Origin of the sequence: Streptomyces sp. AK08-02 (genome assembly GCF_033795085.1) — a bacterium.
In the GTDB taxonomy this organism is placed as follows: domain Bacteria; phylum Actinomycetota; class Actinomycetes; order Streptomycetales; family Streptomycetaceae; genus Streptomyces; species Streptomyces echiniscabiei.
In genome coordinates this window covers 1-56590 of the sequence record NZ_JARAZV010000005.1, presented here as the reverse complement: position 1 = coordinate 56590, position 56590 = coordinate 1, and the positions used below count along the sequence as shown (strand labels likewise).

The following is a 56590-nucleotide window of genomic DNA, read 5'->3' as shown; positions in this document are numbered from 1 at the left end:
ACCTGGGTCATCTCGGCGTCGGGGCTGGGGGCTGGGGCGGGCGCCGGACGGCGCGCGGTGTCGCTGATTCTGAGCAGGATGCCGATGAGGGCCCAGTTGGCGATGACGGAGGAGCCACCGGCGGCGAGGAACGGCATGGTCATACCAGTGAGCGGGATCAGGCCCATGACGCCGCCGGCGACGACGAAGACCTGGAGGGCGAAGGCGCCGGAGAGGCCGATGGCCAGCAGCTTGCCGAAGGGGTCGCGGGCGGCGAGGGAAGTGCGGACGCCGCGCTCCACGACCAGGCCGTAGATCAGCAGGATCGCCATGACGCCGGCCAGGCCGAGTTCCTCGCCGAAGGTGGCGAGGATGAAGTCGGAGTTGGCGGCGAAGCCGATGAGGTCGGAGTTGCCCTGGCCGAGGCCGGTGCCGAGGGTGCCGCCGGAGCCGAAGGCCCACAGTGCCTGCATGGACTGCTCGGTGTGGCCGTATATGCCCTTCTGGCTGAGCAGGTATTCGTTCATCGGGTCGAGCCAGGCCTGGACGCGCTGTTGGACGTGCGACTCGAAGCTGGCGACGCCGACCGCGCCGGCCGCCGACATCAGCAGACCGAAGACGATCCAGCTGGTCCGCTCGGTGGCGACGTACAGCATGATGATGAACATTCCGAAGAACAGCAGCGACGTACCGAGGTCGGTCTCGAAGACCAGGATCAGGATCGAGATGATCCAGACCACGATGATCGGGCCGAGGTCGCGGCCGCGGGGCAGGTACAGGCCCATGAAGCGGCGGCTGGCGAGGGCGAGCGCGTCGCGTTTCACCATCAGGTAGCCGGCGAAGAAGATCGCGAGGGCGATCTTCGCGAACTCGCCGGGCTGGACGCTGCCGAGGCCGGGGATCCTGATCCAGATCTTGGCGCCGAAGTTGTCGAAGCCGAGGCCCGGGATCAGCGGCAGGACCAGCAGGACCACGGCTCCGGCCATGGAGATGTAGGTGTAGCGCTGCAGAATGCGGTGGTCCTTGAGGAGGACCAGTACGGCCACGAACAGGGCGACGCCCAGTGCGGAGTTCAGCAGTTGGCGGGGGGCCGCTTCGACGTAGTTGGGAAGTCGCTGGAGCTTCTTGGACTGGTCCAGCCGCCAGATGACGACCAGGCCGATGCCGTTGAGCAGCGTGGCCAGGGGCAGCAGCAGCGGGTCGGCGTACGGGGCGAACTTCCGTACGACGAGGTGGCCGACGCCGGCGATCAGGCCTAGGCCCAGGCCGTAGCTGAGAAGGCCCGAGGGGATCTTGTCGTCGATGGCCAGGCCCACGTTGACGTAGGCGAAAACCGGGATGACGACGGCGAACACCAGCAGTGCCAGTTCGGTGTTGCGTCGGCTAGGGGTGCCGATCGCGCCGATCGTGGACGTGTGGTGCTGCGAAGAGTTGGTTGTACTGCTCATCGTATGAAGTGGCCCCTCACGGCTTGCCTACTGCTTACCGCACAGCGAGACCAGCTTCTGCTCATCCTCGGAGAGGCTGGGGCCGGGTGTGGGAGTGGGTGCGGTTGTGGACGGGGACGCCGATCCGGACGGCGTCGGGCTTGGCGTTGCCTTGGACGTGGCGGCGGTACGGGTGGTTCCCGTGGTGCCTCCTGCCTCGCCCTCGCCTGTCTTGGCGTTGTTCGCGTTCTCGGCCGCGCGCCGTGCTTCCTGCTTCTTGCACGCGGAGGCCTGGGTGGCCAGCTCGGCGATCTTGGACTGGGCGTCCTTGAGGCCGCCCTCCGTGATGGTGCCCTCGACCTGCTTCTGCTGGTAGGCGGGCAGGTACTTGAGTTCGATCTCGGGGTGGTCCTTCTCGACCTTCGAGAGCGAGACCCAGGCCAGGTCCTGGTTGATGCCCCGGTACAGCGCCACGTGTTCGTCGCTGGCACCGACGTAGTACTGCGTCTGTGTCCAGCGGTAGCCGCCGTACAGGCCGCCGCCGATGACGGCGAGGGCGAGGGTGATGTAGAGGGTTCGCTTGAACCACCTGCGGCCGGCGCTGGGTTTGACGAAGTCGTCGTCGGTGTAGCCGCCGAAGCCGCCGGTCTGGATGTAGCCGGTGGTGTCGCCGGAGCCGGGCGGGCCGAACTCGCCGCCACCGCCGCCGTGCGCGGGCCGCTGCCGGCCGAGCCCGGAGGCGCGTCCGGCGGGTGTCTGCATGGCGCCGCCGTCGTGCATGTGGTGCTGGCTGTGCTGGTTCTCGGCGACCGCGCCGACCACGACGGGTACGTCGGACAGCTGTCCGGCGAGGGTGTCTCCGGTGTCGAGGTCCAGGACGTCGGCGATGATCACGGTGATGTTGTCGGGGCCGCCGCCGCGCAGAGCCAGCTCGATGAGCTGCTGCACGGTCTCCTGGGGGCCCTGGTAGCTGGCGAGGGTGTCTTCCATGGTCTGGTGGGACACGACCCCGCTCAGGCCGTCGGAGCAGATCAGGTACCGGTCGCCGGCCCGGACCTCGCGGATGGAGAGGTCGGGTTCGACGTGGTCGCCGCTGCCCAGTGCGCGCATGAGGAGCGAGCGCTGCGGGTGGGTGGTGGCCTCTTCCTCGGTGATGCGTCCCTCGTCGACGAGGCGCTGCACCCAGGTGTGGTCCTGCGTGATCTGGGTGAGGACGCCGTCGCGCAGGAGATAGGCACGCGAGTCGCCCACGTGTACGAGGCCGAGGCGCTGGCCCGTCCACAGGAGGGCGGTGAGCGTGGTGCCCATGCCCTCCAGCTGGGGGTCCTCCTCGACCATCATCCTGAGCTGGTCGTTGGCCCGCTGCACGGCGGTGCCGAGCGAGGTGAGGATGTCGGAGCCGGGGACGTCGTCGTCGAGGGCGACGATGGTGGAGATCACCTCGGAGGAGGCGACCTCACCGGCGGCCTGGCCGCCCATGCCGTCGGCGATCGCGAGGAGGCGGGGACCGGCGTAGCCGGAGTCCTCGTTGCCCTCGCGGATCATGCCTTTGTGCGATCCGGCGGCGAAGCGCAGTGACAGACTCATGCGCACCTCGCCCGTCGGCTCCGGGTACATCCGCACGGTGCCCACCCTCCGGTCGGGAGCGCGCCGAGGCCCTTCGCGTGGACCGCCGCCGCGTGCTCGCTCCGCTCGCGCCTATTCATGATGTAGCACTACTTCCGCAGCTCGATGACGGTCTTGCCGATGCGGATCGGCGCGCCCAGCGGAATCGGCGTGGGAGTCGTCAGCCGGGTCCGGTCGAGATACGTGCCGTTGGTGGACCCGAGGTCCTCGACGATCCACTGGCCGTCGCGGTCCGGGTAGATCCTGGCATGCCTGCTGGAGGCGTAGTCGTCGTCCAGCACGATGGTCGAGTCGTGGGCCCGGCCGAGCGTGACCGTCTGCCCCTGGAGGGCGACGGTGGTGCCCGTCAGTGTGCCCTCGGAGACGACCAGTTTGCTGGGGGCGCCCCGGCGCTGCCTGCCGCCGCCCGAGGGCTGCTGCTGGCGCTGCTGGGGGGGCGCGGCGGTCTGCCGGGCGGTCGCCTGCTGCTGGCGGCCGCTGTCACGCCTCGACCCGCGCTGGGTGACACGCGTACCGAACAGATCGCTGCGGATGACCTGCACGGCCACGATCACGAACAGCCACAGTACGGCCAGGAAACCCAGCCGCATGACCGTGAGGGTCAGCTCTGACATTGCCCCCGCTTCACCCTTCGGCTTGCCGGTAAATGATGGTGGTGCTGCCCACGACGATTCGCGAGCCGTCGCGGAGCGTAGCGCGGGTGGTGTGCGTCCCGTCCACCACGATGCCGTTGGTGGACCCGAGATCCTGGATCGTCGGGGGCGTTCCGGGGCGGATCTCACAGTGCCGGCGTGAGACGCCGGGGTCGTCGATCCGTACGTCGGCCTCGGTGCTGCGGCCCAGTACGAGCGTCGGGCCGGAGATCTGGTGGCGGGCGCCGTTGATCTCGACCCAGCACCGCATCCGGTTGGCGCCCGCGGTCGGGCGGTGCCCCATGGGCGGGCCCGCCGGGGCGGCGCCGGGGCGTCCGCCGGGTGGCGGTGCGGCCGGCATCGGGGGCGGTGCGGCGGCGGGCGGATAGCCGTAACCGCCCGCTCCGGGCCGGCCCCTCGGCGGGGCCGCGGGTGCGGCGGCGCCAGGGCCGGGGCCGCCGGGGGACTGCTGGTTGGTGGAGGAGGCGAGCGTACGGCTGCGTACCCGGTAAAGACCGGTGTCCAGGTCGTCGGCCTTCTCCAGGTGCACCTTGACGGTGCCCATGAAGGTGTACCGCTGCTGCTTGGCGTAGTCCTGCACCATCCCGGCGAGCTCGTCGCCGAGCTGTCCGGAGTAGGGGCTGAGGCGCTCGTGGTCGGGTGCGCTCAGTTCTACGATGAAGTCGTTGGGTACGACGGTCCGGTCGCGGTTCCAGATGGTCGCGTTGTTGTCGCACTCGCGTTGCAGTGCGCCCGCGATCTCCACGGGCTGGACCTCGGACTTGAACACTTTGGCGAAGGTGCCGTTGACCAGACCTTCGAGACGCTGCTCGAACTTCTTCAGGACTCCCATGGGGCACCTCCTCCTGGTTGCTGCTCTGTCTGAAGCCTTGCGGGCCGTGCCAGTCGTGCTTGGTACTGCTTACTGATCGTATCCACGCGCCGGGAAATCGGCTGGTTCCCCCTGTCAGGACGGTCGACGGGTGTCGACGCCTGACGAAGTTCCCTCGGAAGCTCCCCTTCGAACTCCTTGAGCCGTACCCAGATCGTAGAGGCGGCGCCAAACCAGTGTCCCGCACCTGACTGTGCACCTTGCCCGCCTCCTGGGGAGATGGGCTGGACCGGTACGAGGTTGATACGTGAACCAGCACGTGTTGATACGAAGTCGCCCCCGGTCCGGCTCGGTCACGGTGGTGGCGGAGGGCGTCCGGGGTGGGGAAAGGGATGTGAACCCACCACTTCCAGCGTGCTAATCTTCTCGATGTCGGAAGGCCCCCGCACCGCAGGGAGCAGGGCCTGAGGACACAGCGAATGCGCGAGTGGCGGAATGGCAGACGCGCTGGATTCAGGTTCCAGTGCCCGCAAGGGCGTGGGGGTTCAACTCCCCCCTCGCGCACAAAACAAAGAAGAACCGATGGAACGGGTCTTCACCAGTGACGGAAGTCATGGTGAAGACCCGTTTCTCGTTGGCGTGGGGGGCCCCGGCGGTGAGGTATCTCACGGGCGGAAGCCTTCGACCTTTGTGCGGGCCACGCTGACGGCATCGCGCTCCGGCCGGGAGTGGGCGGGTGACGAGCCTCGGCGCGGGACACAAGGTCTCTCTCATTCAGGTGCGTCCCACAGGGGTGATCCGAGTTATCCACAGGCTCTGACCTGATCTGGTCCGTCGTTGTACGGTCGTCGCGAGTTGATGTTGGCGGTGGCGAGCGGAGCGGGGGAGGCGGTCGCGATGACCGAGGTCGGTACGGGGTCTGCGGGGGCCACGGTGGCGCGGAGCCGGGTGCGGGAGCTTCCCCAGGTGCGTGGGTTCGCCCAGTGGCAGTCGGAGGGCTCTCCCAAGGAGGAGGGGAAGGCGCTGCGGCGGCAGGTTCCGCGCGGCGCGCACGCCTCCTTCGACACCGGCGCGGACGGCGGCCGTCCGGATGCGGAGGCGGCGGTCCGGGAGTCCAACCGCGGTCGTATCCCCGAGCTGACCCCGATAAGGGTGGGCAGGATGGCGGCCACTCCGTTCGCCTTTCTGCGCGGTTCGGCGGGGCTGATGGCGTACGACCTGGCCCGTACCCCGATGACGAGGATCCGTGCGCAGATCTGCGGTGACGCCCATGCGGGCAACTTCGGTCTGTACGGTGACGCGCGCGGCGGCCTGGTCATGGATCTGAACGACTTCGACGAAACCGTCCAGGGTCCCTGGGAGTGGGACCTCAAGCGGCTCGCCGCCTCGCTGGTGCTCGCGGGCCGCGAGGCGGGCGCGGACGAGAGCACCTGCCGTCAGGCGGCGCACGGCGCTGTCGGCGCGTACCGCCGGACCATGCGGCTGCTCGCGAAGCTGTCCGTGCTCGACGCGTGGAACGCGATCGCGGACGAGGAGCTGGTCTCCCACACGGATGCCCACGATCTGATCGGCACGCTGGAGCGGGTCTCCGAGAAGGCGCGGGGCAACACCAGCGGGCGCTTCGCGGCCAGGTCGACGGAGGTCACCGACGACGGCGGGCGGCGCTTCGTGGACGCCCCGCCGGTGCTGCGGAGGGTGCCGGACGTGGAGGCCGCGTTGGTGGCGGCGTCCCTGGAGGAGTACGTGAGCACGCTGTCGGAGGACCGCCTCCCGCTGCTGGCCCGCCACTCGGTGCACGATGTGGCTTTCCGCATCGTCGGCACAGGAAGTGTGGGCGCGCGGTCGTACGTCGTCCTGCTCCTCGACCACAAGGGGGAGTCTCTCGTCCTCCAGGTGAAGGAGGCCCGGCCCTCGGCGCTGGTCCCGCATCTGTCCACGGCCGGCTGGGATCCGGCGGAGGCGGTGGGCGCGGTGCACGAGGGGCGTCGGGTGGTGCTCGGCCAGAAGCGTATGCAGGTGGTCAGCGACAGCCTCCTCGGCTGGACGACGGTCGACGGACTGCCTTTCCAGGTACGGCAGTTCCGCAACCGCAAGGGCAGCGTCGACCCGGCCGCCCTGTCCGCCGACCAGATCGACGACTACGGCCGGATGACGGGCGCCCTCCTGGCCCGCGCCCACTCTCACAGCGCCGACCCCCGTCTGGTCGCCGGCTACTGCGGCAAGAGCGACGAGCTGGACGAGGCGATGGCGACGTTCGCGACGGCCTACGCGGACCGTACGGAGGCGGACCACGCGGATCTGGTGGCAGCGGTGCGGGCGGGGAGGATCGACGCGGAGATGGGCGTGTGACGGGGGTGACACTTGGGACGGGAGTGACTGGAGTGACGGGTACGGGGTGCGGTGGGCGCGGGGCTGGTTCGGGCTCTGTTCGGTGACCCGGGGTGGGCACCTGAGCCGTGGCCTAGGCTTGGGCGGGTGACGACCCCGGAAGCTGAGCAGTCCTCGTCCGAGCCCGACGCCGAAGGGCCGCGGGAGCGCCCTGACGCGCAGGCGCCGTCCGGCGCGGCCGACACGGTCGAGGGCGCGGCTGAGGGGCCGCGGCCCGAGGAGCGGTTGGAGCGGGCCGTGCGGGTCGCCGAGCAGGCGCTCATCGAGTACGAGATCGCGGTCGAGACCTTCCGTATCGAGGTCGAGAACTTTTCCCGGCTGCACCACCAGAAGCTCGGTCCGATGTACGCCCGCCTCGATGAGCTGGACGCGGAGATCGCTGAGGCGAAGGCCGCGCGCAGCGGTGATCCGGAGGACGTGCGAGCGGCGCAGGAGGCGCGGGCTCGGGTCATGCCGATGCCGGGTGTCGAGGAGCTGTTCCACGGCTGGATGGACTCGGAGGGGCTGTTCCCGGAGGCGGCGGCGATGCTCACCGAGCAGCCGGTACGGCCTCCGCAGCGGGTCCGCCCGAGTGACGAGGCCCGCAAGCTGTACCGCGAGCTGGTTCGCAAGGCCCATCCGGACCTGGCGCAGGACGAGGGGGAGCGGGCTCGGCGCGACGAGTTCATCGCCCGGGTCAACAGTGCCTACGGGCGGGGTGACGAGGTGCTGCTGCGGGAGCTGGCCGAGGAGTGGGCGGCCGGTCCGGTGCCCGCCGAGTGGCGGCCGAGTCACAGCGAGGAGCTGTACGCCCGCCTGGAGTGGCTTTCCCGGCGCAAGGAGCTGCTCACGCTGGTCGCCAGTGAGCTGGAGGAGGGGGCGATCGGCGCGATGCTGAAGCTCGCTCCGGACGACCCGGACCGTCTCCTGGAGGAGATCGCCGAGCAGTTGCTGGCTCAGGTTTCGCAGCGTGAGGAGGAGCTCGCGGCGCTGCTCGGGCGGTGACCTGGGTATCGTCAGGGCATGGTTTTTGGATCTGGTGTTCCCACGGTCGAGGTCGCGGACCTCAAGGACGGCGACTTCCTGCTGGATGTCCGTGAGGACGAGGAGTGGCAGGCGGGGCACGCCGAGGGGGCGTTGCACCTCCCGATGAGCGAGTTCGTCGCCCGCTACGGCGAGTTGACCGAGGCGGCGCCGCAGGACGGCCGGGTCAATGTGATCTGCCGCTCCGGTGGCCGGTCGGCCCAGGTGACGAACTATCTGGTCCAGCAGGGCATCGACGCGGTGAACGTCGACGGCGGTATGCAGATGTGGGAGGCGGCGGGCCGCCCGGTCGTCACCGACGAGGGTGCGCCGGGCTTCGTCGCCTGAGTCGCGGCGTCTGAACCGCGGTGTCTGGTGGCCGGCGGGCGGCTTCAGCCGAGTTGGTGGGCCGCGAGGAGGTCGCCGAGCGTCTCCTCGTGGGCGGCGGCGGGGCCGAGCGACAGTTCGAGGTGTTTGGCCCAGGCGTGGTAGCGGTGCAGCGGATAGTCGGTGTCGGCGCCGAAGCCGCCGTGCAGGTGCTGCGCGGTCTGGACGACCCGGCGTACTCCCTCCGAGGCCCAGATCTTGGCGACGGCCACGTCCCCGGAGGCGGGCAGCGCGCCGCCCGCCCCGGTGCTGATGCGCCACGCGGCCTGCCACAGCGTGGCCTCCATCGCGCGCAGGTCGATGTACCGGTCGGCGGCCTGGACGGCGACGGCCTGGAACGTCGCCAGTGGGTGCCCGAACTGCACACGCTTACCGGTGTAGTCGCTGGTCATGCGCAGTACCGCGGTTCCCAGTCCGAGTGCCTGCGCGCAGGTGCCGACGGTGAGCAGGTCGCGCAGCCAGGGCCAGGCGCCGTCGGCGTCGAGGACGTACCGGTCGGGCAGCCGCACGGAGTCCAGGCGCAGCTCGCCGAGCCGTTCACCGGCGGTGGATATCTGTTCGGCGAGGCCGACGCCGTCGAGCGGGGCGCCGCCGGGGGCGCGGGGGACGAGGGCGAGGACGGTCCGGTCTGCGCTCGTGCGCGCGGGTACGAGGACGAAGTCGGCGTTGTGGGCCCAGGGCACCGCCGTCTGTGTCCCGTCGAGCACCCAGCTGTCGCCGTCCCGGCTCGCGGTCACGGCGAGTTCGGCCGGGTCGTGGCCGGTGCGGCCGTGCGCGGCGACGGTGAGCACGAGTTCGCCGGTCCCGGCGCGGCGCAGCAACTCGCCCCGCAACTCCCGGCTTCCGTACGCCTGTAGGGCCGCGGCGGCGGCGCAGCTCTCCAGCAGGGGCACTCTGGCCAGTACCTTCGCCGACTCGCGCAGGACGAGGCACAGGGCGATGGCGTCGAGGCCGGCCCCGCCGAACTCCTCGGTGAGCAGGAGGCTCAGCAGGTCCGCGCCGGCGAGGTTCTCCCACAGCGCCCGGTCGAAGTCGTCCGCGACGGCACCCGCGACGAGTGACGGACTGGGCACCGCGTCCGGTGCGACCCCGCCGAACACCGCCTGGGCCGCCTCGACCGCCGCCTGCTGCTCCTCACTGAACCTGAAGTCCACGGTGTTGTCCTCTCGGGCCGGGGCGGGTGACCTGACGGGGCGTCAAGATAGAACAGGTTCTAGAAGAAGGGAACGGGTGGGGCCGGGAGGGTGCGAGACGGTGACCGATCGTTCGGTTTGTCCGAGTCGATCGTCCGGCGGTGGGCCATAGGGTGTCAACGGCTGTGGACAACTCCCGGGACCGGGCGTGTGGGCACTGGCCATCGGTCGCACGGGTGTGCGGAGGGGGCTGTGCTGGGCGGGTGGCCATGAGTACCGTGCCCGTGCGCATGCCGTGTGGTGGTGCGCGTGGGCCGGTGGGTGCGGTGGGACCGGGTATCGGGAGACGGGGCGGAATGGACGCGTACGAGGCAGGCCCGGACGCCGGGCACGGGCGCGACGAGCCCGGCGAGGCGGAGGGGCCCCCGTCCGACGGCGCTCAGCCACCGCCCGGGTCCGGGCCGCCGGACCCGGGCGCCGCACCTCACCTCGCCTCCCGGGAAGCTCCCCGCCCGGCACTGGCGGCTCTCTCGCTCCCGTATCAGATCGGCGCCGCCCTGGCCGTCGCGGTCGTCGCCGTTGCCGCGTGTGTCCACCTCGGCATGGTCTTTCTGCATGTCGCGCCCTCGAACACGGTCTCGAAGGAGCACGCCCGGGCGATCGACGAATGGATCTACCCGGAGTTCGAGCAGAACTGGAAGCTGTTCGCCCCCAATCCGCTGCAGCAGAACATCGCTGTAGAGGTCCGCGCCGATGTGCGTACGGCGGACGGCGGGGCCCGGACGACCGGCTGGTACGACCTCTCCGCGCTGGACGGCAAGGCCATCGACGGCAACCTGCTGCCGAGTCACACCCAGCAGAACGAGCTGCGCCGGGCCTGGGACTTCCTTCTCGCCTCGCACGACGCACAGAACCGTCCCTCGGGCCTGCGCGGCGTCCTGGCCGAGCGGTATCTGCGCCGCATCGTCGTCCTGCGCCTGGACCGGGAGGACGCGGCCGGGCCCGGCGGCACGATCGACCGGGTCCAGGTCCGCTCCCGCAGTACGAACGTCCGACCGCCCGAGTGGAGCCAGGAGCAGGTGCCCGAGAAGCCCACGTACCGCGTACTGCCCTGGTGGCCCGTCCCCGACGACGAGGCGCCCGCCGAGGCGGCGGGCCCGGCCGGTACGACGAAGGCGGAGGGCTCATGACCCGCCTCGTCCCCGCCGCCTCGCGTTCGCTCTCCCGTTCGGTGTCCCAGGGCATAGGCCGGGTCACCGAGACCGCGCTGGGCCCCTACCAGACCGCCGTCGTCCGGATCGGCCTCTCGGCGACCTGGCTGCTGTTCCTGCTGCGCGAGTTCCCGCACCGGCAGGAGTTGTACGGCCCCGACGGCCCCTGGAGCTGGGATCTCGCCCAGCAGCTCATCGCGGACAACGGTGCCTTCACGGTCCTGATGTGGTCCGGCAGCCAGATCTGGTTCGAACTCGTCTACGTGCTCGCCGTTCTCGCCGGTCTTCTTCTCCTGCTCGGCTGGCGCACCCGCACGCTGTCCGTGGTCTTCATGGTCGGCGTGCTCTCGCTCCAGAACCGCAGCATCTTCGTCGGCGACGGCGGCGACAACGTCCTGCACCTGATGTCCGTCTACCTGGTGTTCACGCGCTGCGGACAGGTGTGGTCCCTGGACGCCCGGCGCGCCCGCAAGGCACGCGCGCGCGTGCTCTTCGACGCCGCCCCCGACCGCGTGGGCCCCGTCCTCTGGGCCGTTCTCGGGGTGTTCCTCGTCGCCGGTACGGTCGCCGGAAAGCTCGGCGGTGACCCGATGGTCCCGGCGATCCTCTGGGGCATGTGGCTGGCGCAGGCCGTCTGGTGGGCCGTGGCGCGCCGTGAGCGGGGAGATGAGCCGCGGATGCTCCTCGACATCGTCGGCAACGTCGTGCACAACGCGGCCCTCTTCGTGATCATGGCAGAGGCCTGCCTGATCTACGCGACGGCCGGCTGGTACAAGATCCAGGGCACGCGCTGGCAGGACGGCACCGCCGTCTACTACCCGCTCCACCTCGACTACTTCTCCCCGTGGCCCGCGCTCTCCGACCTGATGTCGTCGAGCGGCACGATGGTGATGCTGGTGACGTACGGGACCGTGGCCGTGCAGGTCGCCTTCCCCTTCACGCTCTTCAACCGGCGCGTCAAGAACGTCCTGCTGGCCGTGATGATGACCGAGCACGCCGTGATCGCCGTCGTCCTCGGGCTGCCGTTCTTCTCGCTCGCGATGATCGCCGCGGACGCCGTGTTCCTGCCGACGTCCTTCCTGCGCGGCCTCGGCGAACGGGCCGCACGCGCGCGCGTGCGGCTGCTCGCCCGGCTGCCGGGCGACGGACGCTTCGGGCCGAGCCAGCGCACCCCCGGGACGGCCGACGAGGAAACGGCGGACGAGACGGCGCAGCCACCGCACGTAGGCTTCACCGCATGACGGACGAGGCGGCGGAGCCGGCGAACGACCCGGTGGGCGACTGGCACCGGCTCGCCGGCACCTGTGTCCTGCTCGACGGCTTCCACGCCCTCAAGCACGCCGCCCGCTTCGGCGCGCGGATCCCGCTGGCCGTGACCACCGACCGGCGGGCGACCCTGGAGCTCGCGGGACAGCTGGCCACAGACGTACGGGGCACCCTGGACGCCCTCCTGACCGAGGTCCCGGAGGCGACGTACACCTCGCTCGTGCCGCGCCCGCACCCCACCGGGGTGGCCGCCCTCGCCGTACGGCCCTCCCGCGCGGGCAACCTGGAGGCGCTCGCCCGCTCGCCCCGGACCGCGCCCGTTGTCGTCCTCGACAATCCGCGCAACCTCGGCAACGCCGGGGCGGTGATCCGGCTCGCCGCCGGGTTCGGCGCGACCGGGGTCTTCACCACCGGGACGCTCGACCCCTGGCACCCCACCGTCGTACGGGCCGGGGCGGGGCTGCACTTCGCGACCGCCGTGGAGCGCCTCGCGGTGGCCGACCTGCCGGCCGGGCCGGTGTTCGCGCTCGACCCGGAGGGCGACGACATCCGGGGGCTGAAGCTCCCGGACGACGCCGTCCTCGCCTTCGGCTCCGAACGCAGCGGGCTGTCGCCCGAACTACGCGCGCGTGCCGACCATCTGGTGTCGCTCCCGATGCGTCCCCAGGTCTCCAGCTACAACCTCGCGACCAGCGTGGCCATGACGCTGTACCACTGGAGCGTCACCGGTAACGGGGCTTTCTAGGCCTGGCGGCGGACCTCGACCACCCGGAAGCGGTTCGCCACGAACGCGCCGTCGCACAGGGCCGCGTTCGCCGCCGGGTTGCCGCCCGAGCCGTGGAAGTCGGAGAAGGCGGCCGTCTGGTTGACGTACACCCCGCCGGTCAGGTTCAGCGACAGCTGGGCGCACTCCTCCAGGCAGGCCTCCTGGACGGCCTGTTCGAACTCCGGGTCGGTCGTGTACGCGCCGACCGTCATCGCGCCCTTGTCGCGGATCGTCCGCCGCAGCAACTCCACGGAGTCCGCCGCCGAGTCGACCGCGACGGCGAAGGAGACCGGGCCGAAGCACTCGCTCATGTAGGCGGCCTCGGAGTCGGCCCCCTCCCAGTATTTCCGCGCGCCGTCCAGCTTCACGATGACGGGCGTACGGACCACCGCCTCCGGGAACTCGGGGTTCACGATCTCCCGTGAGGCCAGGGCGACCTCACCGAGTCCGGCCGCGGCCTCCAGCCGTGCCTTCACATCGGGGTTGACGATCGCGCCCAGCAGCCCGTTCGCGCGCGCGTCGTCGCCCAGCAGCCCGCCCACCGCGGCGGCGAGACCGGTGACCACCTCGTCGTACGACTTGTGGCCCTCCTCCGTACGGATGCCGTCGCGGGGGATGAGCAGGTTCTGGGGGGTGGTGCACATCTGGCCGCTGTACAGGGAGAGGGCGAAGGCGAGGTTCGCCAGCATGCCCTTGTAGTTGTCGGTCGACTCCACGATCACCGTGTTGACGCCGGCCTTCTCCGTGTAGACCTGCGCCTGGCGGGCGTTGGCCTCCAGCCAGTCGCCGAACGACGTCGAGCCCGTGTAGTCGATGATCCGGATCTCGGGGCGGGTGGCGAGCGTCTTCGCGACGCCCTCGCCGGGGCGCTCGGCCGCCAGTGCCACCAGGTTCGGGTCGAAGCCGGCCTCCGCCAGGACCTCGCGTGCTACGGCGACCGTCAGCGCGAGCGGCAGTACCGCGCGCGGGTGGGGCTTCACGAGGACCGCGTTGCCCGTGGCCAGGGACGCGAACAGGCCCGGGTAGCCGTTCCACGTGGGGAAGGTGTTGCAGCCGATGACGAGGGCGATGCCGCGCGGGACCGGCGTGAACTCCTTCGTGAGGGCCAGCGGGTCGCGCTTGCCCTGGGGCTTGGACCACTCCGCGGTGCCAGGGGTGCGGACCTGCTCCGCGTACGCGTAGGCCACCGCTTCCAGGCCGCGGTCCTGGGCGTGCGGGCCGCCCGCCTGGAACGCCATCATGAAGGCCTGGCCGCTGGTGTGCATGACCGCGTGCGCGAACTCGTGCGTCCGGCCGCTGATCCGCCTGAGGATCTCCAGACAGACCATCGCGCGGACCTCCGCGCCCGCGTCGCGCCAGGCGCCCTGGCCCGCCTTCATGGCCGGCAGCAGCACGTCGACGTCCGCGTGCGGGTAGGTGACGCCGAGGCCGACGCCGTACGGGGACACCTCGCCGCCCACCCAGTCGTCCGTGCCGGGCTGGCCGAGGTCGAGGCGGGTGTTCAGGACGGCGTCGAAGGCGGCCTTGCCGGCCGCCATGTCCAGACTGCCGTCCTCCCCGTACGCCTTGGGGTGTTCGGGGTGCGGGGACCAGTACGCGCGCGTGCGGATCGCTTCCAGCGCCTGGTCGAGGGTGGGCCGGTGCTGGGCGATCAGCTGGTGCGCGGTGAGTTCGGCGGCCATCAGGGGACCAACTCCTCGTCTCAAGAGCACTTCGTTGAGCTCATGACCTGGGCGGGAAAGGCACGACAGAGCTAGAGTAACCGAACGATCGGTCGGGACAAGGGGGTCCGCCGCATCTGTGGACAAGCTCGTGCGGGAGGATCGCGCACATGACTGCACTCGACCTCAGCAGCCCCGTGGCCGTCGTCGGCACCGGCACCATGGGCCAGGGCATCGCCCAGGTCGCGCTGGTCGCCGGTCATCACGTACGGCTGTTCGACGCCGCGCCGGGCCGGGCCCAGGACGCCGCCGACGCGATCGGCGCGCGGCTCGACCGGCTCGTCGAGAAGGACCGGATGACGGCGGCCGACCGGGACGCCGCACGGGGCCGGCTGCACGTCGCCGGGAACCTCGCCGAACTCGCCGACTGCTCCCTCGTCGTGGAAGCCGTCCTCGAACGGCTCGACGTGAAGCAGGAGTTGATGCGCGCCCTGGAGGACGTGGTCGACGACGACTGTCTGCTCGCCACCAACACCTCCTCCCTGTCCGTCACCGCCATCGGCGGCGCCCTGCGCAACCCCGGGCGGTTCGTGGGGCTGCACTTCTTCAACCCGGCGCCGCTGCTGCCCCTGGTGGAGGTCGTCTCCGGGTTCGCCACCGACGTCACCTCGGCCACGCGCGCGTACGAGATGGCCCGCGCCTGGGGCAAGACGCCGGTCGCCTGCGCCGACACCCCCGGGTTCATCGTCAACCGCCTCGCCCGGCCCTTCTACGCGGAGGCCTTCGCGGCGTACGAGGCCCAGTCCGCCGACCCCGCCACCATCGACGCGGTGCTGCGCGACTGCGGCGGGTTCATGATGGGCGCGTTCGAGCTCACCGACCTCATCGGGCAGGACGTCAACGAGGCCGTCACCCACTCCGTGTGGCAGGCCTTCTTCCACGACGTGCGGTTCACGCCCTCACTCGCCCAGCGCCGGCTCGTCGAGTCGGGCCGGCTCGGCCGGAAGACCGGGCAGGGCTGGTACGAGTACGGGGAGGACGCCGAGCGCGCCGAACCGCACACCGCGGAACAGGCCCAGCCGCCCGCCTACGTCGTCGCCGAGGGTGACCTGGGCCCCGCGGCCGACCTCCTCGCGCTGATCCGCGAGGCGGGCATTCCCGTCCGTGAGGACGAGGAGGACCACGGCACCCGGCTGGTGCTGCCCAGCGGCGGTCAGCTGGTCCTCGCCGACGGGCAGACCAGCGTCGAGTTCCGGGACGTCGTCTACTTCGATCTCGCCCTCGACTACCGCCGGGCCACCCGGATGGCCCTGTCCGCCTCCCAGGACACCCAGCCGCAGACCCTCTCCGAGGCCATCGGCCTCTTCCAGGCGCTCGGCAAGGACGTCAGCGTCCTCGGGGACGCCCCCGGCATGATCGTCGCCCGTACGGTGGCCAGGATCGTCGACCTCGCGCACGACGCGGTCGCCAAGGGCGTCGCCACCGAGGAGGACGTCGACACGGCGATGCGCCTCGGAGTCAACTACCCGCTCGGGCCGTTCGAGTGGAGCCGCCGGCTCGGCCGGAGCTGGGCGCACGAGATCCTCGACGAGCTGCACCAGCGCGACCCGAGCGGACGGTACGCGCCGTCCCTCGCGCTCTACCGCCACGCGTACGCCACCGACAAGCGGGAGGGCACCCCATGACCACCGCCAAGCGCGACACGTACACCCCGCAGACGCTGCTCCAGGTCGCCGTCCAGGTGTTCAACGAGCGCGGCTACGACGGCACCTCCATGGAGCACCTCTCCAAGGCCGCGGGCATCTCCAAGTCGTCGATCTACCACCACGTCACCGGCAAGGAGGAACTGCTGCGGCTGGCCGTCAGCCGGGCGCTGGACGGGCTCTTCGGGATCCTCGACGAGGAGCACGCGCGCGTGGGGCCCGCCGCCGGACGCCTGGAGTACGTCGTGCGGCGCATGGTCGAGGTGCTCATCGCCGAACTGCCGTACGTGACGCTGCTGCTGCGGGTGCGCGGCAACACCGGCACCGAGCGCTGGGCACTGGACCGGCGCCGCGACTTCGACCACCGGGTGGCCGAGCTGCTCAAGGCGGCCGCCGCCGAGGGGGACATACGCGGCGACGTGGAGGTGCGGCTCGCGACCCGGCTCGTCTTCGGGATGATCAACTCGGTCGTGGAGTGGTACCGGCCCGACGGGCGCGGCATGGGCGAGCGGGAGGTCGCCGACGCGGTGGCACGGCTGGTCTTCGGGGGGCTGCGCCACCCGGCGTGAGCCCCTCACAGGGGGTTCGAGCTGCTCGCTATGGAGTGCGTACAGGGTCGCATTAGCTCGATCGTGTGATCGTCTGTGTGCGGGCTTGCGGTGGTCTGGGCTGTTCGGGCTAACGTGGTGGTGCGACCTGGGACACCGGGTACGGCGTCAGCGTGCGGGGCCCCTGCTCCACCGGAGTGATGGTTCAGGGCCTCCCCGTCGCCCTCCGGCCGTACCCACCTGGCCAGGCCGCGTAGGGAACTGGCCTCCCGGGCTCGGACCACGTACAGGATGCGTGTCGCCTCCCGGGGTCGAGTACGCCGGGGACCAGTGCGCCCAAGACCGTTCGGGGCGCGCGGCTGAACGGGACTCACTCCCACTCGGTCCACAGGAACGGTGACTCAGGTCTGCGGTTCCAGGTCCTCCGCCTCGAACACCAGCAGAGTGCGTGTGCTGAGCACCTCGGGAATGGCCTGCAGGCGCGTCAGCACCAGTTCGCGCAGTGCCTTGTTGTCGGGGGTGTGGACCAGCAGGAGTACGTCGAAGTCGCCGCCCACCAGGGCGATGTGGTCGGCCCCGGGGAGCTGCCTCAGCTGCTCGCGGACCGTGCGCCAGGAGTTCTGGACGATCTTCAGGGTGATGTACGCCGATGTGCCCTGTCCGGCGCGCTCATGGTCCACACGGGCGCCGAAGCCCCGGATCACGCCGTCCTCGATGAGGCGGTTGATGCGCGCGTAGGCGTTGGCACGCGAGACGTGGACGTGCTCGGCCACGGAACGGATCGAGGCGCGGCCGTCCGCCTGGAGCATCTGCAGGATGTCCTGATCAATGGCGTCCAGCGGGCGCGGGGGCGGCGGGGTGTTGCCGCCTTCCGGGCGTTCGGCCATTTGTTCAGGTGCCATGTCTCCCCGCTTCCCTTTCATGGACGTACTGCGTCCATCTCAGGCTGTGGAGAACCGTTTGTCCACAGCCTGGCGGTGCCTGTAGCCAAAATGTGCCGACGACCGAACAATCGGTAGGTGAGGCGAGTCACATCCGTGGCGCGCCCTGAGTCGTCTCCCACGAGGAGGTGCCGTCATGACGGTCATGGAGCAGCGGGGCGCGTACCGGCCCACGCCACCGCCCGCCTGGCAGCCCCGTACCGACCCCGCGCCGCTGCTGCCCGACGCGGCTCCGTACCGCGTCCTCGGCACCGAGGCGGCGGCGCGGGCGGACGCCGGACTGCTGCGCCGGCTGTACGCGCAGCTGGTGCGCGGGCGCCGGTACAACGCGCAGGCCACCGCCCTCACCAAGCAGGGCCGGCTCGCCGTGTACCCCTCCAGCGTCGGCCAGGAGGCCTGTGAGGTGGCCGCGGCGCTCGTCCTGGAGGACCGCGACTGGCTCTTCCCCAGCTACCGGGACACGCTCGCCGTGGTCGCCCGGGGCGTGGACCCCGTACAGGCGCTGACGCTGCTGCGCGGCGACTGGCACACCGGGTACAACCCGCGTGAGCACCGGGTGGCGCCCCTGTGCACCCCGCTCGCCACGCAGCTGCCGCATGCCGTCGGGCTCGCCCACGCCGCCCGTCTCAAGGGCGACGACGTGGTCGCGCTGGCCATGGTCGGCGACGGCGGCACCAGTGAGGGCGACTTCCACGAGGCGCTGAACTTCGCCGCCGTGTGGCAGGCGCCGGTGGTCTTCCTGGTCCAGAACAACGGCTTCGCGATCTCCGTACCGCTCGCCAAGCAGACCGCCGCCCCGTCGCTGGCCCACAAGGCCGTCGGCTACGGGATGCCGGGCCGGCTGGTCGACGGCAACGACGCGGTCGCCATGTACGACGTGCTGAGCGAGGCCGTACGGCACGCGCGCGCGGGTGGTGGTCCCACGCTTGTCGAGGCGGTGACCTACCGCGTGGAGGCGCACACCAACGCCGACGACGACAAGCGCTACCGGGCCGACTCCGAGGTCACCGCGTGGCGCGAGCACGACCCGATCGATCTCCTGGAACGCGAGCTCACCGCGCGCGGGCTCCTCGACGAGGACGGCATCAGGGCGGCGCGCGACGACGCCGAGACACTCGCCGCCGACCTGCGCGCCCGGATGAACCAGGACCCGGCGCTCGACCCCATGGACCTGTTCGCCCAGGTGTACGCCGAGCCCACCCCGCAACTGCGCGAGCAGCGGGCCCAGTTGCGGGCCGAGCTCGACGCCGAGGCGGAGGGGACGCACTGATGACGACCGTCGCCCTCAAGCCGGCCACCATGGCGCAGGCCCTCACGCGCGCGATGCGCGACGCCATGGCCACCGACCCCACCGTGCACGTCATGGGTGAGGACGTCGGCACCCTCGGCGGGGTCTTCCGGGTCACCGACGGGCTCGCCAAGGAGTTCGGCGAGGACCGCTGCACGGACACCCCGCTGGCCGAGGCGGGCATCCTCGGGGCGGCCGTCGGCATGGCCATGTACGGCCTGCGCCCGGTCGTCGAGATGCAGTTCGACGCGTTCGCCTACCCCGCGTTCGAGCAGCTGATCTCGCACGTCTCCCGGATGCGCAACCGCACCCGCGGGGCCATGCCCCTGCCGATCACCGTCCGGGTGCCCTACGGCGGCGGCATCGGCGGCGTCGAACACCACAGCGACTCCTCCGAGGCGTACTACATGGCGACCCCGGGTCTTCATGTCGTCACCCCCGCCACGGTCCCCGACGCGTACGGCCTGCTGCGGGCGGCCATCGCCTCCGACGACCCGGTGGTCTTCCTGGAGCCCAAGCGCCTGTACTGGTCGAAGGACTCCTGGAACCCGGACGAGCCGTCGGCCGTTGAACCGATCGGACGCGCGGTGGTGCGGCGCCCGGGCCGCAGCGCCACACTCATCACGTACGGGCCGTCCCTGCCCGTCTGCCTGGAGGCGGCGAAGGCGGCGGAGGCGGAGGGCTGGGACCTGGAGGTCGTCGACCTGCGTTCCCTGGTCCCGTTCGACGACGAGACGGTGTGCGCGTCGGTCCGGCGGACCGGGCGCGCCCTGGTCGTCCACGAGTCGGGCGGTTTCGGCGGCCCGGGCGGGGAGATCGCGGCCCGCGTCACGGAGCGCTGCTTCCACCACCTGGAGGCGCCGGTGCTGCGTGTCGCCGGGTTCGACATCCCGTACCCGCCGCCGATGCTGGAGCGGCACCACCTGCCCGGCGTCGACCGTGTCCTGGACGCCGTGGGACGGCTGCAGTGGGAGGCGGAACGCTGATGGCACAGGTACTGGAGTTCAGGCTCCCCGATCTCGGCGAGGGACTCACCGAGGCGCTGATCGTGCGCTGGCTGGTCGAGGTCGGCGAGGTCGTCGCCGTCGACCAGCCGGTCGTCGAGGTCGAGACGGCCAAGGCGATGGTCGACGTCCCGTGTCCGTACGGCGGTGTCGTCACCGCCCGCTTCGGCGAGGAGGGCACCGAACTGCCCGTCGGCTCCCCCCTGGTGACGGTCGCGGTCGGGACACCGTCCCACTCCGACCCCGCCGGTGCAGGTGCCGAGGCCCGTGTCGAGGCCGGCTCCGGGAACGTGCTCGTGGGGTACGGCACGTCCGAGGCGCCCGCCCGGCGCCGGAGGGTACGGCGGGACCAGGCGGCGCCCGCCGCCCCGCAGGCACTCGATGACGTGGCCGTACAAGCCCCTGCTCCCGCTCCCGCCTCTGCTCCGGTGGACGGTCCCGTACCGGTCATCTCGCCGCTGGTCCGCAGGCTCGCCCGTGAGAACGGCCTGGATCTGCGGGAGTTGGCGGGCTCCGGACCCGACGGACTGATCCTGCGCGCCGACGTGGAGCGCGCCCTGCACACCGGCGCCGCACGAACCGAGCCCCCGGCGTCGGCCCCGAACGCGGTTCCGGTGACCGCGGCGCACCCCGCCCCCGCCACCACCGAGGGCACGCGCGTCCCCCTCAAGGGCATCCGGGGTGCCGTCGCCGACAAGCTCTCCCGCAGCCGGCGCGAGATCCCGGACGCGACCTGCTGGGTGGACGCCGACGCGACGGAACTGATGCACACGCGCGTACTCATGAACGCGAGCGGAGGCCCGAAGATCTCCCTCCTCGCCCTGCTGGCCCGAATCTGCACCGCCGCCCTCGCCCGCTACCCCGACCTGAACTCCACGGTCGACCTGGCGGCCAGGGAGATCGTCCGGCTCGACCGGGTCCACCTCGGGTTCGCCGCGCAGACCGAACGCGGACTCGTCGTCCCCGTCGTACGGGACGCGCACACCAGGAACGCCGAGTCGCTCGGCGCGGAGATCGCACGACTGACCGAGGCCGCCCGCACCGGCACCCTCACACCGGCCGAACTCACCGGCGGGACCTTCACGTTGAACAACTACGGCGTGTTCGGCGTCGACGGCTCCACGCCGATCATCAACCACCCCGAGGCGGCCATGCTCGGTGTCGGCCGGATCGTCCCCAAGCCGTGGGTGCACGAGGGCGAACTGGCGGTGCGCCAGGTCGTCCAGCTGTCGTTCACCTTCGACCACCGGGTGTGCGACGGCGGCACGGCGGGCGGGTTCCTGCGCTATGTGGCGGACTGCGTCGAACAACCGGCGGTGTTGCTGCGCACACTGTGATCAGGGCTGCGCGCGTACGTTCCCCGTGATCGACGACGGCCCGCATACTCGGAGGGTGACCGCCTACGAGCCCCAGCCCTCAGGGACCCACGGCGCCGTCGGCTACGACGCCGTGGTGCTCGCGGGCGGGGCCGCCCGGCGGCTCGGCGGCGCCGACAAGCCCGGCGTGCGGGTGGGCGGTCGGGCGCTGCTCGACCGGGTGCTCGCCGCCTGCGCGGACGCCGGCACCACCGTGGTCGTGGCCGGCCCCAGGCCCACCGTACGGCCCGTGACCTGGGCCCACGAGGACCCGCCGGGCGGCGGACCCGTCGCCGCGCTCGACGCGGGCCTGCGCCACACCGGGGCCGAGCCCGTCGTCGTGCTCTCCGCCGATCTACCGTTCCTCGAACCGGCGACGGTACGGCGGCTTCTCGGCGCCCTGCGGACGAGCGGAGCGGAGGGTGCGCTGCTCACCGACCCGGACGGCCGGGACCAGCCGCTCGTGGCCGCGTACCGGGCGTCCGCGCTGCGCCGGGAGCTGGACGCGCTCACCCGTGAACACGGCGGACTCACCGGCCTGCCGCTGCGCCGGCTGACCGCCGCGCTCGACCTCACCCGGGTCGTGGACCCCGTCGCGTCCTTCGACTGCGACACCTGGGAAGACATCGCCGCCGCCAGAGCACGCATCAGGGAGCATGGGCACGTGTTGGACGAATGGATTTCCGCAGCCAAGGACGAACTGGGCATCGACCTGGACGTCGACACCAACCTCCTCCTGGACCTCGCCCGCGACGCCGCGCACGGAGTGGCCAGGCCCGCCGCCCCGCTGACGACGTTCCTCGTCGGATACGCGGCGGGCCGGGCCGGGGGAGGCCCGGAAGCGGTCGCCGAGGCCACCCGAAAGGCCGTCGCACTCGCACTGCGCTGGGCGGACGAGGCAGCGGCGGAGGAGAAGCCCGCAGCCGCCGAGCCGGGCGCGGTCCCGTCCCCCGACAGCCGCCCGGACGCCGGATGACCGCCCGCGGCGACCTGGACGACCTCGGCGTCGAGGAGGCGCTCGCCCTCGTGAACGAAGGCAACGGCATCGGTGGGCAGGGTGACGGACCGAAACCCACGCGCCCCTCGGTACCGGCCCCCACAGGGGACGGCGTCTACGACGTGGACGCCGACAGCGGCAGCCCCGGCACCCACCCGGGTGTCGCCCCTGCCTCCTCCCCCGAGCGCCCCCGTGCCACCCCCTGGCCGCAGGCCCGCGCCATCGCCGAGCGTGCGGCCAGGCAGGTCCCCCGGGCCGCCTCAGCGCCCGTCTCCGTCCCCCTTGAAGCCGCCCTCGGCCTGGTCCTCGCCGCCCCGCTCGCGGCCCTCACCGACCTCCCCTCCTTCGACACGTCCGCGATGGACGGCTGGGCGGTGGCCGGCCCCGGCCCCTGGAAGGTGCGCGAGGCCGGTGTGCTCGCCGGACACGCGCAGCCCGAGCCGCTCACCGACGGTGAGGCGGTACGGATCGCGACGGGCGCCCGCATCCCCCACGACACGAGCGCCGTACTGCGCAGCGAGCACGGTCGCACCGACGACAAGGGCCGGCTGCACGCCATCCGCGAAATGAGCCACGGCCAGGACATCCGGCCGCGCGGCCAGGAGTGCCGCTCCGGTGACCAGTTGCTGCCCACCGGTACCTTCGTGACCCCGGCGGTGCTCGGTCTCGCGGCGGCAGCCGGCTACGACACCCTCGCGGCGATTCCCCGGCCCCGGGCCGAAGTCCTCGTCCTGGGCGACGAGTTGCTCACCGAGGGACTGCCGCACGACGGTCTGATCCGGGACGCCCTCGGCCCGATGCTGCCGCCCTGGCTGCGCTCGCTCGGCGCCGACGTCATCGCCGTACGCAGGCTCGGGGACGACGCCGAGGCGCTCTACGAGGCCCTGAAGAACTCCCCCGCCGAGATCGTCGTCACCACCGGCGGCACCGCCGCGGGACCCGTCGATCACGTGCACCCCACCCTGCGCAGACTCGGTGCCGAGCTGCTGGTGCACGGCGTCCAGGTGCGCCCCGGACACCCGATGCTGCTGGCCCGACTGAAGGAGAACCAGCACCTGGTCGGGCTGCCCGGCAACCCGCTGGCCGCCGTCTCCGGGCTGCTCACCCTCGCGGAGCCCCTGCTGCGGACCCTCGCCGGACGGGCGGCGCCCGAGCCTTACACGCTCCCCCTCAGGGACGAGGTGCACGGGCATCCGCACGACACCCGGCTCGTCCCTGTCGTCCTGCGCGACGACCGGGCCGTGCCGCTGCACTACAACGGGCCGGCCATGCTGCGCGGGATCGCCGCCGCCGAGGCTCTCGCGGTCGTACCGCCGGGCGGTGCACGAGCCGGTCAGGAACTGGAACTGCTGGATCTGCCCTGGGCCGCGGCCACCGAAGCCGGAGTGTGTTTCACGTGAAACATTCGGATCGCAACGGCGCCCGCCAGCGTGCCAGGGGAGGATGTTTCACGTGAAACTGCCGGGCCATGACGCCATCGCCCGCCAGGCGGACGAGCATTTGGCGACCTATCGGGTGAAACTTCCCAGGACCGTGGTGGAACGGCCGATCCGGCAGGTCGGCAAACGCGTCGCCATGGCCCTGCTGGTCCTGGTCGGGACCGCGCTCATCGTCTATGCCGACCATGACGGCTACAGCGACAACGCCGACGGTTCCGTCGGCCTCCTCGACGCCTTCTACTACGCCACCGTCACCCTCTCCACCACCGGATACGGCGACATCGCGCCTGTCAGTGACGCCGCCCGGTTCACCAACATCTTCGTCATCACCCCGCTGCGCGTGCTCTTCCTGATCATCCTGGTCGGCACGACTCTCGAAGTCCTCACGGAGCGCACACGCGAGGAGTGGCGGCAGAACCGCTGGAGGGCGGCCTTGCGAGAGCACACCGTGGTCATCGGTTTCGGCACGAAGGGGCGGTCGGCCGTACAGACCGTCTGTGTCACCGGGCTGAAGAAGGAACAGGTCGTGGTCGTCGACCCCAGCGCCAAGGCCGTGGACGCCGCCACCGCCGAGGGGTACGCCGGAGTGGTCGGCGACGCCACCCGCAGTGACGTGCTCCTGCAGGCCGAGGTGCAGAAGGCGCGGCAGATCATCATCGCCACCCAGCGCGACGACACGGCCGTGCTCGTCACCCTGACGGCCCGGCAGCTCAACCGGCAGGCGAAGATCGTGGTCGCCGTGCGCGAGGAGGAGAACGCGCCCCTGCTCAAGCAGTCCGGCGCCGACGCCGTCATCACGAGCGCGAGCGCCGCCGGACGGCTGCTCGGGCTGTCCGTGCTCAGCCCGGTCGCCGGCATGGTCATGGAGGACCTCATCCAGCAGGGCAGCGGACTCGACATCGTCGAGCGGCCGGTCATAAAGGCCGAGGTCGGCAAGGGGCCGCGCGAGACGAACGACCTGGTCGTGAGTGTCGTACGCGGGCATCGTGTGCTGGGTTACGACGATCCGGCCATCGGGGAGCTTCAGGTGGCCGACCGGCTCATCACCATCGTGCGGGCGACGCCGAGCGCGCAGGTGGCACCCGACGTCCGTCCGATCCGCGACAACTGATCCCCGGCCGTCGGCGCTACTTGCGGTTGTAGAGCCGCATCGTGACGGGGCCGAAGACCAGCACCAGCAGCCCCGCCCACCCCAGTGACCAGGCGATCTCGGCGGTCGGCCACTCGCCGGCCATGAGCTCCCGTACCGCCGACGACACATGGGTGATCGGGCTGTTGTTGACGAAGGCCTGGAGCCAGCCGGGCATGGTTCTCGGGTCGACGAAGACGTTGGACAGGAAGGTCAGCGGGAAGATCACCATCATGCTGACGCCCATCACCGACTTCTCCGTTCGCAGCAGCAGCCCGAACATCGTCCAGATCCACGAGAAGGCGAAGGAGAAGACCAGGAGGAGGGCGATGCCGGCGGCCACGCCCACCACTCCGCCGTCGGCGCGGTAGCCCAGGATGACGCCGACCGTCAGCATCACCACGGACGCCATGGTGTAGCGCAGGGCGTCGCCGAGGAGATAGCCGACCATCACCGCCGGCCGCCAGATCGGCAGCGTACGGAAGCGGTCGAAGACCCCCTTCTCGATGTCCGTGTTGACCGAGACACCCGTGTACATCGTGATCATCACGACCGACATCACCAGGATGCCCGGCAGCAGGAACTGGATGTACTCGCGCGGAGAGCCCGCCAGCGCGCCCCCGAACAGGTACGTGTACATCAGCACCATCATGATCGGGAACGCGGTGACGTCGAAGAGCTGCTCGGGGACGTGCTTGATCTTGAGGATCGCGCGCCAGCCGAAAGTGAGGGACGTTGAGAGCGCGCTGGGGCGCGGCGGCCGGTCCTTGGCGATGAGCAGCGCGGCGAGCGACTCGGCGCTGACGGGGGCGAGTTCCTTCTCGGTGGTGGTGGTCGCGGTGCTCATGCCGCTGCCTCGCCTTCAGTGGAGTCAGCTGTGGAGTCGGCCGTGGAGCCGGCCTGCGTGTCGTGTCCGGTGAGGGCGAGGAAGACCTCGTCCAGGCTGGGCTGTCCCAGGGAGAAGTTGTCGACGGTGATGCCGAGGCGGGCCAGTTCGGCCAGTGCGCGGGCCGCCTGCTCGGCCGCGGCGTCGCCGACCGAGGTACCGACGCGGGCCGTCAGCGCCACCGGATCGGGCTCGCGCTGCACAACTGCGTCGAGGGTTCGCCGCAGCACCTCCTCCGCCTGGGGCCGCTGCGCCGGATCCCGTAGCCGCAGATGGACGGACCCGGCGCCCACGGACGCCTTCAGCTCGCCCTTCGTGCCCTCCGCGATCACCCTGCCCCTGTCGATGACCGCGATCCGGGACGCCAGCTGGTCGGCCTCGTCCAGATACTGCGTGGTCAGCAGCACCGTTGTGCCCTGGGCGACCACCGCGCGCACGATGTCCCACACCTGGTTGCGGCTGCGAGGGTCGAGGCCGGTCGTCGGTTCGTCGAGGAAGAGCAGGTCGGGAGTGTTGAGGATGGACGCGGCGATGTCGATCCGCCGCCGCATACCGCCCGAGTAGTGCTTGACCTGCTTCGCCGCCGCGTCCGTGAGACCGAAGGCATCCAAGAGCTGGGCGGCGCGCTCGCGGGCGGTCCGCTTGTGATGGCCGAGGAGCCGGCCGAGCAGCACCAGGTTCTCGGTGCCGGTGAGGTCCTCGTCCACGGACGCGTACTGGCCGGTGAGGCTCACCCTGCCGCGTACCGTGTCGGCCTCGCGCACCACGTCGTGGCCGAAGACGTGAGCCTCGCCGCTGTCCGGCCTGAGCAGGGTCGCCAGCATCTTCACGGTGGTCGTCTTGCCGGCGCCGTTCGGCCCGAGAACCCCGTAGACCGTGCCGGTGGGCACGGCGAGGTCGACGCCGTCGACCGCCCGCGTCTCGCCGAACGTCTTCACCAGCCCCGCGGTCTCGATCGCGAGGTCGGGCGCCTCGGCCGCCCTGCTCGCCCTGGCTGCCTCTGGGCTCATGTCTCGGGTCCTTCCGGAGTCCTTGCGCGTACGGGGTGACGCAGAGGGAGACCGCCGACCGGCCGGAAACTCATCGCTCGCGAGGCCGCACGTCCCTCCACGGTCTCCTGGCCGGGCCCGGACCGCACCCCGGTCTCCTCGGGGCGGGGAGTAGCGTCCCCTCATGCATGCGATCACGATTCCCGAACCCGGAGGGCCCGAGGCGCTGGTGTGGGCCGAGGTCCCCGATCCCGTGCCCGGTGAGGGCGAGGTGCTGGTCGAGGTGGTGGCCGGCGCCGTCAACCGCGCCGACATCCTGCAACGCCAGGGCTTCTACAACCCGCCACCCGGCGCCTCCCCGTACCCCGGCCTGGAGTGCTCCGGCCGGATCGCCGAGATCGGGCCCGGAGTGTCCGGCTGGTCCGTCGGCGACGAGGTGTGCGCGCTGCTCGCGGGCGGCGGTTACGCCCAGAAGGTCGCCGTCCCGGCCGGGCAGCTGCTGCCGGTGCCCGAGGGCGTCGACCTGAAGCGTGCGGCGGCGCTGCCCGAGGTGGTCTGCACGGTCTGGTCGAACGTCTTCATGATCTCCCACCTCCGCCCGGGCGAGACCCTTCTCGTGCACGGCGGCTCCAGCGGCATCGGCACCATGGCCATCCAGCTCGCCAAGGCGGTCGGTGCCAGGGTCGCCGTGACGGCGGGGACGAAGGAGAAGCTCGACCAGTGCGCCGAGCTGGGCGCCGACATCCTCGTCAACTACCGCGAGCAGGACTTCGTCGAGGAGCTGAAGCAGGCGACCGGCGGCGCCGGCGTGGACGTCATCCTCGACAACATGGGCGCCAAGTACCTGGACCGCAACGTCCGCGCCCTCGCCGTCAACGGACGGCTCGCGATCATCGGTATGCAGGGCGGCGTCAAGGCCGAACTGAACATCGGCGCGCTGCTCACCAAGCGGGCCGCGATCAGCGCGACCTCGCTGCGTGCCCGCCCGCTCGCCGAGAAGGCGGCGATCGTGGCCGCCGTACGCGAGCACGTCTGGCCGCTGCTCGCCGCCGGCCGGGTCCGGCCCGTCGTCGACCGGGAGCTCCCGATGAGCGACGCGGCGGCGGCCCACCGGGTCGTGGAGGACAGCGGGCATGTGGGGAAGGTGCTGCTGGTGGTCCCGTAACAGGGACCCCCGCCGGTCACGTCCTCCGTACGCGCAGCCGCAGCGCCAGGAGGACGAGGCCCAGGCCGAGACCGAGCAGGACCAGCCCGCCGCCGAGCGGCAGTATCCGCAAGCCCGGCTCCGACGCGGTGGCGGGCGGGGCGGTGGCTGACCCCTGCTCGTCCGGGACGGCGGTGGGCACGGGGGCGGGGACGGCCTCGTCGTACGCCGACTCGTCGGGTGGCGCGGACTCCCGTCGCCCCGGCCGCTCCCGCCCCTCGCCCGCCGGGCTCCCGGCCCGGGAGGCGTCCGGGGCGGGCCGGGCGGCGCGGGCGACGGACGGGTTGCCGTACGGCGGTGTCGTGCCGTGCGGGGAAGCGGCGAGCACGGGGGCCGCGAGGGCCAGCAAGGTGCCGCAGGTACGCAGGGTGCGAAGCCATGGAGTCACGTCGTTGGCCCCCTCCCGCTGCGGAGTCGCCAGTCGTCAGCCGGCACTCACCCCTCACCGGGGTCCGACGGGACCAGCCTCACACGCACCCGTCTGTCCGGCATCCCGGACAGGGAGAGCCGGACAGGACCCACCGGCCGACAACGCGACCAGGTGGGAGAGAATGGCCACATGGAGATGCCGAGGAACGAAAGGTCGCCGGAGAACCCCCAGATCCTGGTCGTTGGCCAGGACGGGATGGCTCTCGGTGGTGGCGGTGACGACGACTCCCGCGAGATTCCGGTGACGGACATGGTGGAGCAGCCCGCCAAGGTCATGAGGATCGGCAGCATGATCAAGCAGTTGCTGGAGGAGGTGCGGGCGGCTCCTCTCGACGAGGCGAGCCGGGTCCGGCTCAAGGAGATCCACGCCAGCTCGGTGAAGGAGCTGGAGGACGGTCTGGCGCCTGAGCTCGTCGACGAACTGGAGCGGCTGTCCCTGCCGTTCACGGACGAGGCGATTCCCAGCGACGCCGAACTGCGGATCGCGCAGGCCCAGTTGGTGGGCTGGCTGGAGGGCCTCTTCCACGGGATCCAGACCGCGCTGTTCGCCCAGCAGATGGCCGCGCGGGCCCAGCTGGAGCAGATGCGCCGCGCGTTGCCGCCGGGTGTCGGCGGCCACGAGGGCGACGAGGACCCGCGCACGGGCGGACGTACGGGCGGGCCGTACCTCTAGCCCTTCCGGTCCTTCCCAGATCTCATGGAGTGGGGCCCGGTGGCCGACCGACCGGCTGCCGGGCCCCGCTCCATGAACAACCGTCGGATCAGGACGGGTTGCCCGTCGACACGCTCAGTTCGATCACCGGCATGTCCTCCGGGTCGGCGTCCGTGCCCGCGGAGGGGAACTGGTCCGTGACCGTGTCCTTGCCAAATGTGTTCTCGTCGACCCGCGTGATCTTCATCCGCCAGCCGGCCGCCTGGAAACAGAGCTTGACCGAGGTCAGGTTCTTGTAGCGGAAGTCGGGCAGCTGGACCTTGTCCGGGTCGGTGTACGACTCCCGAGCCTCCGAGCACTCCTCCGCGTCGATCGTCTTGCCCAGGTCCGGCCCCTTGTATCCCGAACCGGAATCCGAACCCGAGTCCGTTCCCGTTTCCGCCGTCTGCGAGGGCGAGGAGCTCGCGGAGCCGCCGGTGCCGGTCCCGCCCCCGTTGTCGGTGGTGTCGCCGCCCAGCTTCAGGGCCAGGAGCAGCCCGCCGACGGCGACGAGCGAGACGACGATCGAGCCCACGATCACCGGGGTGTTGCTCTTCCGTCCACCTCCGGAGGAGGACGTGGACGGCGGCGCCGGGGAGTACGCGACCGGCGGTGTGTGCTGCGACGCGTACGCGCCGGACGCCTGGTACGCGGCCTGCTGCGGATAGCCGTACGCGGGAGCCGGTGTCTGCGGGGGCGTGTGCGGAGGTGTGTACGCCGGGGGCGGAGTGGCGCCGTACGGATTCGAGTGCTGCGGATTCGCGTGCTGTGGGTACGGGGTCGGCTGGTACGGGGTCTGCACGGGGCCCGGCGGGGCCGGGGTCGACTGGTCGACCGGGGGGAACACCGCGGAGGCGACGCCCGCGCCGCTCTGCGCGGGGGCGCCCGGAACGATGTTCGGGGCGGCCGGCTGGAGGGAGGCGGCCACCCGGAGGCACTCGTCGCGCATGGCGACGGCGCTCGGGAAACGCTCGTTCGGGTTCTTCTTCAACGCGCGGGTGACGAGCGCGTCCACCCCCGGAGGCAACGCCCGGTTGACCGAGGAAGGGGCGACCGGTTGCTCCTGGACATGTGCGTACGCGATCGCGAGCGGCGAATCGGCGTTGAACGGAAGCCGCCCGGTGACCAGTTGGAACAGCATGATGCCGACCGAGTAGAGGTCGGAACGGGCGTCCACGGCCCGGCCCAGCGCCTGCTCCGGGGAGAGGTACTGCGGAGTGCCCACGACCATGCCGGTCTGCGTCATCGACGTGACGCCCGACTGCATGGCGCGGGCGATGCCGAAGTCCATGACCTTGACGACACCGCGTTTGGTCACCATCACGTTGCCCGGCTTGATGTCCCGGTGGACCAGGCCCATCTCGTGGCTGATCTCCAGCGCCGCCAGCACGTCCGCGGTGACCTTGAGCGCCTTGTCGGCGGGCATCGCCCCGAACTGCCGTACGTCCGTGTCCAGAACGGAGCCGAGCGGCTCCCCCTCGACGTACTCCATGACGATGTACGGGGTCATGGTCCCCGCCACATCGTCCTCGCCGGTGTCGAAGACCGAGACGATGTTCGTGTGCGTGAGTTTGGCCACGGCCTGGGCCTCGCGGCGGAACCGCTCGCGGAAGGCCTGTTCACGGCCCAGTTCGGTGTGCAGTGTCTTGATCGCGACCTGCCGGTCCAGGACCGAGTCGTACGCGAGGTGCACCGAGGCCATGCCGCCCTCGCCGAGCAGATCGCGCAGCTGGTAGCGCCCGCCGGCGAGCGCGTGCCCCGCGTACCGGCCGTGTGCGCCGTCCTGGCTCATGTCTCAGCGTCCCCCGAGCTTCTCCACAGCCAGACGTGATCGATTGGCTGATTCCGGGCCAAGTCTGCCGGAGGGCACTGCCACGTCAAGCGCGGTGCCCGTTCCGTGACCGTACGGGAAGGAAGCGTCGCGGAAGCGTTACAGGTGCTGTGCGGACGGGGCACGCAATTTGCACGACCATACCCGCAACGGGTTTGATGACCGGTCCGCCTGGGACCCGTACCCGGGTTCCTTCCGGAGCTCCTCCGGGAGCGCCTCCCGGACCGGAGGCTTGTGTAAAGGCTGTAGCGTGGCCGACGGAGACCGTAACAACACCGCGCGCACCGCGGGCAGAAACGACGGCGAGGACTGATGGCACAGCAGCGCGCTCAGGGCCCGTCCGACCCCGAGGCGGCTGGCGGCGGTATGTCAGACGCGCCTGAGTTGTGGGGCAACGGCGGACTGGTGGGGGACGGCCGGTACCGGCTCACCCACAGACTCGGCCGGGGCGGCATGGCAGAGGTGTTCGCCGCCGAGGACGTGCGGCTCGGGCGGACGGTCGCGATCAAGCTGCTCCGCGCGGACCTCGCCGAGGACCCGATCTCCAAGGCCCGCTTCACGCGCGAGGCCCAGTCCGTGGCCGGGCTCAACCATCACTCGATCGTCGCCGTGTACGACTCCGGCGAGGACACGCTGCCCAACGGCGGCTTCACCGCGAGCGGCGCCCAGTCCGTCCCGTACATCGTGATGGAGATCGTCGAGGGGCGCACCATCCGCGACCTCCTCATCAACGCCGAGGCACCCGGGCCCGAGCAGGCCCTGATCATCGTCTCCGGGGTGCTGGAAGCGCTTGCCTATTCGCACCAGCACGGCATCGTGCACCGCGACATCAAGCCCGCCAACGTGATCATCACGCACGGCGGCGCGGTGAAGGTCATGGACTTCGGCATCGCCCGCGCGCTGCACGGGGCGTCCACGACGATGACGCAGACCGGCATGGTCATGGGCACGCCCCAGTACCTCTCCCCGGAGCAGGCCCTCGGCAAGGCCGTCGACCACCGCTCCGACCTCTATGCCACCGGCTGTCTGCTGTACGAACTCCTCGCGCTGCGGCCGCCGTTCACCGGTGAGACCCCGCTGTCCGTGGTCTACCAGCACGTCCAGGACATTCCGGTGCCCCCGTCCCAGGTCTCGGACGCGGCGCCGCCGGAACTCGACGGGCTCGTCATGCGTTCCCTCGCCAAGGAGCCGGACGACCGTTTCCAGACCGCCGAGGAGATGCGCGGTCTCATCCAGTACGGCCTGCAGATGCTGTACGACCAGGGCAGCCACACCGGCACCTGGAACACCGGGCCCGTCGACATGCACGACGGCCGGCACACCCCCTCTGGGGGATTCGCCGGGACCACGGTGATGAACCACCCCGGTGAGCCCGGCACCACGCAGATCCCCCAGCAGATCCTGCCCTCCGGGTACGGCGGCGGCGGGGACGACGGCGGCTTCGAGGGGCACGGCAACCGGGGCAGCGGCCGGGGCAAGCTGTGGATACTGGCGTTCTTCGCCGTGATCGCCATCGCGGCGGGCGTCGCCCTCGCGGTCCAGAACGGCACGAAGAACGACGACAACCCCGGCACGAGCAAAACGCCGACCACCACGCGGTCCCAGACGACCGACGACTCCACGGCCAGCCCGAGCGACGACGCCTCCGAAGAGACGTCGAGCACCGCAACGGACGACGGCACCGGCTCGGACTCGGGGTCCCAGTGGACGCCTTCGGAGACCCCGTCGTACACGCCGTCCCCGACCCCCTCCAGCAAGCCGTCGGCCACCCCGTCGGACGTCCAGACGACTCCGCAGCCGTCGATCACGCCGTCGCAGTCGACCGGCGCGGCCTCGCCGTCGCCCGACACTTCGGGTGACCCGGGCGAGGAGGACGGCGGTACGGACGGCGGTACCACTCCCTGACCCGCCGCCCGCCCTTCCGGGGGAACGAACCGAGGGCGGGTTGACGCAAAGCACTCTCCACGCGCGCGTGCGGCCCGAAAGGGCTTCACGCGCGCGTGCCGTTTCCGGCGGACGGTCGTACCGGTCGGCGGCGGGCGGCCCCTCGGCGGACGTCAGTCCACGAACGCCTCGCAGACCACGTCGTACTCGCGCGTCCACCACACCGCGAGCGCCGAGGCGGCCGGGAACTGGGAGTCGGCGCGGGTGTCACCCCGCTCGTAGTGCCAGCGCAGCATCCAGAAGTCGTTGAGACGCTCCCACCACACCCGGTGCACGGCGGCGGCCAGTTCGGAGGGCGTGGCCCCCGCGGCACGCCGGTACGCGCGCGCGTACGCCCGTGCCTTGGGCAGGTCGAGCGTGCCGGCGGGACGTACGAAGAAGATCGCGGCGGCACGTACGGCCTCCTCCGCACGGGGCTGTACGCCGAGCCGGTCCCAGTCGACGATCGCGGCCGGGGCGTCCCCCTTGTAGAGCAGGTTGAACGGGTGGAAGTCCCCGTGCACCCAGCCCACCGAGCCGCCCGGCGGGGGTCGCCGGTCCGCGTGCTGCTCCAGCAGCGCGCGCCGTTCCAGGAGCCGGTGGCGGGCCAGTTCGTCGAAGGCGTCGGTGGGGCGGTGCCGGCGGACGTGGGCCAGCAGGTCGTCGATGAGCGCGAAGGTGTCGGCGGGGTCGGCCGAGGGGGCCTGCAGCGGCTCGGCGGTGCCGTCACTACCGACCGACTCCTGCTGCCCGGTGCAGCGGTCGGCGCGACGGGCACCAGATGCGTGCCGTGGGGGCTCGACGGGGCTGCCGGGGGTGAGTGCCTTCGTGTCGCCTTCGGCAGGGGCGGCGGCCCGGCCACGGCCGGTGGACCCGTCCTGCCGGGTGGCGTCCCGGGGGTGGACGACGGTGATCGGCCGGCCGAATCCTCCCTCCCGGTCGGCCCGTCCCGGCCGGACGAACCCGTCGGCGGCGCCCTGTTCACAGGCCTGTCCTCGACCGGCGGCCATCCCCTGTGGGGCTCCCTGCTCCCACCCGCCGGTCTCCTCCGCCCTTCCGGCCTCGGCCTCCTCCCCGTCTCCGTTCTCGTCCGGCGCCCGGCCGCGGGTCGGCATGACGCGTTCCAGGCTCGCGTGGACCACGCCCAGCAGCGAGCCCAGCCGACCGCACTGGACGGTGCTGAGCTGACCGCCGTGGCGGTGGCGGCCGTCGATCCAGGGGTGCAGGGCGTAGGCGCTCCCGCCGACGACGGCGACCGTACGTCCGTCGCGGCCGGGCAGCGGCGGGGCCACCGGGACGCCGAGATCCGCGAGGCGCTGGGTCGCCCGGTGCTGACGTGCGATAGCGGCGGGGTCGGCGGTCTCGGGGTCGAAGTGGTGCTTCAGGAAGTAGTGGCCGCGCGTGGTGGCGAGCCGGTAGCCGCGGTTCAGCAGCCCCTGGTCGACGGGCTCGCAGGTCAGCGCGGACCCGGCGGAGTACTGGCGGAGGAGGGCGCCCAGAGGGGGCGCATGGGACGCAAAGGGTGGTACAGATGAGCGCGGCACGCGCCAGATGGTAGGGCACGAGCCGGGCGCGTGAGCGGGGCGCTTGTCGCAGGCAGTCACAAGTGACCGCGGAAAGTCACGGACGGTCGGTTTCGATCACCGAGTGCACTGTTGCGAACTGGGGTTCGACTCGTAGGTAGACGGGATCGAAGGGAACGCCGTCCACGGAGCGTGGTGCGGGGCCGAACCGGTCGAGTTCGGCCGGGGTCGGCTCGACGGCGGCACACTCCCCGACCACCTGCACGGACCAGGACCGGCTCCGCGCGGACGGAACATCGGCGCCGTACGCGACGACACCGCCCACGCACGCCCGGTGGTAGCCGTGCCCCCTGTGCAGGCGCAGCAGAACCCGGCCGTCCACCACGATGTGCCGGGCGGACGCCAGGAAGGGCAGCGCGCGCATGCTGGTCGCGACCCGGCCGTGCTCCACCCGGCCGAGAAGGTCGGCGGCGCGCTGTTCGTCGGTCGGCATGCACTCAGGGTGCGCGACGGGAGACCGGGCGCACCAGGGGCGCTCGCCCCGAGATGGAGAGGCCTAAAGTCCCGAGGCCCCGGTCCGGGTACCCGCCGGAGTGCCCGGTCCGGAAGGCGCGGCAGCCCGGAAGGCGCGGCGGTCCGGAAAACCCTGGCAGCCCGGAGAGGTGCGGCAGCCCGGAGAGGCGCGGCGGCCTAGAAACCCTGCCGCTGCTCGTGCTGCCCCTGCCGCCCGTGCTGTTCCGCCTGCATCCGCGCCACGTACGCCGCCGCCTGCGAGCGCCTCTGCATGCCCAGCTTGGACAGCAGCCCGGACACGTAGTTCTTGATGGTCTTCTCCGCCAGGTGCAGCCGTTCGCCGATCTCGCGGTTGGTGAGGCCCTCGCCGATCAGATCGAGGATCCGGCGCTCCCGCTCGGTGAGGTCCGCGAGCCGTTCGTCGCCCTTCGGACCGCCGCCGTCCCGCAGCCGCTCCAGGACACGGGCGGTCGCGACCGGGTCGAGCAGGGACCTGCCGGCGGCCACGTCCCGTACGGCCGCCAGTAGTTCATGTCCGCGGATGGCCTTCAGGACGTACCCGGAGGCGCCCGCCATGATCGCGTCGAAGAGCGCCTCGTCGTCGGCGAACGAGGTCAGCATCAGGCACTTGACGCCCGCGTCCCGGGAGCGGATCTCGCGGCAGACCTCTACGCCGCTGCCGTCCGGGAGCCGTACGTCCAGGACGGCCACGTCCGGGCGGGTGGCCGGAATCCGTACCAGTGCGTCCGCCGCCGTCCCGGCCTCGCCGACCACCTCGATGTCGTCCTCGACCGAGAGCAGTTCATGGACTCCCCGGCGGACGACTTCATGGTCGTCGAGGAGAAATACAGTGATTTTTCCGTCTTCGGGCACCCGGACAGTCTCACACACCGGCTCTTCCCGTGAGCTGGGTCAGCGGGATAACGTGCCGTTGTTCCGGCCCCCTGCAAGGCTGTGACCAGGGCCCCTTCCCGACTTGCTCAATTTACTTGGATTTCCAAGCAAAATCGCAGGTCAGGGGGGTTTCATAGAAATATGGCGCACTGGGTAACGTGATGCTTGCGGGACGCTCGCCGGGACGCCTGTCACGCCTGTTCCCGGCCGAGTGGCACCCACCCCGTGCACGGGTATCGGGAACAGGTGACCGCACTGGTTACCCGGCAACCCCGGGGCCGGACCGACGGAGGAGTACACGTGACCGTGGAGAGCACTGCCGCGCGCAAACCGCGACGCAGCGCCGGAAGCAAGACCGGTACCACCCGCACCACCGCGCAGAGCGCCGACACGCCGGCCGTCGACGCACAAGCCACGGCCGCGCCGCCCGCCACTGTCACCGCGACGAAGGCCACGGCCGCGAAGCGCGCCCCCAGCAAGCGCGCCGCCGCCAGGAAGCCGGTCGGGGGACCCGCCGAGAAGTCGGCCGGGACGGGCGCCGATCCGGATCTCGTCCAACTGCTCACCCCCGAGGGCAGGCGCGTCAGGAACGCCGCCTACGACCCGTACGTCGCCGCTCTCACCCCCGACGACCTGCGCGGCCTGTACCGGGACATGGTGCTGACCCGTCGCTTCGACGCCGAGGCCACCGCCCTCCAGCGGCAGGGCGAGCTGGGCCTGTGGGCCTCGCTGCTCGGCCAGGAGGCCGCCCAGATCGGCTCCGGCCGTGCCACCCGGCCCGACGACTACGTCTTCCCGACCTACCGTGAGCACGGTGTGGCCTGGTGCCGGGACATCGACCCGACCAACCTGCTGGGCATGTTCCGCGGGGTGAACCACGGCGGCTGGGACCCCAACACCAACAACTTCCACCTCTACACGATCGTCATCGGCTCGCAGACCCTGCACGCCACCGGCTACGCGATGGGCGTGGCCAAGGACGGCGCCGACTCCGCGGTCATCGCGTACTTCGGGGACGGCGCCTCCAGCCAGGGCGACGTCGCCGAGTCCTTCACCTTCGCCTCGGTCTACAACGCCCCTGTGGTGTTCTTCTGCCAGAACAACCAGTGGGCCATCTCCGAGCCGACCGAGCGCCAGACCCGCGTCCCGCTCTACCAGCGCGCGCAGGGCTACGGCTTCCCGGGCGTGCGGGTGGACGGCAACGACGTGCTGGCCGTCCTCGCGGTGACGAAGTGGGCCCTGGAGCGGGCCCGCAGCGGCGAGGGCCCGACGCTGGTCGAGGCGTACACGTACCGCATGGGCGCCCACACGACCTCCGACGACCCGACCCGCTACCGCCACGACGACGAGCGGGCAGCCTGGGAGGTGAAGGACCCGATCGCGCGGCTGCGCACGTACCTGGAGGCCTCAAACCACGCGGAAGAGGGATTCTTCGCGGAACTGGAGGCCGAGAGCGAGTCGTTGGGCAGGCGAGTACGCGAAGTGGTCCGTGCGATGCCCGACCCGGATCCCTTCGCGATGTTCGAGCACACCTACGCCGACGGGCACGCGCTCGTGGACGAGGAGCGGGCCGAGTTCGCCGCCTACCAGGCGTCGTTCGCAGATGTGGAGGGGGCATGAGCATGGCGGCAGAGACAGTGGCTTCGACGAACGCGGCCCCGAAGACCGTGACGTCCAAGAGCATGGCCCTGGCGAAGGCGATCAACGAATCGCTGCGCAAGGCCCTGGAGTCGGACCCCAAGGTCCTGATCATGGGGGAGGACGTCGGCAAGCTCGGCGGAGTCTTCCGGGTCACCGACGGTCTGCAGAAGGACTTCGGCGAGGACCGGGTCATCGACACCCCGCTCGCCGAGTCGGGCATCGTCGGCACGGCCATCGGCCTCGCCCTGCGCGGCTACCGCCCCGTGGTCGAGATCCAGTTCGACGGCTTCGTCTTCCCGGCGTACGACCAGATCGTCACCCAGCTCGCGAAGATGCACGCGCGCGCGTTGGGCAAGATCAAGCTCCCGATCGTCATCCGCATCCCGTACGGCGGCGGCATCGGCGCGGTCGAGCACCACTCGGAGTCCCCGGAGGCGCTCTTCGCGCACGTGGCGGGCCTCAAGGTGGTTTCCCCGGCCAATGCCTCGGACGCGTACTGGATGATGCAGCAGGCCATCCAGAGCAACGACCCGGTGATCTTCTTCGAGCCGAAGCGGCGCTACTGGGACAAGGCCGAGGTCGATGTCGAAGCCATCCCCGGCCCGCTCCACAAGGCCAAGGTGGTCCGCGAGGGCACCGATCTCACCCTCGCGGCCTACGGGCCGATGGTGAAGCTGTGCCTGGAGGTCGCGAACGCGGCGGCCGAGGAGGGCCGGTCCCTGGAGGTCCTCGACCTCCGGTCGGTCTCCCCGCTCGACTTCGACACCGTCCAGGCGTCGGTCGAGAAGACCCGCCGTCTGGTCGTGGTGCACGAGGCACCGGTGTTCTTCGGTTCGGGTGCGGAGATCGCGGCCCGGATCACCGAACGCTGCTTCTACCACCTGGAGGCACCGGTGCTCAGGGTCGGCGGCTATCACGCCCCGTACCCGCCGGCGCGCCTGGAGGAGGAGTACCTACCGAGCCTGGACCGGGTGCTCGACGCCGTCGACCGCTCGCTGGCGTACTGAGGAGAGGGACGTGACGACGATGACTGACGCGTCCGTTCGCGAGTTCAAGATGCCCGACGTGGGCGAGGGACTCACCGAGGCCGAGATCCTCAAGTGGTATGTCCAGCCGGGTGACACCGTCACCGACGGCCAGGTGGTGTGCGAGGTCGAGACGGCCAAGGCGGCCGTCGAACTGCCCATCCCGTACGACGGGGTCGTGCGCTCACTCCACTTCCCCGAGGGCACGACGGTCGACGTGGGTACGTCGATCATCGCGGTGGACGTGACGGGCGGGGCCGGGGCAGCGGTGGAGGCCGAGGCTCCCGTTCCGGCCGAGGCGCCCAGGGAAGCGCCCGAGGAGGCGAAACCGCCGGCCCGCCAGCCGGTCCTCGTCGGCTACGGCGTGGCCGTCTCCTCGACCAAGCGTCGCCCCCGCAAGGGCGCCGACGTTCCGGCGCGGGAGGTCGCGGCGGCGGTCCAGCAGGAGCTGAACGGCCACAGCGGGCAGGTGGGGACGAACAACGGCCACGGCACCCTCACCGGAGCCCTCACCGGCACTGGCGCGGGCCTGCCCGGTCAGGCGCTCCTGGCCGCTGTGACGGCCCGTCCGCTCGCGAAGCCACCGGTGCGCAAGCTCGCCAAGGATCTCGGCGTCGACCTGACGACGGTGACCCCGTCGGGCCCCGACGGCGTCATCACACGCGAGGACGTGCACGCGGCGGTGGCGGCGTTTGCCCCGACGGCCCCCGAGCCGGTGCGCACGGCGCCGGTCGTCCCTGCGGCCCCGGCGGCCACGTACGACGGTGCCCGGGAGACGCGCGTCCCGGTCAGGGGCGTACGGAAGGCGACCGCGGCGGCGATGGTCGGCTCGGCGTTCACGGCGCCGCATGTCACGGAGTTCGTGACGGTGGACGTGACGCGCACCCTGAAACTGGTCGAGGAGCTCAAGGGGGCCCCCGACTCGTACGGGTTGGCGGGTCTGCGGGTGAACCCGCTGCTCCTGATCGCCAAGGCCCTGCTGGTGGCGATCAAGCGCCACCCGGACATCAACGCGTCCTGGGACGAGGCGAACCAGGAGATCGTGCTCAAGCACTACGTCAACCTGGGCATCGCGGCGGCCACTCCGCGCGGTCTGATCGTCCCGAACATCAAGGACGCCCACGACAAGACGCTCCCGCAACTGGCGGAGGCGCTCGGCGAGTTGGTGTCCACGGCCCGGGACGGCAAAACCTCTCCCGGCGCGATGCAGGGCGGCACGGTGACGATCACGAACGTCGGTGTCTTCGGCGTCGACACCGGCACGCCGATTCTGCCTCCCGGGGAGGCCGCGATCCTGGCGGTCGGCTCGATCAAGCCGCAACCGTGGGTCCACAAGGGCAAGGTGAAGCCCCGTCAGGTGACGACCCTGGCCCTCTCCTTCGACCACCGGCTGGTGGACGGGGAGTTGGGGTCCAAGGTGCTGGCGGACGTGGCGGCGATCCTGGAGCAGCCGAAGAAGCTCATCACCTGGGCGTGAGCCAGGAAGAACGAGACAAGAAGAAGGGGCCTGCCGCGCTCAGCGCGACAGGCCCCTTCTCACACTTGATCAGCGGCTGGACATCAGCCGAGGCGCGCGAAGCCGTAGTTCATCAGCTTCTTCGCGTCCGCCGTGCGGTTGGCGACCGACGTGGAGGCGAGGACCGTACCGATGACCGTCTTGCCGTTGCGGGTGGCCGCGAAGACCAGGCAGTACTTGGCCTGCGGGCCGGAGCCGGTCTTGATACCGATGGTGCCCGCGTAGCCGGACAGCAGCGGCTTGTTGGTGTTCTCCCAGCTCATCCAGCGGGTGCCGCCGTTCGAGGTGGTGACCTTCTCCTTGAAGTTCTGCGTCTTCACTATCGTGCGGAAGGCGCCGCTCTTCATGGTGTTGCTGGCGAGCTTCGTCAGGTCCTTCGGCGTCGAGTAGTTCGCGCCGTTGCCGATGCCGTCGAAGCTGTCGAACTTGGTGTTCGTCATGCCGAGGCTCCGGGCCGTGCTGTTCATCTTGGCGATGAACGACTTCACCCGGGCGGCACGCGTGGTGCCGGTGCCGAACTTGTCGGCGAGCGCGTACGCGGCGTCGCAGCCCGACGGCAGCATCAGCCCGTAGAGCAGCTGGCGGACGGTGACCTTGTCGCCGACGATCAGGCCGGCCGAGGAGGCGGTGTTGGCGACGATGTAGTCGCTGTACGCCTTCTGGATCGTGACCTTGGTGTTGAGGTTCAGGTTCGCCGTCGCCAGCACGACCTTCGCCGTCATGATCTTCGTGGTGGAACCGGTGGAGAGCTTGGTGTCGGCGGCCTTGCTGTACAGGCTCGCGCCGTTGGCGTTGTTCATCAGATAGCCGCCCTTGGCGACGATCGTCGGAACGGCGGGAGCTGCCTGAGCGGGCGCCGCGGTGAGCGCTCCGGTCGCGAGCACGGCGCCGGTGGTGACCACCACGGCTACTGCTCTACGAAAACGGATGCCCTGGATGCCGGTTATCAACTTCAATACCCCGATTACGTCTGGATCGTCCGAATGTCCCTGGAGAGCGGCCGAGTTGGCCGAAAGGGCGGAACGCCGCTCTCGTGTGACTCGTAACTAGCACAGTTGGTTGTGCGCGTGCTGAGGCGGGTTCCCCGATTTTCCCTTTCCGAGAGACGTCGTACAGCTGTGCGTGGTTCCCGCGTCCCTTCCCGAGATTGAACTGTTGCCCGCACGACGACGTCACGCCCCGGACGGGGATCGGTTCACGAGGTCGGTCCATATGGCGGACGGGTGCCCTCATGCGTACGTGATGTATCTAAGCTGTCGGCATGAGCAGCCTGGCCGTGCAGCACGTGAAGCAACCCCCCGCCGCCGAGCGCGTCTACGCACATGTCAAAGAGGGTGTCCTGGACCGCCGTTACGAGGGCGGGACGCTGCTCACCGAAGGCGAGCTCGCCGAGGCCGTGGGAGTGTCGCGCACGCCCGTGCGCGAGGCGTTGCTGCGGCTGGAGGCCGAGGGGCTGATCAGGCTCTACCCGAAGAAGGGCGCGCTGGTCCTGCCGGTCTCCGCGCAGGAGATCGCGGACGTCGTCGAGACCCGGCAGCTGGTCGAGGAGCACTCCATCCGCAAGGCGGTACCCGCCTCGCCGCAGCTCCTCGCCCGGCTCACCGAACTGCTCGACCGCCAGCGCGAGCAGGCCGCCGCCGGTGACCTCGCGGGCGCCGCCGTGACCGACCGGTGCTTCCACGCCGAGATCGTCCGCAGCGGGGGCAACGAGATCCTCTCCCGGCTCTACGACCAACTGCGCGACCGGCAGCTGAGGATGGGCGTCGCCGTCATGCACGCCCACCCCGACCGCATCACCAAGACGCTCAGCGAGCACCAGGAGATCCTCGACGCGCTGCGCTCGGACGATCCGGAGGCGGCGGTCGCGATCGTGCACCGGCACGTCAACTGGTTCTCCAACCTGGCCCGGGGCGACGTCCGATGAGCCCCAGGCCCGTCGTCGGCGCCGGTTCCGGCGCGCTGCCCGGTGATCCTCCCGGTGGCCGTCGCGCCGTGCTCGTCTGGTCCGTCGGCGTCTCCGTGTACTTCGTCGCCGTCATCTTCCGTACGTCACTGGGGGTGGCCGGGCTCGACGCCGCCGACCGCTTCCACGTGGGCGCCTCCGCCCTGTCGACCTTCTCGATCCTCCAGCTCCTCGTCTACGCGGGCATGCAGATACCGGTCGGACTCCTCGTCGACCGGCTCGGCACGAGGAAGGTGCTGGCCATCGGGGCGGTGCTGTTCACGGCAGGGCAGCTGGGCTTCGCGTTCTCCCCCTCGTACGGCACGGCCCTCGCCTCCCGCGCGCTGCTCGGGTGCGGTGACGCGATGACGTTCATCAGCGTGCTGCGGCTCGGGTCCCGGTGGTTCCCCGCCCGGCGCGGTCCGATGATCGCGCAGCTGGCGGGACTGGCCGGGATGGCGGGCAACCTCGTCTCGACGCTCGTCATCGCGCGGCTGCTGCACGGCGTCGGGTGGACGGCGGCGTTCGCGGGCAGTGCGGTCGCGGGCCTGGTGGTCCTCGTGCTGATGCTGCTGTTCCTCAGGGACCATCCGGAGGGGCACGAGCCGGAGCCGTTCCCGCATCAGGGGGCCGCGTACGTCCGCAGGCAGATCGTCGCCTCGTGGCGCGAGCCGGGGACGCGGCTCGGCCTGTGGGTGCACTTCACCACGCAGTTCCCGGCGATGGTGTTCCTGCTGCTGTGGGGCCTGCCGTTCCTCGTCGAGGCGCAGGGGCTGTCGCGCGCGACGGCCGGGGAGCTGCTGACCCTGGTCGTGCTGTCGAACATGATGCTCGGCCTGGTGTACGGGCAGATCGTCGCCCGGCACCACACGGCGCGGCTGCCGCTGGCGCTGGGCACGGTGGGCGTCACGGCGGTGACGTGGGCGGTGGCACTCGGCTACCCGGCGCTGTCCGGCGCCGGCCACGACCCGATGTGGCTGCTCGTGGTGCTGTGCGCGGTGCTGGGTGCCTGTGGGCCCGCCTCGATGCTCGGCTTCGACTTCGCCCGGCCGGCCAATCCGCCCGAGCGTCAGGGCACGGCGTCCGGGATCACCAACATGGGCGGGTTCGTCGCCTCGATGACGACACTGTTCGCGGTCGGTGTGCTGCTCGACATGACCGGGGACAACTACACGGCCGCGTTCTCGTTCGTGTTCCTGCTGCAGGGGGTCGGCGTCAGCCAGATCCTGCGGCTGCGGAAGCGGGCGGCGCTGCGGGAGCGGGAGCGGGTGGTTGCGAGCCGGGTGTCGACAGTGCACGTTCCGGTGTAGGTGCGGGGTGTTGGTGCGGGCGTCTCTGGGGGCTGCCGCCCCCAGGCCCCCGCTTCGGCCCTGAAGGGGCCTCGTCCTCAGACGCCGGACGGGCTGGATACTGCCGACCCGGGCTGGGAAATCCTCAGGGCGTCACCGCGTAGGCGCGGGGTGTTGGTGCGGGCGCCTCTGGGGGCTGCCGCCCCCAGGCCCCGCCTGCCGCCTCCAGGCCCCGCTGTCGGCCCTGAAGGGGCCTCGTCCTCAAGCGCCGGACGGGCTGAGAGCGCCGGCCGGTCTGGAAAATGTCAGGGCGTCACCGCGAAGTGGTGCAGGATCGCTGCCGCGAGGCCCGGGTCGCCCTCCGCCTTGATGCGGTCGGACGCGGCCTCCGGGGTCACGCGGCCGCAGGCCAGGCGGAAGTAGGTCTCCCAGTCGAGGGAGAAGGACGCGGCGGGGCCGAGGGCCGGGGAGGTTTCCAGGGTGCCGCGGCCGTTGATGTCGACGCGGATCGTGCGCAGGAACTCGATGGGACCGTGCACGTCGAAGACGATCGCCGAACTGCGCGGCGCCCCCGCGTCCTTGGCGACGACCTTCGGCAGCCTGGAGAGCAGTACGTCCCGCGTGATGTGCGCGCCGGGAGAGTCGAGGTTGCCCGGCCGGCCGAGGGCGGTACGCAGGTCCTGTTCGTGCACCCACACGTCGAAGGCCCGGATGCGCATGGCGTCCTCAAGGGCGGTCTCCCGGCCGTGCAGGCCACGGATGATCGCCCTCGGTTCCCGTGTCTCGTTGCGCAGCTGGCGGTTGCGGCGGATGACCGTGTACTCCAGCTCGGACGTCATCTCGGGGGCCGTGTGGTGCCGCCGTACGTCGACCTGCATCTCCGTGTAGCGCTGCTGCTCGTTGGTGACGTGGTAGAGGTCGCGCGGGAGGGTGTGGATGGGGCGCGGGTCGCCGAGCATCTCGCACTCCATGCCGATGACATGGGAGACCACGTCACGGACCGACCAGCCCGGGCATGGGGTCCGGCGGTTCCACTCGCCCTCCACGAGCGGTGACACCAGCTCGGATATCGCGTCGATGGAGTGGGTCCAGGCGTCGGCGTAGGGCTGGAGAGTGGGATGCAGACTCACGGAACGGGACCCCTCGGGCGGTCGGTACGCGGGCAGTGGTGACGGCGGATGACGGCGGGTGTCGACGGCGTTGTCGGCGGTACGAAGGCGCGGGCGGGACAACTGTCAGCGGGTGTCTTGGAACGTTAAGTTACGCTGCTGTGAGGCACCCCGGCAGTGCTTTCGTGTGACGATCGTAGGCCCGTGTGAACGGCTCGAATGTCAGGACGGTGGTAGTGTGCGCGCCTCGCTCATCCAGATCGGTGTAGAAGAGGGCGAATCGGTCGAATCGCGTAGAACGCGTGTGGCCTCGCTGGTGCGGGACGAGTCCGGTGCCGACCTCGTCGTGCTGCCCGAGCTGTGGACGACCGGGGCTTTCGCGTACGAGCGGTTCGCGACGGAGGCCGAGCCGCTGGACGGCCCGACGTACGAGGCGATGGCCAAGGCGGCGAGCGACGCGGGCGTGTGGCTGCACGCGGGCTCGATCCCGGAACGCGACCCCGAGGGCCCGCTGTACAACACCTCCCTGGTCTTCTCCCCCGCCGGTGAACTGGCCGCCGTCTACCGCAAGATCCATCGCTTCGGCTTCGACAAGGGCGAGGCCGTGCTGATGGGGGCGGGCGAGGAACTGGCCACCGTCCGTCTCCCCGAGACGACCGTCGGCCTCGCCACCTGCTACGACCTCCGTTTCCCCGAACTCTTCCGCGGCCTTGTCGACGAGGGTGCGGAGACCGTCGTCATCTCGGCGGGCTGGCCGGAACGCCGACGCGCCCACTGGACGCTCCTTGCTCAGGCGCGGGCGGTCGAGAACCAGGCGTACGTCCTTGCCTGTGGAACGGCCGGTACCCATGCGGGAGTTCCGCAGGCCGGTCACTCGATCGTGGTCGATCCATGGGGCGATGTGCTGGCGGAGGCCGGCGGGGACGAGGAGATCCTGCGGGTCGAGTTCGACCCCGCGAAGGTGGGCGAGACGCGGGAGCAGTTCCCCGCGCTGAAGGACCGGGTGCTGGGGCTCGCGGTCCCGCGTCGCCCCTGACGCGGGCGCCGGAGCGGCGGCGGGTCGTGCGAACTCCCCCGACCCGCCCTCGATCCTCGGGCCGTCCGTCAATCGGGCCGGCCTCGGGTCGTTCCTGCGCGGGCGTCCGTACTCAGTCGTCCGCCCGCTCCTTCTCCGCCAGGTGGATCACGCAGACCGCCACCGCGATCAGGAGCGCCGGATCCGCGTCCTCCCGTACGACATCGATCCCGTAGGTCTCGCGGACGTGCAGCCAGCGGCGGGAGATCTGGGCGAGGAGTTCGCCGTCGTAGTCTACGGCGAACTCCCGGTCGAGGATCTTCCCGCTGACGTCCAGTTCGGTGCCGTCCACCAGCGTCACCCGGTAGTGGTTGCGCAGCAGGGACAGGCGTTTGCGTCTGATCGTCGCCAGCGGGTCGCCGTCCCGTTCGATCACCATGGTGTCCCGCAGGGCGAACATCTTCTGGTGGATGTCGATCAGCACCCGCCCCTGCGTGTCCTTCAGCTCGAAGGTGTCCCGCAGCCGCATCGCCTTGCCGTCGACCAGGTACACCTTGTCGCCGTGCTGGTTCTCGATCCAGTAGTCGTCGCCGAAGCCGAGCAGCCGGTCGCGCACGAGGAATCTCATGAACTCACCGTTTCCCGGCCACCGGTGCGAAAACGCCACCTGTAGCCCGACAGGCCGAAGTCTTCCGTCATCAGGGCGGCTGCCCGCCCAGGAGACGACCCCGACCCGTCGCTACGGTCAACGACCGTCAGTCGTGGTACCGGTCCTCGTCGATCACGGTCGTCGAGGGCGGTATCAGCACCCGTCGGCGACGGGCGACGCTGCGGAACGCGAGGGCGCCGATCAGCCCGACGATCATCAGGATGACGCCGACCAGGTCGAGGTTGACCCCCTCCATCTCCCAGTCGGTCGCGAAGGTGAGGATGGCTCCCACGGCGATGAGGATGATGCATCCGCCGAGGCTCATGAGTGTTGCCTCCCTGTCGGGTCCGGTCGTTCCGGAGGTTCCGGGGGTTCCGGAGTGTCCGAGTGCCCGGAGCCGGGGCAGGTATGCGTACTCAGGCCCTAGCCTTCCAGGAAGGCGACCAGGGCGTTGGCGAGCAGGTGCGGGTCGTCGGCTCCGCACAACTCCCTTGCGCTGTGCATCGACAGGATCGCCACCCCGATGTCGACCGTCTTGATGCCGTGCCTCGCGGCGGTGATCGGACCGATCGTCGTACCGCAGGGCATGGAGTTGTTGGAGACGAAGTTCTGGAACGGGACGCCGGCCTTGTCGCAGGTGGCGGCCCAGACCGCGCGGCCCGAACCGTCCGTGGCGTAGCGGTTGTTGACGTTGACCTTGAGGATGGGGCCGCCGTTGACGCGCGGGTGGTGCGTCGGGTCGTGCCGCTCCGCGTAGTTGGGGTGGACGGCGTGGCCGGTGTCGGAGGAGAGACAGACGGTGCCCGCGAACGCCCTCGCCCGGTCCTCGTACGTCCCTCCGCGCGCGAACACCGAACGCTCCAGCACGCTGCCGAGGAGCGGGCCGTCCGCGCCGGTGTCGCTCTGCGAGCCGTTCTCCTCGTGGTCGAAGGCCGCGAGGACCGGGATGTACGGGAGTTCGTCGGAGGTCGCGGCCACGGAGGCCAGGGCCGCCGCAGCGGCGTGTACGGACAGGAGGTTGTCCATCCGCGGCCCCGCGACCAACTCCCGGTCGCGGCCCAGGTAGGCGGGCGGTTCGACGGAGTGGGCCATCAGGTCCCAGCCGGTGACCTCGCCCGGCGCGAGCCCGCACTCCTCTTCGACGAAGGCGATCAGGTCGCCCTCGCGGACGTCGTCCGACATGCCCCAGATCGGCTGCAGATGGCGCTGCTTGTCGAGCTTGAGACCATCGGTGTTCACGGCACGGTCGAGGTGGATGGCGAGCTGGGGGACTCGCAGCAGGGGCCGGTCGACGTCCACCAGGCGCGTGGTGCCGTCCCGCAGGGTGAGCCGGCCGGCCAGACCGAGGTCGCGGTCGAGCCAGGAGTTGAGCAGCGGTCCGCCGTAGATCTCCACGGCGACCTGACGCCAGCCGTGTCCACCGAGGTCGGGCATCGGCTTGACGCGCAGGTTGGGGGAGTCGGTGTGGGCGCCGACGATCCGGAAGGGGGTGTGCGGCGCTGCGCCCTCGGGGACGTACCAGGCCACGATCGCGCCGCCGCGCAGCACGTACTTGCCGCCGCTGGTCCCGTCCCAGGCGTCCGTCTCGGCGACCTGGCGGAAACCCGCCTTCTCCAGCCGCTGGGCGGTGTTCGCCACGGCGTGGTACGGCGACGGACTTGCCGCCAGGAAGGACATCAAGTCGTCGGTGTGGCCGCGGTCGAAGCGGTGGGGTGCGCTCATGGGGTTCACCTTAACGACGTAACAGCGCCTGCTCCCGGGGATGGTGAGCGGGCTCTCGTAACGGGGATGTGAAGGCCGGACAACTGGCTCGGGAGTCAGTTTCCGGACACCGGGCGGACCGTGGGGGTGTGTCCTGGTTCAGCAGTACGGCGGCCCGCCCCGGAAGGTGATCCGGGTGCGGGCCGCCGTACTTGGCCTGCTGTGTGCCTGGTGCGCCGTATGCGGGGGAGCTGTGTGCGGGAGCTGTCCGCGCGGGAACCGCCCGCGCGGGAGTGCGCTCAGAAAGCCGCTTCGTCCAGCTCCATCACGTCGAGGTCGACGCCGGCCGCGAGCTTGCGGGCGCCGGTGACACCGGGGAGGACGTTGGCCGCGAAGAACTTCGCCGCCGCGATCTTGCCCGTGTAGAAGGGGACGTCCTTCGCCGACGCCGTCGGCAGCTTCTCGGCGGCCACGGCGGCGCCCTTGAGGAGCAGGTAGCCGACGACGACGTCACCCGAGGCCATCAGCAGGCGGGTGGTGTTGAGGCCCACCTTGTAGATGTTCCTGACGTCCTGCTCGGTCGCCGCGAGGTCCGTCAGCATCAGGCCGACGATCGCCTCCAGCTCGACGGCCGCCTTGGCGAGCTGCTCGCGCGCCACCGCCAGTTCCTCGCCGCCGGTGCCCGGTGCGAGGAACTTCTTGATGTCCTCGGCAAGGGAGTTGAGGGCCGCGCCCTGGTTGCGGACGATCTTCCGGAAGAAGTAGTCCTGGCCCTGGATCGCCGTCGTGCCCTCGTACAGGGTGTCGATCTTGGCGTCGCGGATGTACTGCTCGATCGGGTACTCCTGCAGGAACCCGGAGCCGCCGAAGGTCTGCAGCGACTGGGCGAGCTGCTCGTAGCCCTTCTCGGAGCCGTAGCCCTTCACGATCGGGAGGAGGAGGTCGTTGAGCGCCTCCAGCGCGGCGGTGTCCTCGCCCGCCGCCTCCTTGACCTGGATCTCGTCCTGGACGGAGGCCGTGTAGAGCACCAGGGCGCGCATGCCCTCGGCGTACGCCTTCTGCGTGATCAGCGAGCGGCGGACGTCCGGGTGGTGCGTGATGGTGACCTTGGGCGCCGTCTTGTCCATGAAGTTGGCCAGATCCGGACCCTGGACGCGCTCCTTGGCGTACTCCAGGGCGTTGAGGTAGCCGGTCGAGAGGGTGGAGATCGCCTTCGTGCCGACCATCATGCGGGCGAACTCGATGATCCGGAACATCTGGCGGATGCCGTCGTGCTTGTCGCCGATCAGCCAGCCCTTGGCCGGGTGCCGGTCGCCGAAGGTCATCTCGCAGGTGTTGGAGGCCTTGAGGCCCATCTTGTGCTCGACGTTCGTCGCGTACACGCCGTTGCGCTCGCCGAGCTCGCCGGTCTCGAAGTCGAAGAGGAACTTCGGTACGAGGAAGAGGGAGAGGCCCTTGGTGCCGGGGCCGTGGCCCTCCGGGCGCGCGAGGACGTAGTGGAGGATGTTCTCCTCCATGTCGTGCTCACCGGAGGTGATGAACCGCTTCACGCCCTCGATGTGCCAGGAGCCGTCGTCCTGCTGGACCGCCTTCGTACGGCCGGCGCCGACGTCCGAGCCGGCGTCCGGCTCGGTGAGGACCATGGTGGAGCCCCAGGTCCTGTCGACCGCGATCTGGGCGATCTTCTTCTGTACGTCGTTGCCCTCGTCGAAGAGGATGCCGGCGAACGCCGGGCCGGAGGCGTACATCCACACGGCCGGGTTCGCGCCGAGCAGCAGCTCCGCGTAGGACCAGATCAGGGAACGCGGCGCGGTGGTGCCGCCGATCTCCTCGGGCAGGCCGAGGCGCCAGTACTCCGACTCCATGAAGGCCTTGTAGCTCTTCTTGAAGGACGCCGGGACGGGCGCGGTGTTCGTCGCGGGGTCGAAGACCGGCGGAGTGCGGTCGCCGTCCGTGAAGGACTCGGCCAGCTCGTTCTCCGCGAGGCGGGTCATCTCCTCGAGGATGCTCTTGGCGGTGTCCGTGTCCATCTCCGCGAACGGACCCGTGCCGTACAGCTTGTCGCGCCCGAGGACCTCGAAGAGGTTGAACTCGATGTCGCGGAGATTCGACTTGTAGTGCCCCATGGCGACGGCTCCGTAGAGAGATCGGCGAGGCACCTGCTCCTCGCGCCTAATTCGCGTACCGACTAGTAACTGACTTCCCTCGATGATGCTACCCGTCGGTAATAAGGCGCAACCCCAATCGGTCATGTGTGACGGGGAACGCGCCAAAGCTTGGGCAAATGGTCTAGACCGGGATGGTGAGGGTGGCCGTGTAGCCCTTGCTCACGCTGCCTTCCACGGTCGCCAGCTGCTGGTCGTGGCCGTCGCGGAAGACCATGTCGGTCTCCAGGGTGAGCCGGCCGAGGTTCTCCACGCTGCCGCTGTACCCGTCCGTCGCGTACACCGTGTCGCAGACGTCCTTCGGGATCGCCAGCTGCGAGGTGTTCGTGATGGAGGTGGCCGAGGTGGCGTCCGTCAGGCTGCCGTAGACCTCGAAGTGGATGTGCGGCCAACGGCCCGGGTAGCAGCCCGGGAAGACGCTGGTGAAGGTGACCTGGCCCTTGTCGTCCGTCTCCTGCACGCCCCGCAGGTAGTTCTCGTCGGTGACTCCCTCCGTATAGAGGGAGTAGCCGCCCGCGCGGTCGCACTGCCAGACGTAGACGGCGGCGTTCTTCTTCGGCGTACCGCAGCCGGAGGCCGCGTCGACGACCGTGAGCGTGACGGTGAGCGGCACACCTTCGGCGGTACCACCGGCCGAGTCGCCGAAACTGGACCTGATGTCGCTGCGGACGACACCGCTCTCCTTGAGCACGTTCACCCCGTTCGAACCGTCGCCCGGGTAGGGGCCGGCGGTCTCGTCCGGGATGGTCGCGCACTCGGCGGACGAGGAGGAGGACGAAGGAGAGGAGGCGGAGGCCGCGGACGAGGAGGGTGAGCCGTCGTCGTCGGCGGAGCAGCCCACCAGGGGAACCAGGCCCGCGCCGGCCAGCAGCCGGATCATCCGGCGGCGGGCGAGGACGGGAAGGTCGCGCGCGAGCCCTCCGTGGTCGTCGTGGCCGTGATCGCCGCCATGAGCCCCGTGGTTCCCGTCGTCCCCGTAACGTTGGCCGGTCGTCTGTCCGTTCATGGCCGTGTCCCCTTGCTGGTGCCTGCCGGTGATTACCCGGGCTTTGCCTTTGGTCGACGGTATGCGCCCGCTGCGGGAAACCGGCCCGAATCCGTGAACTTTCAATAGGATGTCGCCATAACGCCCGGGGAGACTGGCTCCCCGGCCCGGGGCGGCCATGCTCTCGGTACTCTTGCGCCCATGTACGGCTATGACCAGAACGCTGGAGCGCAGCAGCAGTACGCCCAGCCGCAGCAGCAGATGCCGGGCGGGTACGGCCAGCAGCCGCCGCTGTATCCCGAGCCGTCCCCGCCGTCCCTCGCGGACGCGGTGCGCGCCTTCACGACGGGCTCGATGTCGGCGGAGGACTTCCAGCAGGTCTTCGCCACGTCGAAGGTGTACTGCCCGCGCGGCGACAACCCCGGGTTCCTGGCGCTGCACAACACCCAGCAGCCGGTGATCCCGATGTTCACCTCCCTGAAGGAGCTGCGCCGGTACGCCGGCAAGGAGTCGAAGTACTTCGTGATCACGGGCGCGGAGGTCATCGACCTGCTGCCCACCGGGTACGGCTTCGTCGTCGACATGGAGGGCGAGCACCGCATGGTGTTCGACGCGAAGGCGGTCGAGCAGATGGTGGAGTTCGCGATGCGCAGGATGTACGGCTGAGGGGCGCTCCCTCGGCTCCGGTAACTCCCCGGCGCCTCCGCATTACTTCCGCATTACTTTCACAGGCGGCGAAAATCCCTCCGCGATTGTCACAGGCATGCCATAGGGTTCCTTCTGGCAGCCGCGCCCCACTGGCCACCGCTTCCGGCGGTCGTGCCTGGGTGTCGCGCGGCGCTCTCAGCTCCCGGTGATTCCGGGTTCCTTGTGGGGGGTTCACTACTGTGCGTATGCGCAGCACTTCGGCCGCGACGGCGCTCGCGGTTCTCTTCAGTTCGGTGGCGCTGAGCGTCGCTGTCACCGGCCAGGCCTCGGCCGCCGTGGCCACCGTGCAGGCGCCCGGGGGCATGGCCGTGGACGGGACCCTGAAGCGGGTCTTCGTCGGCGACAGCGGCAACGGCCGCGTCGTGGCGGCGAATTACGCGGGCACCGTCCTCGACAGCGTCGGCGGCTTCGGCTCGGTCGCCGACCTGGCACTGTCCGACGACGGCCGCACCCTGTACGCGTCCCTGCCCGCGCGGCACCAGATCGTGGTGCTCGACGCGGCCACCCTCGACATCAAGGCCCGCTACGCGGTTGCCACCGGCTCCGGCCCGCGCTACCTCGCCTTCACCAGTGGCAAGCTCTGGTTCAGCTACGGCGACCAGTGGGACGGCAACCTGGGCTCGGTCGACCCGCACTGGACCGGGACCCCGGACCCGCTTCCGGAGACGTCGCCGAGCCCGACCCCGACGTCCGTCCCGACGTCAGAGCCCCCTTCCGCGGAGCCGACGGCCCCGCCGTCCGAGCCGCCGACCTCGCCCGCGCCGGACCCGTCCGACGACCCGAGCACCGACCCGAGCACCGACCCCGAGCCCGAGCCCTCGGTGGACTCCCCCGCGCCCGACGCGCCCTCCGTCGCCGCCCTGGCGGCCGGGGACAGCCCGGTGTCGATGGGGCAGCTCCCCGCGGGCCACAGCCTGTGGAACCCGGCACTGCTCGATGCCAGTACGGCCGCGCCGGGTCTGCTGGCCCTGGGTGAGACGGGTTCGTCCTCGTCGACGGTCGGGGTCGTGGACGTGTCCGGAGCGGCGCCTTCGATGGTCGCCTGGAACAGCAACAGCTACGAGCTGAACAACGGCATCCACGACCTCGACCTCGTCCCCGGAGCCCCCGAGGTGCTGGCCGACGGCACGGACCGGGACGCCTACGCGAACGGCACGCTCAAGAAGGTGGGCGCCTATCCGGGCGGCCAGAGTGCCGACATCGCCCCTGACGGGCTGGTGGCCCAGGTCAACGGCGCCGGTACCAAGGTGGCCGTCTACCGGCCGAACGCCACCAGGCCGCTGCGTACGTACACGACCAGCACCTACGACACCGCCGACCTGGCCTGGGCCCCGGACTCCTCCCGGGTCTTCGCCCTGGCCGGAGCCAGCGGCGGCTACACCCTCAAGGTGCTCACCGACCCGACGCGGAACGTCCCCACTCTGACGGTGAACGCGCCGTCGAACGCCACCCGCGCCAAGAAGCTCACGGTCTCCGGGAAGCTCTCGGCGACGGTCGCGCTGCCGGCCGGCGTCAAGCTGAGCGTCACCCGCACCGACCTGGAGACCCCGAACGGCAGGGCGCTGCCGTCGGTCACGGTGAAGGCGAACGGCACGTACTCCTTCACGAACACCCCGCCGGTCGGCGGCACGGTCACCTACAAGGTGTCGTACGCCGGTGACGCCACGCACGCGCCGGTCACCGTCTCCGACCGGGTCGCGGTCTCCCGTGCCGCGTCGACGCTGACGCTTAACAACAACAAGAAGGTCTACGACTACGGCACCGACGTCAGGTTCACCGCGCACCTGGGCCGGACGTACAAGAACCGCACGGTCGAGATCTGGGTCGACCCGCACGGCAGCGACAGGCCGAAGAAGCTGGTCAAGAACGCCAAGGTCAACTCCGCCGGAAACCTCAGCGTGGTCGTCGACATGACCCGCGACACGAACGTCACCGCGGTCTACCGGGGCGACGCCCGCTTCGCGCCGAAGACGGTCAAGGTCACGTCGAACGCGCGGGTGCGGATCTCCACGGCCGTGTCCCGGCACTACAAGACGGCCAAGATCGGCTCGACGTCGTACTACTGGTTCCACAAGAACACCAACCCGGTGCTGACCACCGCGATGTCCTACTACCCGGGTCGTCAGCAGCGGTTCGACTTCCAGGTGTACTTCGAGGGCACGTGGTACTCCGGTGACTCCGAGTACTTCTCGCTCGCCACGAACGGCAAGTCGGCGGTGGAGCTCCTGGCGCCCGGTGAGTCGGGCATCCGAGCCCGGGTGCGGTCGTCCTACGTCGACGGCGCCTCCGGCGACAACGTGAACTCGACGACGATCGGGCCCTGGAAGTACCTGTACTTCAGCAACTAGCAGTAATGGTAAGTAACGTGCGGTAGCGAGTTGTGACCAGCAGTCACTCGGCCGACCTCTGGTCGGGTGGGAAGGTCCGGAGGGAATGCCCTCCGGGCCTTCTCTGTTGGGGGTAGCAGGAAGTTCAATAATCAACTAAACTGGCCGCACAAGGAGGTCCCGACATGCCTGCAGTGACCGTCGAGAACCCGCTGACCCTGCCCCGTGTGGCCGCTCCGGCCGAAGCCGTGGCACGTCCCGTGCTCACCGTGACGACCGCGCCGAGCGGTTTCGAGGGCGAGGGATTCCCGGTGCGCCGGGCGTTCGCCGGAATCGCGTACAAGCACCTCGACCCGTTCATCATGATGGACCAGATGGGTGAGGTGGACTATCAGCCTGGGGAGCCGAAAGGGACCCCTTGGCATCCGCACCGGGGCTTCGAGACCGTCACCTACATCATTGACGGCATTTTCGACCACCAGGACAGCCAGGGCGGTGGCGGCACCATCACCAATGGGGACACCCAGTGGATGACGGCCGGTTCGGGCCTTCTCCACATCGAGGCGCCGCCGGAGTCGCTGGTCATGTCCGGCGGTCTCTTCCACGGCCTCCAGTTGTGGGTGAACCTGCCGGCCAAGGACAAGATGATGGCCCCGCGTTACCAGGACATCCGCGGCGGGCATGTACAACTCCTGTCGACCCCGGACGGCGGCGCGCTCCTGCGCGTCATCGCGGGCGAGCTGGACGGGCACGCCGGCCCTGGCATCACCCACACCCCCATCACCATGGTCCACGCGACGCTTGCGCCGGGTGCGGAACTCACTCTTCCGTGGCGCGAGGACTTCAACGGTCTCGCATATGTCCTCGCGGGCAAGGGCGCGGTCGGTGCGGAGCGCCGCCCGATCCATCTGGGGCAGACGGCGGTCTTCGGCGCGGGCTCCTCACTGACAGTCCGCGCGGACGAGAAGCAGGGCTCGAACACGCCTGACCTGGAGGTCGTGCTGCTGGGCGGGCAGCCGATCCGTGAGCCGATGGCGCACTATGGCCCGTTCGTCATGAACACCAAAGACGAGCTTCAGCAGGCGTTCGAGGACTTCCAGAAGGGGCGTCTGGGCACGATTCCGGCGGTGCACGGGATGTCCGAGGACGGAATGTAGGGCCCTCCGGGGCTGGAACAGCCGACGGTTCAACGGCCCATTGCTGAGCCCAGACAGGACCGCCGTGCACAAGGGCTCAGTCTTGGACCGCATTCTTCGTCTCCTAGTAGTGGGCCAGGTCGGTGACCTGTAGGGATCTTTCCTGCGGGGCGTTGACCTGGCCTTTTGGTGACTGGTGGCGATGGGGTGCGACGGTCTTGAGCGGGTGTCTTGCGGACTGTGTGCGGACTGGCTGGAGGTCATGGAGGAGCTTCGGGCCTTGCGGGCGGCGGTGGGCTGATGCTCCCCATTGTTCGAAGAACGTGGGCCACCACGGCCCTGTCGGTGGGCACCCTTTACGGGCAAGGGTCTCGGCCCATGGTCACCACACTCGTGGATGGAGCGTTACGGCGCGGAACGCGCGGTCTCTTGCTGGTCGAGGTCCCGCCAGGGTTGTACGGCCGAAGGGCGTCTCGGCTGATCCGTGCGTTGGCGAGGAACACGACCAGCGCGGAGAACGCGCCGCCAATCTGGTTGAAAGTATCAGCGGTTATTTCCACGAGAAGAGCACGATGGAAGGTCAGCCTCGCTGGATTACTTCCTCTTTCTGGGGGTCGTAGGTCAAGAGGCCCTTGTTCTGCGCCATGGCGATGAGGAGGGTGGAAACTTCATCTTTCCGAGACCAAGAGATAGCGACCAGTACACATTCTCCAGTGCAGTAGACTGGGGAAGACCATGGAGATTCCTCTGCGTTCTCTTCCGACAGATCTGGATAATCCTGCAAGGTATCGAGATAGAATTCTGCAACCCCTGGATGCTCCGTTACGATTCCAGACTCTCCATCCGCCATGGCAGCGTACTTTTGGTATGCCACCTCCGCATTGATTGCTTTTTCTTCGTACCAGAATGCCAAGTCGTAGCTCATTTTTTATCTCTCTGTGAAGCAGCGTGGACGCCGTGTAGGTTCGGCGTCCACGCTACTGTCGGCTCGGCAGACTAACCGGCTAGGCCCTCGCGCGACGTCATGCTACCGGGTGGGATCCAAGAATCGAAGACTCCTTCAAGCTTTATTCCGTCCTTGGTGGTAACCGTATTTCCGGGCAGGTTCAGCCAGTCGTCGAATTTCTTCTGATCCGGGTTACGTCTCGCGCTTGCTCCCTTGGTTTCGATCCCGTACCAGTGCCCGTTGAATCCGACCAGCCCGTCATACTTGCGAACTTTGAACCCGGGTGCTTTGACCGCAACTTCCCTGCGGATGACCGTCGCACCGTCCAGCATCAAGTTCTCCCAGGTCGTCAGCTCGTCATTCGAACCATCACGACCCTCTTCACCGTCACGTGGGGCGTATTTCCCTTTGGCGTCTCTGGGGGCAATGCCGCCCGATTCGAGGATCGATGTCTCGGACTCGTATGCCTGTCTTCTCCATCCAGTGAGTCCCCCGACACCGGTGACGGCGAGTTGCTGGACGAGTTCGTCCGCTGCGTCGGCGTACATGTCCGCCAGTGCGTCACAACCCTGCTGGCGGAGCAGGGCCTCGGCCCGGTAGAGCCGGTACGCCGGGCGAACGGGCAGGTACTTGTCGACGAAGGCCCCTGCGCCGCCGTTTTGTCCGGTGACGGCGTCCTGAGCATCGCCGAGGAACTCGAAGGGCGCCTTCACGCCCTGCAGGAAGCCGTTGCCGAAGATCTTCAGACCTTCGCCGAGGCTGTCGACCTTGCCGTTGCCGTTGTCGCCCGGTACAGGTGTCCGGCCGCTCGGGTCGGTGTACAGAGTGGGTGTGTTGTT

General features: G+C 70.2%; 48 protein-coding genes, 1 tRNA gene and 1 pseudogene (1 of these 50 cut by a window edge). 27 read left to right on the top strand and 23 right to left on the bottom strand.

Annotated elements, in window-relative coordinates; genetic code table 11:
• The 4 genes from PV734_RS11205 to PV734_RS11190 all read right to left on the bottom strand — a co-directional run.
• Positions 1-1427, bottom strand: partial view of an FtsW/RodA/SpoVE family cell cycle protein gene (locus tag PV734_RS11205; RefSeq protein ID WP_319097718.1) — the 5' portion only. The gene continues 13 nt to the left of window position 1, outside the view; only the first 1427 of its 1440 coding nucleotides appear in the window; it begins with the start codon at positions 1425-1427; its stop codon lies beyond the left edge, outside the window.
• Positions 1428-1454: 27 nt separating this feature from the next.
• Positions 1455-2993 (bottom strand): Stp1/IreP family PP2C-type Ser/Thr phosphatase, encoded by a 1539-nt coding sequence (locus tag PV734_RS11200; protein ID WP_319289383.1) that lies wholly within the window; start codon positions 2991-2993, stop codon positions 1455-1457.
• Positions 2994-3121: 128 nt separating this feature from the next.
• Positions 3122-3646 (bottom strand): FHA domain-containing protein, encoded by a 525-nt coding sequence (locus tag PV734_RS11195; RefSeq protein ID WP_319097717.1) that lies wholly within the window; start codon positions 3644-3646, stop codon positions 3122-3124.
• Positions 3647-3656: 10 nt separating this feature from the next.
• Complete coding sequence (locus tag PV734_RS11190) at positions 3657-4517, bottom strand: DUF3662 and FHA domain-containing protein (RefSeq protein ID WP_319097716.1); 861 nt, start codon at positions 4515-4517, stop codon at positions 3657-3659.
• Positions 4518-4977: 460 nt separating this feature from the next.
• On the opposite strand from PV734_RS11190, the gene PV734_RS11185 reads away from it, so the two are divergent.
• The 4 genes from PV734_RS11185 (at position 4978) to PV734_RS11170 (ending at position 8234) form a co-directional block, all read left to right on the top strand.
• Positions 4978-5060: transfer RNA gene (locus tag PV734_RS11185), tRNA-Leu, on the top strand.
• A gap of 333 nt (positions 5061-5393) precedes the next feature.
• Positions 5394-6845, top strand: coding sequence for a DUF2252 domain-containing protein (locus PV734_RS11180; protein ID WP_319289382.1), 1452 nt, complete (start codon positions 5394-5396; stop codon positions 6843-6845).
• A gap of 126 nt (positions 6846-6971) precedes the next feature.
• Positions 6972-7868, top strand: a complete 897-nt coding sequence (locus PV734_RS11175) for a hypothetical protein (RefSeq protein WP_319097713.1) — start codon at positions 6972-6974, stop codon at positions 7866-7868.
• An 18-nt stretch (positions 7869-7886) separates the two neighbouring features.
• On the top strand, positions 7887-8234 hold the full coding sequence (locus PV734_RS11170; RefSeq protein WP_319097712.1) for a rhodanese-like domain-containing protein: 348 nt from the start codon (positions 7887-7889) through the stop codon (positions 8232-8234).
• A 44-nt stretch (positions 8235-8278) separates the two neighbouring features.
• Here the strand turns inward: PV734_RS11170 and PV734_RS11165 are convergent, their stop codons facing one another.
• Positions 8279-9427 (bottom strand): acyl-CoA dehydrogenase family protein, encoded by a 1149-nt coding sequence (locus PV734_RS11165; RefSeq protein WP_319289381.1) that lies wholly within the window; start codon positions 9425-9427, stop codon positions 8279-8281.
• A 335-nt stretch (positions 9428-9762) separates the two neighbouring features.
• On the opposite strand from PV734_RS11165, the gene PV734_RS11160 reads away from it, so the two are divergent.
• The 3 genes from PV734_RS11160 to PV734_RS11150 are packed head-to-tail and all read left to right on the top strand — an operon-like array spanning position 9763 to position 12628.
• Complete coding sequence (locus PV734_RS11160) at positions 9763-10596, top strand: DUF5819 family protein (protein WP_319289380.1); 834 nt, start codon at positions 9763-9765, stop codon at positions 10594-10596.
• The gene (locus PV734_RS11155; RefSeq protein WP_319289379.1) at positions 10593-11858 is read left to right on the top strand and encodes an HTTM domain-containing protein; all 1266 of its coding nucleotides are present in this window, start codon (positions 10593-10595) and stop codon (positions 11856-11858) included. The genes PV734_RS11160 and PV734_RS11155 overlap by 4 nt, the downstream gene beginning before the upstream one ends.
• A complete protein-coding gene (locus PV734_RS11150) occupies positions 11855-12628 on the top strand; it encodes a TrmH family RNA methyltransferase (protein ID WP_319289378.1) in 774 nt (257 codons plus the stop codon). The genes PV734_RS11155 and PV734_RS11150 overlap by 4 nt, the downstream gene beginning before the upstream one ends.
• Here the strand turns inward: PV734_RS11150 and paaN are convergent.
• The gene (gene paaN, locus PV734_RS11145) at positions 12625-14331 is read right to left on the bottom strand and encodes a phenylacetic acid degradation protein PaaN (RefSeq protein ID WP_319097707.1); all 1707 of its coding nucleotides are present in this window, start codon (positions 14329-14331) and stop codon (positions 12625-12627) included. The genes PV734_RS11150 and paaN overlap by 4 nt on opposite strands.
• A 149-nt stretch (positions 14332-14480) precedes the next feature.
• On the opposite strand from paaN, the gene PV734_RS11140 reads away from it, so the two are divergent.
• Both PV734_RS11140 and PV734_RS11135 read left to right on the top strand, forming a co-directional pair.
• Positions 14481-15995 carry a 3-hydroxyacyl-CoA dehydrogenase gene (locus PV734_RS11140; RefSeq protein ID WP_319097706.1) on the top strand — a complete coding sequence of 505 codons (1515 nt, stop codon included), beginning with the start codon at positions 14481-14483 and terminating at the stop codon, positions 15993-15995.
• The gene (locus PV734_RS11135; protein ID WP_319289377.1) at positions 15992-16582 is read left to right on the top strand and encodes a TetR/AcrR family transcriptional regulator; all 591 of its coding nucleotides are present in this window, start codon (positions 15992-15994) and stop codon (positions 16580-16582) included. Before PV734_RS11140 ends, PV734_RS11135 begins: the two co-directional genes overlap by 4 nt.
• Before the next feature lie 380 nt (positions 16583-16962).
• On the opposite strand, the gene PV734_RS11130 is transcribed toward PV734_RS11135, so the two are convergent.
• Entirely contained in the window at positions 16963-17448 is a 486-nt protein-coding gene (locus tag PV734_RS11130) for an Lrp/AsnC family transcriptional regulator (RefSeq protein WP_319097786.1), read from the bottom strand.
• 190 nt (positions 17449-17638) lie between these two features.
• Here PV734_RS11130 and pdhA (PV734_RS11125) point away from each other — a divergent pair, with 190 nt between their 5' ends.
• The 6 genes from pdhA (PV734_RS11125) to PV734_RS11100 are packed head-to-tail and all read left to right on the top strand — an operon-like array spanning position 17639 to position 24696.
• On the top strand, positions 17639-18772 hold the full coding sequence (pdhA, locus tag PV734_RS11125) for a pyruvate dehydrogenase (acetyl-transferring) E1 component subunit alpha (RefSeq protein WP_319097704.1): 1134 nt from the start codon (positions 17639-17641) through the stop codon (positions 18770-18772).
• On the top strand, positions 18772-19776 hold the full coding sequence (locus PV734_RS11120; protein WP_319097703.1) for an alpha-ketoacid dehydrogenase subunit beta: 1005 nt from the start codon (positions 18772-18774) through the stop codon (positions 19774-19776). Before pdhA (PV734_RS11125) ends, PV734_RS11120 begins: the two co-directional genes overlap by 1 nt.
• Positions 19776-21131, top strand: coding sequence for a dihydrolipoamide acetyltransferase family protein (locus PV734_RS11115; RefSeq protein ID WP_319289376.1), 1356 nt, complete (start codon positions 19776-19778; stop codon positions 21129-21131). The genes PV734_RS11120 and PV734_RS11115 overlap by 1 nt, the downstream gene beginning before the upstream one ends.
• 55 nt (positions 21132-21186) lie before the next feature.
• On the top strand, positions 21187-22125 hold the full coding sequence (locus PV734_RS11110) for an NTP transferase domain-containing protein (protein WP_319289375.1): 939 nt from the start codon (positions 21187-21189) through the stop codon (positions 22123-22125).
• Positions 22122-23546 (top strand): molybdopterin molybdotransferase MoeA, encoded by a 1425-nt coding sequence (locus PV734_RS11105; protein ID WP_319289374.1) that lies wholly within the window; start codon positions 22122-22124, stop codon positions 23544-23546. Before PV734_RS11110 ends, PV734_RS11105 begins: the two co-directional genes overlap by 4 nt.
• A gap of 43 nt (positions 23547-23589) precedes the next feature.
• The gene (locus tag PV734_RS11100) at positions 23590-24696 is read left to right on the top strand and encodes a potassium channel family protein (protein ID WP_319097698.1); all 1107 of its coding nucleotides are present in this window, start codon (positions 23590-23592) and stop codon (positions 24694-24696) included.
• Positions 24697-24712: 16 nt separating this feature from the next.
• Here PV734_RS11100 and PV734_RS11095 read toward each other — a convergent pair whose 3' ends face one another.
• Positions 24713-25561, bottom strand: a complete 849-nt coding sequence (locus tag PV734_RS11095) for an ABC transporter permease (protein WP_319289373.1) — start codon at positions 25559-25561, stop codon at positions 24713-24715.
• Positions 25558-26610: an ATP-binding cassette domain-containing protein gene (locus PV734_RS11090; protein ID WP_319289372.1), complete on the bottom strand. Its 1053-nt coding sequence runs from the start codon at positions 26608-26610 to the stop codon at positions 25558-25560. Before PV734_RS11090 ends, PV734_RS11095 begins: the two co-directional genes overlap by 4 nt.
• Positions 26611-26773: 163 nt before the next feature.
• Between PV734_RS11090 and PV734_RS11085 the strand changes: the two genes are divergently transcribed.
• Positions 26774-27754 (top strand): NAD(P)H-quinone oxidoreductase, encoded by a 981-nt coding sequence (locus PV734_RS11085; protein ID WP_319097693.1) that lies wholly within the window; start codon positions 26774-26776, stop codon positions 27752-27754.
• A gap of 16 nt (positions 27755-27770) precedes the next feature.
• Here the strand turns inward: PV734_RS11085 and PV734_RS11080 are convergent, their stop codons facing one another.
• Positions 27771-28181 carry a hypothetical protein gene (locus PV734_RS11080; RefSeq protein WP_319289371.1) on the bottom strand — a complete coding sequence of 137 codons (411 nt, stop codon included), beginning with the start codon at positions 28179-28181 and terminating at the stop codon, positions 27771-27773.
• A gap of 171 nt (positions 28182-28352) precedes the next feature.
• Here PV734_RS11080 and PV734_RS11075 point away from each other — a divergent pair, with 171 nt between their 5' ends.
• Positions 28353-28895: a bacterial proteasome activator family protein gene (locus tag PV734_RS11075; protein ID WP_006381368.1), complete on the top strand. Its 543-nt coding sequence runs from the start codon at positions 28353-28355 to the stop codon at positions 28893-28895.
• A gap of 88 nt (positions 28896-28983) precedes the next feature.
• Here PV734_RS11075 and PV734_RS11070 read toward each other — a convergent pair whose 3' ends face one another.
• Positions 28984-30705, bottom strand: coding sequence for a Stk1 family PASTA domain-containing Ser/Thr kinase (locus PV734_RS11070; RefSeq protein ID WP_319097691.1), 1722 nt, complete (start codon positions 30703-30705; stop codon positions 28984-28986).
• A 348-nt stretch (positions 30706-31053) separates the two neighbouring features.
• Here PV734_RS11070 and PV734_RS11065 point away from each other — a divergent pair, with 348 nt between their 5' ends.
• Positions 31054-32649: a protein kinase domain-containing protein gene (locus PV734_RS11065; protein WP_319289573.1), complete on the top strand. Its 1596-nt coding sequence runs from the start codon at positions 31054-31056 to the stop codon at positions 32647-32649.
• A 152-nt stretch (positions 32650-32801) separates the two neighbouring features.
• On the opposite strand, the gene PV734_RS11060 is transcribed toward PV734_RS11065, so the two are convergent.
• The 3 genes from PV734_RS11060 to PV734_RS11050 form a co-directional block, all read right to left on the bottom strand.
• Positions 32802-34211: a phosphotransferase gene (locus PV734_RS11060; RefSeq protein WP_319289370.1), complete on the bottom strand. Its 1410-nt coding sequence runs from the start codon at positions 34209-34211 to the stop codon at positions 32802-32804.
• Between the two features lie 76 nt (positions 34212-34287).
• Complete coding sequence (locus PV734_RS11055; RefSeq protein WP_319097688.1) at positions 34288-34683, bottom strand: pyridoxamine 5'-phosphate oxidase family protein; 396 nt, start codon at positions 34681-34683, stop codon at positions 34288-34290.
• Positions 34684-34880: 197 nt separating this feature from the next.
• Positions 34881-35576 (bottom strand): response regulator transcription factor, encoded by a 696-nt coding sequence (locus tag PV734_RS11050; RefSeq protein ID WP_319097686.1) that lies wholly within the window; start codon positions 35574-35576, stop codon positions 34881-34883.
• A gap of 321 nt (positions 35577-35897) precedes the next feature.
• Between PV734_RS11050 and pdhA (PV734_RS11045) the strand changes: the two genes are divergently transcribed.
• The 3 genes from pdhA (PV734_RS11045) to PV734_RS11035 all read left to right on the top strand — a co-directional run bounded on the left by pdhA (PV734_RS11045) (position 35898) and on the right by PV734_RS11035 (position 39740).
• The gene (gene pdhA / locus PV734_RS11045) at positions 35898-37217 is read left to right on the top strand and encodes a pyruvate dehydrogenase (acetyl-transferring) E1 component subunit alpha (protein WP_319097685.1); all 1320 of its coding nucleotides are present in this window, start codon (positions 35898-35900) and stop codon (positions 37215-37217) included.
• Between the two features lie 62 nt (positions 37218-37279).
• Positions 37280-38245, top strand: a complete 966-nt coding sequence (locus tag PV734_RS11040) for an alpha-ketoacid dehydrogenase subunit beta (RefSeq protein WP_319097785.1) — start codon at positions 37280-37282, stop codon at positions 38243-38245.
• Positions 38246-38255: 10 nt separating this feature from the next.
• A complete protein-coding gene (locus PV734_RS11035) occupies positions 38256-39740 on the top strand; it encodes a dihydrolipoamide acetyltransferase family protein (RefSeq protein ID WP_319097684.1) in 1485 nt (494 codons plus the stop codon).
• 83 nt (positions 39741-39823) lie between these two features.
• Here the strand turns inward: PV734_RS11035 and PV734_RS11030 are convergent, their stop codons facing one another.
• On the bottom strand, positions 39824-40729 hold the full coding sequence (locus tag PV734_RS11030; protein WP_319097784.1) for a D-alanyl-D-alanine carboxypeptidase family protein: 906 nt from the start codon (positions 40727-40729) through the stop codon (positions 39824-39826).
• Between the two features lie 311 nt (positions 40730-41040).
• Here PV734_RS11030 and PV734_RS11025 point away from each other — a divergent pair, with 311 nt between their 5' ends.
• Both PV734_RS11025 and PV734_RS11020 read left to right on the top strand, forming a co-directional pair.
• Positions 41041-41703, top strand: a complete 663-nt coding sequence (locus PV734_RS11025; protein ID WP_319097683.1) for a GntR family transcriptional regulator — start codon at positions 41041-41043, stop codon at positions 41701-41703.
• Complete coding sequence (locus PV734_RS11020) at positions 41700-43031, top strand: MFS transporter (protein ID WP_319097682.1); 1332 nt, start codon at positions 41700-41702, stop codon at positions 43029-43031. Before PV734_RS11025 ends, PV734_RS11020 begins: the two co-directional genes overlap by 4 nt.
• 284 nt (positions 43032-43315) lie before the next feature.
• Here the strand turns inward: PV734_RS11020 and PV734_RS11015 are convergent, their stop codons facing one another.
• Complete coding sequence (locus tag PV734_RS11015; protein ID WP_319097681.1) at positions 43316-44140, bottom strand: maleylpyruvate isomerase family mycothiol-dependent enzyme; 825 nt, start codon at positions 44138-44140, stop codon at positions 43316-43318.
• Positions 44141-44357: 217 nt separating this feature from the next.
• Here PV734_RS11015 and PV734_RS11010 point away from each other — a divergent pair, with 217 nt between their 5' ends.
• Entirely contained in the window at positions 44358-45155 is a 798-nt protein-coding gene (locus PV734_RS11010; RefSeq protein WP_319097680.1) for a carbon-nitrogen family hydrolase, read from the top strand.
• A 112-nt stretch (positions 45156-45267) separates the two neighbouring features.
• On the opposite strand, the gene PV734_RS11005 is transcribed toward PV734_RS11010, so the two are convergent.
• The 5 genes from PV734_RS11005 to PV734_RS10985 form a co-directional block, all read right to left on the bottom strand.
• Positions 45268-45762: an LURP-one-related/scramblase family protein gene (locus PV734_RS11005; protein WP_319097679.1), complete on the bottom strand. Its 495-nt coding sequence runs from the start codon at positions 45760-45762 to the stop codon at positions 45268-45270.
• Between the two features lie 127 nt (positions 45763-45889).
• Positions 45890-46108 (bottom strand): DUF6458 family protein, encoded by a 219-nt coding sequence (locus tag PV734_RS11000; protein ID WP_319097676.1) that lies wholly within the window; start codon positions 46106-46108, stop codon positions 45890-45892.
• Between the two features lie 98 nt (positions 46109-46206).
• Positions 46207-47505, bottom strand: coding sequence for a M18 family aminopeptidase (locus tag PV734_RS10995; protein WP_319097675.1), 1299 nt, complete (start codon positions 47503-47505; stop codon positions 46207-46209).
• A gap of 278 nt (positions 47506-47783) precedes the next feature.
• Positions 47784-49610, bottom strand: a complete 1827-nt coding sequence (locus PV734_RS10990; protein ID WP_319097783.1) for an acyl-CoA dehydrogenase — start codon at positions 49608-49610, stop codon at positions 47784-47786.
• A gap of 163 nt (positions 49611-49773) precedes the next feature.
• Positions 49774-50655 (bottom strand): intradiol ring-cleavage dioxygenase, encoded by an 882-nt coding sequence (locus PV734_RS10985; RefSeq protein WP_415924189.1) that lies wholly within the window; start codon positions 50653-50655, stop codon positions 49774-49776.
• A 180-nt stretch (positions 50656-50835) separates the two neighbouring features.
• Here PV734_RS10985 and PV734_RS10980 point away from each other — a divergent pair, with 180 nt between their 5' ends.
• The 3 genes from PV734_RS10980 (at position 50836) to PV734_RS10970 (ending at position 54826) form a co-directional block, all read left to right on the top strand.
• On the top strand, positions 50836-51300 hold the full coding sequence (locus tag PV734_RS10980) for an SseB family protein (RefSeq protein WP_235476750.1): 465 nt from the start codon (positions 50836-50838) through the stop codon (positions 51298-51300).
• Between the two features lie 227 nt (positions 51301-51527).
• The gene (locus PV734_RS10975; RefSeq protein ID WP_319289369.1) at positions 51528-53690 is read left to right on the top strand and encodes an Ig-like domain repeat protein; all 2163 of its coding nucleotides are present in this window, start codon (positions 51528-51530) and stop codon (positions 53688-53690) included.
• 164 nt (positions 53691-53854) lie between these two features.
• Positions 53855-54826, top strand: a complete 972-nt coding sequence (locus tag PV734_RS10970) for a pirin family protein (protein WP_319097673.1) — start codon at positions 53855-53857, stop codon at positions 54824-54826.
• 559 nt (positions 54827-55385) lie between these two features.
• Here the strand turns inward: PV734_RS10970 and PV734_RS10965 are convergent.
• Both PV734_RS10965 and PV734_RS10960 read right to left on the bottom strand, forming a co-directional pair.
• Complete coding sequence (locus PV734_RS10965; protein WP_319289368.1) at positions 55386-55730, bottom strand: hypothetical protein; 345 nt, start codon at positions 55728-55730, stop codon at positions 55386-55388.
• Positions 55731-55801: 71 nt separating this feature from the next.
• Positions 55802-56590, bottom strand: a pseudogene (locus PV734_RS10960) (hypothetical protein); the annotation flags it as partial.

Excerpts from the sequence above, each read along its gene's own strand:
- PV734_RS11190 (WP_319097716.1), bottom strand. The coding sequence starts at position 4,517 with ATGGGAGTCCTGAAGAAGTTCGAGCAGCGTCTCGAAGGTCTGGTCAAC.
- paaN (WP_319097707.1), bottom strand. The coding sequence starts at position 14,331 with ATGGCCGCCGAACTCACCGCGCACCAGCTGATCGCCCAGCACCGGCCC.
- PV734_RS11100 (WP_319097698.1), top strand. The coding sequence starts at position 23,590 with ATGTTTCACGTGAAACTGCCGGGCCATGACGCCATCGCCCGCCAGGCG.
- PV734_RS11095 (WP_319289373.1), bottom strand. The coding sequence starts at position 25,561 with ATGAGCACCGCGACCACCACCACCGAGAAGGAACTCGCCCCCGTCAGC.
- PV734_RS10990 (WP_319097783.1), bottom strand. The coding sequence starts at position 49,610 with ATGGGGCACTACAAGTCGAATCTCCGCGACATCGAGTTCAACCTCTTC.
- PV734_RS11200 (WP_319289383.1), bottom strand. The coding sequence starts at position 2,993 with ATGAGTCTGTCACTGCGCTTCGCCGCCGGATCGCACAAAGGCATGATC.
- PV734_RS11075 (WP_006381368.1), top strand. The coding sequence starts at position 28,353 with ATGGAGATGCCGAGGAACGAAAGGTCGCCGGAGAACCCCCAGATCCTG.
- PV734_RS10970 (WP_319097673.1), top strand. The coding sequence starts at position 53,855 with ATGCCTGCAGTGACCGTCGAGAACCCGCTGACCCTGCCCCGTGTGGCC.
- PV734_RS11195 (WP_319097717.1), bottom strand. The coding sequence starts at position 3,646 with ATGTCAGAGCTGACCCTCACGGTCATGCGGCTGGGTTTCCTGGCCGTA.
- PV734_RS11020 (WP_319097682.1), top strand. The coding sequence starts at position 41,700 with ATGAGCCCCAGGCCCGTCGTCGGCGCCGGTTCCGGCGCGCTGCCCGGT.
- PV734_RS10985 (WP_415924189.1), bottom strand. The coding sequence starts at position 50,655 with ATGAACGGACAGACGACCGGCCAACGTTACGGGGACGACGGGAACCAC.
- PV734_RS11155 (WP_319289379.1), top strand. The coding sequence starts at position 10,593 with ATGACCCGCCTCGTCCCCGCCGCCTCGCGTTCGCTCTCCCGTTCGGTG.
- pdhA (WP_319097704.1), top strand. The coding sequence starts at position 17,639 with ATGACGGTCATGGAGCAGCGGGGCGCGTACCGGCCCACGCCACCGCCC.
- PV734_RS11085 (WP_319097693.1), top strand. The coding sequence starts at position 26,774 with ATGCATGCGATCACGATTCCCGAACCCGGAGGGCCCGAGGCGCTGGTG.
- PV734_RS11005 (WP_319097679.1), bottom strand. The coding sequence starts at position 45,762 with ATGAGATTCCTCGTGCGCGACCGGCTGCTCGGCTTCGGCGACGACTAC.
- PV734_RS11090 (WP_319289372.1), bottom strand. The coding sequence starts at position 26,610 with ATGAGCCCAGAGGCAGCCAGGGCGAGCAGGGCGGCCGAGGCGCCCGAC.
- PV734_RS11135 (WP_319289377.1), top strand. The coding sequence starts at position 15,992 with ATGACCACCGCCAAGCGCGACACGTACACCCCGCAGACGCTGCTCCAG.
- PV734_RS11140 (WP_319097706.1), top strand. The coding sequence starts at position 14,481 with ATGACTGCACTCGACCTCAGCAGCCCCGTGGCCGTCGTCGGCACCGGC.
- PV734_RS10980 (WP_235476750.1), top strand. The coding sequence starts at position 50,836 with ATGTACGGCTATGACCAGAACGCTGGAGCGCAGCAGCAGTACGCCCAG.
- PV734_RS11040 (WP_319097785.1), top strand. The coding sequence starts at position 37,280 with ATGGCCCTGGCGAAGGCGATCAACGAATCGCTGCGCAAGGCCCTGGAG.
- PV734_RS11170 (WP_319097712.1), top strand. The coding sequence starts at position 7,887 with ATGGTTTTTGGATCTGGTGTTCCCACGGTCGAGGTCGCGGACCTCAAG.
- PV734_RS11025 (WP_319097683.1), top strand. The coding sequence starts at position 41,041 with ATGAGCAGCCTGGCCGTGCAGCACGTGAAGCAACCCCCCGCCGCCGAG.
- PV734_RS11150 (WP_319289378.1), top strand. The coding sequence starts at position 11,855 with ATGACGGACGAGGCGGCGGAGCCGGCGAACGACCCGGTGGGCGACTGG.
- PV734_RS10995 (WP_319097675.1), bottom strand. The coding sequence starts at position 47,505 with ATGAGCGCACCCCACCGCTTCGACCGCGGCCACACCGACGACTTGATG.
- PV734_RS11115 (WP_319289376.1), top strand. The coding sequence starts at position 19,776 with ATGGCACAGGTACTGGAGTTCAGGCTCCCCGATCTCGGCGAGGGACTC.
- PV734_RS11180 (WP_319289382.1), top strand. The coding sequence starts at position 5,394 with ATGACCGAGGTCGGTACGGGGTCTGCGGGGGCCACGGTGGCGCGGAGC.
- PV734_RS11055 (WP_319097688.1), bottom strand. The coding sequence starts at position 34,683 with ATGCCGACCGACGAACAGCGCGCCGCCGACCTTCTCGGCCGGGTGGAG.
- PV734_RS10975 (WP_319289369.1), top strand. The coding sequence starts at position 51,528 with ATGCGCAGCACTTCGGCCGCGACGGCGCTCGCGGTTCTCTTCAGTTCG.
- PV734_RS11130 (WP_319097786.1), bottom strand. The coding sequence starts at position 17,448 with ATGGCCGAACGCCCGGAAGGCGGCAACACCCCGCCGCCCCCGCGCCCG.
- PV734_RS10965 (WP_319289368.1), bottom strand. The coding sequence starts at position 55,730 with ATGAGCTACGACTTGGCATTCTGGTACGAAGAAAAAGCAATCAATGCG.
- PV734_RS11105 (WP_319289374.1), top strand. The coding sequence starts at position 22,122 with ATGACCGCCCGCGGCGACCTGGACGACCTCGGCGTCGAGGAGGCGCTC.
- PV734_RS11160 (WP_319289380.1), top strand. The coding sequence starts at position 9,763 with ATGGACGCGTACGAGGCAGGCCCGGACGCCGGGCACGGGCGCGACGAG.
- PV734_RS11070 (WP_319097691.1), bottom strand. The coding sequence starts at position 30,705 with ATGAGCCAGGACGGCGCACACGGCCGGTACGCGGGGCACGCGCTCGCC.
- PV734_RS11000 (WP_319097676.1), bottom strand. The coding sequence starts at position 46,108 with ATGAGCCTCGGCGGATGCATCATCCTCATCGCCGTGGGAGCCATCCTC.
- PV734_RS11120 (WP_319097703.1), top strand. The coding sequence starts at position 18,772 with ATGACGACCGTCGCCCTCAAGCCGGCCACCATGGCGCAGGCCCTCACG.